The following is a 57397-nucleotide window of genomic DNA, read 5'->3' as shown; positions in this document are numbered from 1 at the left end:
CCGCATTTCGTGTCCAGCCTCCTGCTCTGGCCAAGTTTCCTGGGCTAGTCATCTCCATTAACCATAAGGCTGGAGTATCGCTACCCTTAACTGTGCCATCCACAAAAATCGCAACATGGGGGTTAGTCCATTGCACTTCTTTTACAACCCCGGTGATCGTCGATATCTTATCCTTATCAAACATTGTCGTGGAGTGGTGTGCGAAAGCTGAGAGGGCGCTAAGGGCGCCAACCAAAAAAGTGGCGTTGACTACTATTTTTTTTAAATTTAGGTTCATGGCTTTTCTCTTGAAATTTATTGTGGTGGAATTCGATTCCCGCCAACATCATGTTGGACTGGTATGAAGGTGTCATTGCCATATTTGTCTTTGCCAGGGGCAAAGTAACCCTCAAGGCAAACACCCTCAACAATGTCAAATTTTCTGGCGCGCTGACGGAAGTAAATACGGGTTGTTTTCCATGGCTTAGTTAAGACCTTCGGTGCGATGACTTCGATGTCGTCATGCAATTCATTCTTACCTACCAAATGAATGCGCTCAATAATTTGCATATCACCATTATTGGGAACGCCAGCCGCTTCACTAATGGCGATTAAAGATTGCGGCATGATGCCAACTGTATCCACTACCAAAGTATCGCCTTCCCATTTCCCAATCGAGTGCCCATGGAATGTTGGATCTGGATCTTCAGGGTGCGTGCGGCCATCAGTGTGGATTCGTCGTAAGCGGTTGCCATCCGATTCGCCAAGCATGGTGACTCTACCTGGAGTGAAGAGTACTTCCATGGCATTGTGTGTAATGAGCATCCAAGAAGGCATTGCCTCTGGCAGGCAATTAACAAAAAGTGGGGGCGGTCTTCCCGCCTTCTCTTCTGCCAACTGAAACTGAATCAGTTCATTTGCTTGTGGGGTCCAGGGGGGCATATTAGTTTTAGCCTGCTTGTCCTGGTCAGTAATTTTAGGGTTCCATACACCGCTCCAATCGGGTAGCTTTGCAAGATTAGTCCAATCTTTCGCTGTGGGCGGTGGATTAATGATGGGCTTGCCAGGTTGCTGGGCTAAAGAGAAGGGCGATATAAATCCCAAAGTGACGCTGAGGCTAAGTGCTATACCAAGAAACTTTCTTTTCATTCTGATTCCTTATGAAAGAGCCAAAACAGGCTCTAAAGTAAAGCCAATCCAACGTCCGCAAATAATAATGGCCGTCCAGAGGGTAATCGATACTAGCCCTGCAATTCTTGCTGCTGGAGGGAGTTGTATATGACCATCCCATTTTTCCAAATTGGCGCCAATAATGAATTGAAAAATCATCATATTGACGCCAGCCAACCCCAATAAAATAATCTTGCTTAAGAAGTAGACATTCTGACTGTAGCTAATAGCATTAGAGCTAAACAGAATGGCGCCAGTGATTACGGCAACCAGAAAAGCAAACCAGGTAATTGGTAATAGCTCTTTGCTAACTCTACTAATTGATCTGTCGACAGAGCGAATACCAATCAAGCGAAGATCTACCAAGGCAATAGATCCAAATACCAGTGTAATAGCCAATACGTGGGTAGCTTCTACCCAAGGAAAAAGCAATTCGTTCTCTCGAATAGTTTGAGCAAGTGGATTGCTATACAGGATTTGCAGGATGGTATTGATATTCATACTGTGTCAGGGTTCATTAGGTATAGGCAATCCAGCGACCGCAAGACACAATTCCAATCCACAGGGCAATAGAGCAAAGCGCAAGTATGGATGCAAGTCTGCGTTTATTTGGACTCGCATTCCAGAAAAATGAGTTTTGATTGCTAACGTGTTGTAGCCAATAGGTAATGCTGATTACGATGATCAGCATCAACATTTTTAATTGAAATGCGGGATTTGCTAAAGAGCGCGCTGGCTCTGCAATGATCATGACAATTCCTGTTGCTAGAAGAATGGGAATGGCAAGCCAAATAATATAGGTGTATCTAGCCATCATGCTCGCAATCGAAAACTCATTTCCAGAGAGGCGAAGTAATCTGAGGTCGATCATTAATGAGGCAATCAGAACCGCAGCAATCGCCATAATATGGATCGTTTGTACACTTGGAATCACCCAGGCATTACGCTGAATAGCCAGGCTAACAGAGGTATTTTCTAGGTAGGAGCAAAAATGGAGTAATAAAGAAGTGCGCATAAAACTGAACAAGTGTTTAATATTGTGAAAAGAGTGTATATCACTCAAATAAATAACTTATAAATTTCGGAGATCAGGATGTTTCAACATTTTCAATTGAACCAAATTCGCACCATGATTTTTGCTGCAACTGCAGCAATTATTGCTATTTCACCTTGGGCAAATGCGGCCGATCCATTTCCCAATAAGCCGCTAAAGATCATCGTGACTGCAGCGCCTGGCGGAACAACTGATATTGCAACTCGGCAACTTTCAGATGTTTTGTCAAGGGAGCTTGGTCAAACAGTGGTGGTGGAGAATAAAGCGGGTGGCGCAGGCATTATTGCCCTTCAAGCGTTGATTGCCGCACCTGCAGATGGCTACACCATGGCTATGGGCAATATCGGTACTAATGCCATTAACTACAGCCTCTATAAAACGCTTCCTTATAAAGTTGAGGATATGGAGCCAATTACTGTTGTGCTGGCTACCCCAAATGTTTTGGTGGTGAATGCAGACTTTCCAGCAAAGACAGTGGCTGAGTTGGTCGCTTTGGCTAAGGCCAATCCTGGCAAGTACTCCTTTGCTTCATCGGGTCGTGGTCAGTCTATTCACATGTCCGGTGAATTACTTCGCGTGCAAGCTGGCATTGACATCTTTCACGTTCCATACAAAGGAGCTGGCCCTGCATTAGCTGATTTATTGGCTGGACAAGTCAATATGATGGTCGATAACCTGCCAAGCTCAATGCAATACATTAAAGCTGGGAAATTAAGAGCCCTGGCAGTTACTAGTAAGACGCGTGTAGCCGAACTGCCTGACGTTCCAACCATGATTCAATCAGGCTTCCCTAATTTTGAAGTAACTGCATGGTTTGGTTTATTTGTTCCGGCAGGTACACCTAAGCCAGTCATCGATAAGATTTATGCGGCAGTTAAGAAGTCTCTAGAAACACCAGAGATCAAGCAGCGCTGGAAAGACTTAGGCGGCTGGTCGGTAGGTGACACTCCTGCGAATACCAAGCTATTTGTTGCTGCAGAAAAAAAGAAATGGGAGCAAGTGGCTAACCAGGCAAAGCTCGAGAAGGAATAATTCTCGGTTACATCTTCGGTTGAGTTGTGAAAAGTAAAAAGGCCAATGAATTTCATTGGCCTTTTTTGTGAATCCGCTAGGAATATGAGATTAGCTAGTTTCTGGCTTAATCAACCTTAACGTTTGCATCCTTAACGACTTTTGCCCACATATTGAGCTCACGAGAAATTCGTTTTGCGGAATCAGCTGGCGAAAGGTAGTTTACATAGACCCCTGCAGCCAACATACGTTCTTGAACATCAGGGTGTTGCAGAATGATTTTGATATCCGAGCTCAACTTATCGACGATGGGCTTGGGTGTTCCAGCAGGTGCCTCGATACCAAACATGCTGACAACATCAAAGTTAGGCAAGCCTGTAGCCTGAGTAACGGTTGGTACGTCGGGTAGTTGGCTGATGCGTTTTGCGGTTGTGACAGCAAGAGGCCTTAACTGACCTGATTGAATAAACGGTAAGGCTGCAGGAACAGTCTCGGACATGCTCAATACTTGGCCGCCGACCAGATCTGTCATAGCAGGGCCGCTGCCCTTGTATGGGACATGTAGCAAATCGAGGCCCAGTTGGAAACGGAACATTTCCATTGCCAATCGCTGCGGGGCACCAGCTCCAGATGATGCAAAGGTAAGCTTGCCAGGATTGGCCTTGGCATAAGCAATGAACTCTTTCATATTTTTGACTGGAACCGATGGGTTCACCACAAAAACAAGCGGCACCACTCCGACCACTGCAACCGGCGTGAAGTCTTTCTCGAGATCGTATTTAATGCTGCCTTTTTCAAGATTGGAGTTAATAGCATGCGATGTCAGGGCGCCCATTAGCAGGGTGTAGCCGTCTGCCGGGGCCTTAGCAACCATATCAGCCCCAATGTTGCCGCTATCACCCGCTCGGTTATCCGCTACTACCTGTTGGTTTAAAGACTTGGAGAGTTCTTGAGCCATGATGCGGCCAATAACGTCAGTAGCGCCACCTGGAGGGAAGGGAATCACCAGTCGGACTTGTTTATCCGGATAAGCTTTAATAGCCGCAGTTTGTGCTTGAGGAAGGCTGGTAAAAGCCGCCAGAATTAGGCCAAGGCCCATCAATTTGGAAGTAGTTAGTCTCATCATTTCTTTTAGTAATTGTTATGGGTAAATCTTGAAATTCCATTATCTACGCATTTATTGACCTTGCAAATGAGGTCTGACTAAGGTCAAGGATTTAATGGGATAAATAACTACAATAAAAGCATGAACCTAGAGGCTTATCACATTGAAATCATTGGCTACTCTGCTGCCTTTTTGACCACTATTGCGTTTCTACCTCAGGCGATCCAATCTTGGCGTACTAGAGACTTATCTGGCATTTCATTGGGTATGTATAGTTTATTTACCGCCGGAGTGGGCTTATGGTTGATTTATGGGTTGGCGATTGAAAAGTGGCCACTGATTTTGGCCAATGCCCTGACATTTGCTTTAGCACTGAGCATCTTAGTTTTAAAATTGCAGCATACTCACCGAAGAAAAAATACAGAGTCGATATAAAAAGACTTCATCAAGAGACGGCGGAAAGGCTTTAAATGCGTTTATTTACTTATTATCCAAATCCATCCAACCAGCAAGACACTCGCGTCGGCATTTTTAAAGATGCGAGTCAAAAAGAATGGATTGCACTTTCAGGGGTAGATGCCAATCTTCCTGCCACCTTGCTTGAGATCATCGCCACGCCATTATGGATGAAGCGTGCTAAAGAGATTCAGGCACAAGCAAATCTTTCCTGGAAGTCAGCTGATGGTATTGCCTTTGCCCCAGTGATTCCAAAACCTGAAAAAATTGTTTGCATGGGCCTGAACTATGCAGACCATGCTAAAGAGGGTGGGCATGCTCGTCCAGATTACCCATCTTTCTTTATGAGAGTTCCAAGCTCATTGTTAGGGCATGAGCAGCCGATGATTGTTCCACCGGTTTCGGATAAGTTGGATTACGAAGCAGAGTTGGCCTTCGTGATTGGCAAAAGATGCCATCGATTGACCAAAGAGAATGCATTGGAAGCTGTTGCTGGCTACAGTATTTTTAATGACGGTAGTCTGCGCGACTATCAGCGTAAATCTACTCAATGGACCATTGGTAAAAACTTTGATCAAACAGGTGGTTTTGGTCCTTGCCTAGTGACCCCTGATGAGTTGCCAGGGGCTGCCCATGGTTTGCGGATTCAGTCGCGCCTTAATGGCAAGATCATGCAAGACAGCAATACCGAACATTTTTTGTGGGGCGTTGTTGAAACCCTGGTTTTGATCTCTGAAGTGATGACTTTAGAACCTGGCGATGTAGTGATTACCGGTACGCCTGCTGGTGTGGGTTACGCGAGAACACCTCCAGTATTTATGCAGCCAGGTGATACAGTTGAAATTGAGATTGATGGCATTGGTATTTTAAAAAATTCCATCGCCAAAGAAGTGGCTAGATAAGGTATTTCATTCAGCAATAAATAGTCAGTACCAAAAATTTCCTATTGAAAGGTTAGTCATGAGTTCAGCATATGTAATCGATCCACCGGTAATCTCAACATTGCCAGTTGTAGGCGATACCCGTCGTTTTGCAGTCAACCGAATCTATTGCGTTGGCCGAAATTATGCTGACCATGCTCGTGAGATGGGCCATGATCCAGATCGCGAACCACCGTTCTTTTTTATGAAACCAGCAACTGCGATCGTGACCGATGGAAAAGACATGGCCTATCCAAGTCTTTCAAGCGATGTTCATCACGAAATTGAAATGGTTGTAGCAATTTCTAAAGGCGGAAAAAATATTCCTGCAGATAAAGCACTTGATCATGTATATGGTTATGGAGTTGGTCTGGATATGACGCGACGTGACTTGCAGGGTGAGGCCAAGAAAATGGGTCGACCTTGGGATACTGGTAAAGCATTTGATCAATCAGCGCCTTGCGGCCCTTTGACTCCTGCAGATCAGTGTGGTCATCCAAGCCAAGGCAGTGTTAAGCTTTTGGTCAATGGTGAAGTCCGCCAAGAGGGTGATCTCAATCAGCTGATCTGGAATGTGCCTGACACGATTGCGTACCTATCTACTTTATTTACTTTAGAGCCCGGCGATTTGATTTTCTCTGGCACGCCTGCTGGTGTGGGCCCAGTTAAAAAAGGTGATGTACTTGAAGGTAGTGTTGATGGCCTGACACCTTTGAAAATCAAGATTATCTAAAGATGAACACCCCCATCAAGAGTTTATTTTTGGTGTGCGCTAGCGCAGTATTGCTATCGGCTTGCACAACAGCAGAGCAGTCTGCTAGCGCACCTGCTCAAGTTCAAACTCCAACTCCAAGCCTGTACTCCAATGCCACTCCTTTGGACTTGCGTTTAAGTGCTTGGCCTTATCCCTATCCATTAAAAGAATTCAAAACAAGTTTGCAAGGCCAGCCAGCCAGCATGATGTATATGGATGTGCCTGCACAAGGCAAACAGAAAGGCGCGGTATTGCTTTTTCATGGCAAGAATTTTTCTAGTGACTACTGGAAGTTAACCATCCCAGCATTAACTCAGGCGGGTTATCGCGTGATAGCGCCAGATCAGATTGGTTTTGGTAAATCTTCTAAGCCAGATGTGCAATACCACTTTGATGATCTCGCAGCCAATACTCAGGCTTTACTGACTTCTTTGAAGATCAAGCAAGTTTCCGTGATCGCCAATTCGATGGGGGGTATGGTGGGCGTACGCTTTGCGCGTTTATATCCACAAACAGTTCAGAAGCTCGTGCTAGAGAATCCACTGGGTCTTGAGGATTACAGTAAAGACATTCCCCCACAGCAGAATGACAATTTGTTGAAACTAGAGATGTCTCAGACGGAAACAAGTTATCGCAAGTTCTTACAAAGCTACTTTCCGAATTGGCAGCCTGCCTATGAACAGTTTGTAGAGGTGTATGTCAGAGTCCAAAAAGGCCCTGACTACCCAGCTTATGCGCGAACTTCAGTCCTAACCTATCAAATGATTGCCGAAAAGCCGGTCGTGAATGATTTGCCGCAATTGAAAATGCCGGTCTTGCTAGTCATTGGTCAAAAAGATCGAACTGTATTTGGGCGCCGCTTTGCGCCGCCGGAAGCAGTCAAATCCCTCGGTAATTTTCCGGAGCTAGGACGTAAGGCTGCTCAATCTATTCCGAATGCCAAGCTTGTGCCAATTGATAACGTTGGACATGTTCCGCATGTCGAGGTGCCTGAGGTATTTAATAAAGCAGTAATTGAGTTCTTAAATTCCAAGCCTTAAGCATCGTCTTAAGCATAGGCAAAAAAATGGGGACTTTCGTCCCCATTTTTGTTGATGTCTGAGTATCTTACTTAGATGTCGGCATCACAAACTCTGCGCCCTTAGCAATACTTTCAGGCCAGCGTTGCATCACACTCTTTTGCTTGGTGTAGAAGCGAACACCTTCTTTGCCGTAGGCATGCATATCGCCAAAGAGGGATTTCTTCCAACCACCAAAACCATGCCAAGCCATTGGCACTGGAATAGGTACGTTGATACCAACCATGCCAACTTGAACGCGACGCGCAAATTCACGAGCGATATTGCCGTCACTCGTAAAGCAAGCGACACCATTACCAAACTCACAAGAGTTCACTAGGTTTAGGGCCTCAGTGAAGTTCGCAACGCGCAAGCAAGACAGTACTGGTCCAAAGATTTCTTCTAGGTAGATCTTCATATCTGGGGTGACGTTGTCAAACAGGGTGCCACCAATGAAGAAGCCATCTTCAAGACCGGATACCTTTAAGCCACGTCCATCTACCAGCAACTTAGCGCCAGAAGCAACACCACTTTCGATGTAGCCAGTGATGCGTTCGAGTGCAGCTTTACTCACAATGGGACCCATCTCAGCATCGAGCTCCATGCCATTCTTGATTTTCAAAGTCTTAGTGCGTTCTATCAGTTTTGGCATGATCTTGTCGGCCGCATCACCAACCAAGACTGCAACTGAGATCGCCATACAGCGCTCACCAGCAGAACCGTAGGCAGCACCAATCAATGCATCGATGGCTTTATCCATATCGGCATCAGGCATGATGACCATGTGGTTCTTCGCGCCACCAAGTGCTTGGGAGCGTTTGCCAAAGTGAGCGCAGCGCTCATAAATGTAATTCGCAATAGGGGTTGAACCCACAAAGCTAACGGCTTTGACATCTGGATTTTCGATCAAGGCATCAACTGCTTCTTTATCACCTTGCACGACGTTAAATACACCATCAGGTAAACCAGCTTCTTTGAGAAGTTTGGCCATGAATAGTGAGGCAGATGGATCAGTCGGGCTTGGCTTGAGAATGAAGGTGTTGCCACAAGCAATCGCTACTGGGAACATCCACATTGGAACCATGACCGGGAAATTAAATGGCGTGACGCCTGCAACGACCCCCAAAGGTTGGCGCATCACCCAGTTATCGATATCGGTAGACACCTGCTCTGTGTAGTCACCCTTGAGTAACTCAGGAATGCCAGTAGCAAATTCCACAATCTCAAGACCGCGAACAACTTCACCTTGTGCATCTGTAAATACTTTGCCATGTTCAGCTGTAATGATGGCGGCTAATTCATCGCGATTGGCGTTGAGGAGCTCAAGATACTTAAACATAATGCGTGCACGACGCAAGGGGGATGTTTGACTCCAAGTCTGAAATGCAGTTTGAGCAACTGCTACGACTTCATCTACTTCTTTGCGACTTGCTAGTGCAACGCGCCGAGCTACCTTACCTTTTGCTGGATTGTAGACATCAGCAAAACGACCATCTTTAGGATTAACTACCTTACCGCCGATATAGTGACCAATATCTTCTTTAGATTCAAAGGCTTGAGGTGCATTCATCATATTTATTCAATAGCTTTCAGGGTTAAAGGGGTCTAGCCAAGGCGCTCAGAATACCTATCTGCACGACTTTGCTGTCTCGTATATTCTTGTTTTTAGTATTCTATCGCTTTAAGCGAATTTCAGCTTTTCTCTACTGTTTTTGGTGTTTAGAAGTCATCTAAGAGGCTATTTCATGAGTTTATTATTTTCAAGCTACACCCTCAATTCCCCTAATGGGCCGTTGAAGCTGGCTAATCGTATTGTGGTTGCGCCGATGTGCCAATACGCCGCCGTTAATGGCGAGGCAACTGACTGGCATTTAATGCACTGGGGTAATTTGCTCAATAGCGGTGCTGCTCTATTCATTATTGAAGCGACTGGCGTAACCCCTGAGGGCCGTATTACGCCAGCCTGTCTTGGATTGTGGGATGACCGCACCGAGGCTGCCTTGAAAGACAAACTCACTCGAGCCCGTAAATTAGCGCCTGCCACCCCAGTATTTATTCAGTTGGCACATGCTGGACGCAAAGCCTCCAGTGCAACCCCTTGGAATGGCGGTCAACTACTGGCTGTTGATCAAGGCGGCTGGGAAATGGAAGCACCTTCTGCTATTCCTCAATTGGATGGAGAGCGTTTGCCCCATGAACTCTCTAAAGCAGAGTTGAGTAGTTTGATTCAAGCGTTTGTAGAGTCTGCCCAACGAGCTGACCGAGTTGGCATAGATGGTATTGAATTGCACGGGGCTCATGGATATTTATTGCACCAGTTCTTATCGCCCATTGCCAATCAACGCACTGATGAGTACGGTGGTTCATTTGAAAATCGGATTCGCTTTCCTTTGGAGTTATTCAAAGCAGTGCGCGCTGCTTATAAAGGTGTCTTGGGTATTCGAATTTCAGCGAGTGATTGGATGGAGGGTGGTTGGACGCCAGAAGAAACAGCAGAGTTTGCTGCTCAGTTAAAACCCATTGGCTGTGATTTCGTTCACATCTCCTCTGGTGGTATTTCACCAAAGCAAAAAATTGCGATTGGACCAAACTATCAAGTACCTTTTGCCAAGATCGTGAAAGACAAATCTGGTCTACCAACGATGACTGTTGGCCTCATTACCGACCCTCATCAGGCCGAAGCAATTTTAGAGAAGGGTGATGCAGATTTAATTGCATTAGCACGTGCCTTCTTGTACAAACCTCGCTGGGCTTGGGAGGCTGCAGCAGCATTAGATGGTGTGGTGAGCTCTCATGAGCGCTATTGGCGTTGCTTGCCGCGGGAAGCACAAGCAGTCTTTGGTGATGTTAAAGTTGGGCAGAGATAGAGACATCAGAAATCAAATTCACAAGGATGAATATGAAAATCCACCAAACCATTCAAAAGTTTTTTGCACTTGCTGCTATTGCATTAAGTTTTAGCATCACACATGCACAAACCTTTCCAGAGCATCCGATCGTATTGGTCGTGCCAAATCCTCCGGGTGGTTTAGTGGATACTTCTGCGCGTTTATTAAGCGAGCCTTTAACGAGAGTGATTGGTCAGCCAGTAATTGTGGATAACAAGCCAGGGGCCAGTGGTAATACTGCTTACCAATACGTGGCTAAGGCTAAACCTGATGGCTATACCTTATTGATCTCATACTCTGGTTACCATGTTGGCAACCCTGCATTGATGGATAAATTGCCATGGGATCCCATTAAGGATTTTTCACCCATTGCACTGCTGACTGTTTCTACGAATGTGATTGCAGTGCACCCATCAGTACCAGTCAACAATCTCAAAGAATTTATTGCCTACGCCAAAGCGAATCCCGGTAAGTTGAACTATGCATCTCAAGGTAATGGCTCGGTATCTCATATTGGCACTGAAATCTTCAAACAAATTACTGGTGTTGAGATAGTGCACGTTCCTTACAAGGGCTCAGGCCCTGCAGTACAAGATGTTCTTGCTGGTCAGGTTCAGGTATTCATCACTACGCCACCGTCAGTGATGCAACATGTGCAGAGTGGCAAACTCAAAGCATTGGCTGTTACTGGTAAGACGCGTCACCCTGGCATGCCCAATGTTCCAACTACTGCCGAGGCGGGATTGCCAACTTTCCAACTAGAGTCATGGGTTGCCTTATATGCTCCAACAGGTACGCCCGCACCAGTCATTACAAAATTAACAGATTCTGTAAAAGCAAGTTTGGCGTTACCGGAAGTGAAAGAGCGTGCTGATACTGCCGGTGTTGAATTGCGTTATCTGACGCCTGCAGCAACGGATGCTTTGCTCAAGAAAGAATTGCCATTTTGGAATAAGGCAATTAAATCAGCGCACATCACTCTCGATTAGTTATCAGTTAAAACTAGAATTATTAAGCCTGATCCCGTGTGACGGGATCGGACAGTGAGCGTGCAAAGACTCTTGCGGCACTTAATAAGAAATGATCTTTACCTGGACCTGCAATCAGTTGCACTCCTACCGGCATTCCATTAGAGCCGCTAGTGATGTTCAGATTAATGCAGGGCAGACCAAGTAAAGTCCAGCCTCTACAGAAGATGGGATCTCCAGTAGTTTCTTTTGACCCAGGCGCCTCACCAATCGCACTAGGCGCAATGATGAGGTCCAGCTCTTTGCTAAATATCAGCTGTATTGCAGCGTGTGCTTCTTGATGCAGCAAAAGATCTTTTGTGTATTGCTCATAAGAGATTGCCGCACCATCGTTTAACTGCTTAGCTAGCTGTGGACTGATTTTCTTCGGAAAGCGAACACGCTCGAACGTTAAGCTGCGTGACATTTCTGCTGCCATGATGCGCGCTTGAGTTTGTGAGTATTGATTAAATATTGGTGGCAGCTTCAAGTCGCCAACGCTGCCTTTGGCAATCGCTTCTGCGGCAAATCTCGCTACTGCAAGAGCAGCAGCCGTTTCCTTTTGAGCAAGCGCCCAATCTGGAGTCTTGCAAATGGCAATGCGTGGCTTATTGTGAAGATCTTCAATCTTTGCAAGCGCATGATCGCCACTCATTGCAGCGACGCCTAAAGCAACATCACCAATACTCCTGCCAAAGCAACCCAAGGTATCTTGTATTGGGGATAGGCTTTTGACACCGGCGGTACTGATTTTTCCGAAGCTCGGCTTGTAGCCGACCACGCCACAGAATGAAGCGGGGCGAATAATAGATCCTGCAGTTTGGCTACCAGTAGCAAGCGGCACCATGAAGTCCGCTACTGCTGCTGCAGATCCGCTTGAAGAGCCACCAGGGGTATGTAAAGGGTTGTGTGGATTTGAGGTGGCAGCACTCTTAAATGCCGCAAATTCAGTAGTGACGGTTTTGCCAAGAATGATTCCGCCGGCTTGGCGCATCAGCGCTACCGAAACAGCATCGGTAGCAGGGTAGTGATTGGTGTAGATTGGAGAGCCGTAGGAGGTAGGGAGGTCAAAGGTGTCGTATAGATCTTTGACGCCAATTGGTAGGCCATGCAAAAGCCCTCTAATGGCGCCTTTATCAAGCTCTCTGGCTCGGGCTAGGGCATTCTCTTTGCCTAGGCTAACCCAGGCTTTAACAGTGCTTTCTCGCTGGCCAATACGATCTAGACAGGCAAGCAAGAGGTCTGTGGCCTTAATCTCTCTTTTTGCAAGGGCTTGAACTGCTTGTGATGCGCTAAGGCTTTCCAGATCTTTCATAAGCCCATTCTACTTTTGGTGGCGTATGATCGCAATTCACCATTTTGATAACTCCTAGAAATACGCAATATGAAGCAACATTCTGTACGTGAAGCCTGGCTTGAAGACGCTATAAGGCATCTAGAGCCTGTATTTTCAAAGGCTGGTTATGCCATTCCTCCGGTTCGAGTGTCTTGTGGATTTCCTGCTTCCAGCAGTCCTAGAACGACATTGGGCCAATGTTGGCCACGTGAGCGTTCTGGCGGTGGCGTGAATGAGATCTTCATCTCCCCTAAGCTCGATGATCCAGTGCAGTTACTCGACACCCTAGTCCATGAGCTTTGCCATGCAGTAGATGATTGCTTTAGTGGGCACGGCGAGGATTTCAAAGGCATTGCGCAAACAGTTGGACTTGAGGGTCCGGCGCGGATGGCACATGCCACCGAAGAATTAGTGGTCAAGTTGATGATGATTAGCCAGGAACTTGGACCATATCCCCATCAAGCCATTGTGTTCCCGCCCCCAAGACCGAGTAATGCCAGTCGTAGCAAGGCTAAGTGTGCTCAATGTGGCTATGAGGTGACTTTGCTAAAAAAATGGGCCAGCTATGGAGCGCCAATCTGCCCAAAAGACAATATTCGAATGCAAGAGGCTGTTCCTGAAACCATTGAGAACACTACCGAGCATGACAGCGAGTCCATTCAAGGCGAAAAGCCCAAGGCTGACGAGATTCGCCGGGCCATTAGTTAATACATAAAGCTAGTAAAATCACTAGATCCATTAGAACAATCTATTCAAGAGACTGAAACACCATGAAAGCACAAAAGATCGTTAAAAATCCTAAGATTGCCGTTATCGCTGGTGACGGCATTGGTAAAGAAGTGATGCCTGAAGGCGTGCGCGCATTAGAAGCGGCCAGCAGTAAGTTCGGCATTGGCATGCAATTTGATCATTTTGATTTTGCAAGCTGTGACTACTACCTTAAGCACGGCAAGATGATGCCGGATGACTGGTTTGACACCCTCATGAAATACGACGCCATTTATTTTGGTGCAGTTGGTATGCCGGACATCTTGCCCGACCACGTTTCTTTGTGGGGCAGTTTGATTCAGTTCCGTCGTGGATTTGATCAGTATGTGAATTTGCGCCCAGTGCGTTTATTGCCTGGCATTCCTTGCCCATTGGCCAATCGCAAGCCTGGTGATATTGATTTCTTTGTGGTTCGCGAGAACACTGAAGGCGAGTACTCCAGCGTCGGTGGAAAAATGTTCCCTGATACTGACCGTGAGTTTGTGATTCAAGAATCCATTTTTACTCGTCAAGGTGTCGATCGTATTTTGCAATACGCTTTTGATCTTGCTCAGAGCCGTCCTAAAAAGCATGTTACTTCGGCAACCAAGTCCAATGGTATTGCAATCACCATGCCATATTGGGACGAGCGTGTTGAAGCCATGTCCAAGAAGTTTGCCGATATTCGGACTGATAAATACCACATCGATATCTTGGCAGCGCATTTCGTTATGAATCCAGATCGTTTTGATGTGGTTGTGGCCAGTAATTTGTTTGGCGATATTTTGTCTGACTTGGGTCCTGCATGTACCGGTACGATTGCCGTAGCCCCATCTGGCAGCATTAACCCAGAAGGCAAGTTCCCATCACTCTTTGAGCCAGTTCACGGCTCTGCACCAGATATCTACGGCAAGATGATTGCTAACCCAATTGGTCAAATTTGGAGTGGCTCCATGATGTTGGATCACTTGGGTTACCCAGAGGCTGGCAAGGCAATCTTTACTGCTATTGAAAAGACCCTTGCTGCTGGTCCTGGGCATGCTCCATTGACACCTGATGTTGGTGGAACAGCTAAGACTGACGATCTTGGTAAGGCAATCGCAGCGGCAATTTAAGGTTGCGCTTTGGTTGATTTCTTTAGTTGCTCGCTTGAATAGAAGGACTCCAAACGGAGTCCTTTTTACTTGCTTTAATAATCTCCAGCAGAATTTTTTCATGACTTGCACACTCTTCGGCGCTTGCCTTTAAAAGCTTGAGCTTGCTTGGCAAGGCTTTGGTGTGTCCCATTGCGTCAGTATTAACGGTGTAGTCGACCAAATCAATTGTCAGATCCTCTTGACCCCTAGTCATTGAGAGATAGACTTCCGCCAATAGCTGCGCGTCTAATAAAGCGCCGTGCAAAGTCCTATGCTTATTGCTAATGGCAAAACGATCGCACAACGCATCCAAAGAATTACGTTTGCCCGGGAACATCTGGCGTGCATCTAGCAATGTATCGGTGATTTTTGCAGCAAGACCCCTAAAGGGAGGGCGCTTTAGCAGGGTGAACTCATTATCTAAGAAGCCTAAGTCAAAGGCTGCGTTATGAATCACGATTTCTGCGCCATCAACAAATTCAATTAACTCTTCAATAATGCTGGCGAAGATCGGTTTATCAGACAGAAAATCTCGCGATAAACCATGAACAGCAAAAGCACCAGCATCAATATCGCGCTCTGGATTAATGTAGTAATGAAAGGTTCGGTCAGTAAGGCGACGACCCACCATCTCTACACAACCAATTTCAATAATGCGATCACCAGTAGCTGGATTTAATCCAGTGGTTTCCGTATCCAGAATAACTTGGCGCATTAGGTTCCCTCGAGAACAGAAGCGGGAATTTCCATTGGGCCATTGCCTGCATACTTATCAAGGTAAAGATAAATCACAGGAGTAACGATCAGTGTCACAAACTGCGAGAAGATCAAACCTCCAGCCACGCTAATACCAAGCGGTTGACGTAACTCTGCACCAGCACCAATACCAAAGGCAATCGGTAGGGCGCCCATGAGGGCGGCAAAGGTGGTCATCATGATTGGGCGGAAACGCAAAATACAAGCTTCTCGGATCGCTTTTTCTGGAGTCATACCCTGGTTGCGTTGGGCATCCAGAGCAAAGTCAATCATCAAAATCGCATTCTTCTTGACGATACCAATTAAGAGCAAGATACCAATTGAAGCAATGATGGTCAGCTCAAAGCCAAAGATTCTCAGTGCTATTAGGGCGCCGATTGCTGCGGAGGGTAAGCCGGCAAAAATCGTTAGTGGATGAATGTAGCTCTCGTATAAAACACCGAGAAGAATATAAATAACACCTAGTGCAGAAAGAATCAAAATCATCTGTCCCGACTGATTATCTTTAAAGACCGCGGCATCGCCACCATAACTAGTGATGATTGAAGGGGGTAGACCGATTTCTTTTGTGTAGGCTTCAATTTTCTTTGTAGCATCTCCTAAGAAGACATCTGGGGCAAGATTAAATGAAAGCGTAACTGCAGGAATCTGCCCTTGGTGGTTCACTGCTGTTGGACCTACGGTACGCACAAAACTAGCAACACTAGACAGCGGCACCAATTTATCTGTAGCTCGACCACGCACAAAGACTTTATTTAAATCGCTTTCATACTGACGATCTTCTTCTGCGGTCTCAAGGATTGCATAGTATGTGTTAACTGGTGTATAGATAGTAGACACTTGACGTTCGCCATAGGAGTCGTAGAGGGCGGTCCGTATATCCGCAATCGTGACGCCAGCATTAGCAGCCTTTTCTCGATTGATTTCAATTTTGACATTAAGACCCTTGAGCTGAGAGTCGCTGGTGACGTCGCGGAAGATTGGATCGGCACGCATTTTTTGCATCAACTTATCAGCCCATTCATTGACGCCTTCAAAGCCAACGCTTTGCAGGGTAAATTGATAGCGACTTTTACTACTCTTACCACCCAACTGTAAGTTCTGGACAGGACGCATGTAGACCTGGAGGCCTGGTAATTCTCTAAATCTAGCGCGCAAGCCCTCCATGACTTTAGTCATTTTTTGGCGATCAGCTTTGTCTTTCAGGATGATGAAAATACGTCCTGTATTGGTTCCTGAGCTTGCGCCACCACCAACAACAGAAATCAAGCTATCAACGTTAGGGTCTGCGCCAACTAAGGCAGCTGCTTGATCTTGTAATGCCAACATGGCTTTGAAGGAAATATCTTCAGAGGCCTCCGTGGTAGCCAGTACTTGTCCGATATCCTCTTCAGGGAAGAAGCCTTTTGGACTGTATATGAATAGAAAAATTGTGATGGCGAAAGTGGCGAATGCCCCGATTAAGACCTTCTTGCGATTCTTTAAAGCCAAGTCAAGATAGTGGATGTAAGTCTTGAGCATCCAATCGAAGAAGCGATCGAATTTCTTGTTAATCGCAAATTCCTTGGCGTGTTGTCCAGGTTTTGGTAAAAATCGACTGCAGAGCATTGGCACAACGGTGAGAGACACAACTGCCGATACCAAAATAGACAGTGAAACGACTACAGCAAATTCTCTAAAGAGCAGACCGATCGGGCCCGCCATAAAAAACAGTGGAATAAATACTGCTACCAATGAAATAGAAATCGAGATGATCGTAAATCCAACCTCTTTACTTCCCTTAAGAGATGCTTTGAGTGGATCCATGCCTTCTTCAACATAGCGCATGATGTTCTCAAGGACAACGATCGCATCATCCACTACTAGACCCACGGCAAGCGTAATGCCCAATAAAGAAATGTTATCGAGGCTATAGCCTAAGAAGTACAGGAGGAAGAATGCGCCAATCAGGGAGATCGGCAAACTAATTGATGGAATCACCGTTGCTGAAATATGCTTCAAGAATAAGAAGATGACCAAGACAACTAATAGCACCGTTAAAGCTAGCGTCAGGTTGACGTCATGAATCGATTCAATAATCGAGAGCGAGCGGTCATTTAGAAGTTGCAGCTTGATTGATGCAGGCATTTGTTTTTGCAACTGGGGAATCAAGGCTTTAACAGAATTAACTACCTGAACAGTATTGGCGCTTGGTTGGCGCAAAATAGCGATTGCAATAGAGCGTTCTCCACCTGCTGTTGCCCATGTTTTCACATCCTCATAGCTTTCAGTAACGTCAGCTACATCCTTCAAGTAAACCGGCAGACCATTTTTCTGGCTAATCACCAGGTTTGCGAACTCTTCGGGTTTGACTAATTGCGCATTGGCATAAATAGTGATCGATTGACGCGGACCATCTAAAACACCAACTGGGCTGTTTGCATTGGCTTTATTGATAGCAATTGCGACGTCATCCATGGTGAGGTTGCGATTGGCCAAGGCATCAGGATGGGCGCGGACACGAACTGCATACCTCTTTGCGCCATAGACGAGAACCTGCGCAACACCACTAATCGTAGAAAGATTAGGGGAGAGCAAGTTTTCGGCAAAGTCATTGAGGTCGGAGAGATTCATTGAAGGGGAACTCATCCGCACCACTAGCACTGGCGTGTCTGCGGGATTAATTTTTCGATATGACGGTGGAATGGTCATTTCGATTGGTAAACGTTTTTGTGCGCGCAATAGTGCAGCTTGTACGTCTACAGCAGCCTTATCAATATCTCTATCGTTATTAAATTCCAGAGTGATATTGGTTGTGCCCAAAAAGTTACTCGAGCTAATGACCTTAATACCATCGATGGTTGAGAATTCCTTTTCTAAAGGTAGGGCAACCGAGGCAGCCATGTTTTCTGGCGATGCGCCAGGCAAACTACCGCTTACAGAAATAACGGGGGAGTTAAAGCTTGGTAGGGCTGCAACAGGAATATTAATGTAAGCAACGGCACCTGCAATCACGGTTGCTATAGAAAGCAACACCGTCATTACTGGGCGCCGAATGCATAATTCGGAGATATTCATATGTTCTCTGGATAACTGATGTTAGTTCTGAGCAGGAGCGGCGGCTTTAGCCTCGCGTATCTTGCCGCCAGGACGCAGATTCTGCTTGCCTTCAACAACCACTCTGTCGCCAGCCTCTATACCCTCTATAACAGATTGACCTTGGTAGTCATAAAGCACTTTGACTGTTTTAGAGACGGCCTTCTCATCCTTATCAACGATGTAAACCACTTTTCCTCGAGGACTCAGAATGACTGTTTGTGAAGGTACGGCAATCACATCTTTTAAAGTCTTGGCAATGAGGGAAACGCGTGCAAACTGACCTGGAAGAAGTGTCTTTGAATCATTGGGGATTTGTGCTTTTACACGCACCGCTGCAATCGAAGGATCGACTTGATTGTCAATTACCAATACTTTGCCATCATAGGTTCTTTTGCCTTGATCCCCGACGGTAACTGTTACTGGAATCGCATCACCATCAAGTTGGTTCTCTAAAAGAATAGGGATATTTTCTTCGGGAATGACAAACTGCACATTGATTGGGTTTAATTGTGTAATTGTGACCATGGCACCAACGCTCGATGTAGCGGTAGAGCTAGTGGCGGTCGAGACAACGTTACTTGCCTGTACCAGGGAGCCAGGAAAGACGTTCACAATGCCGGCACGACCATCAATTGGTGAGCGGATGTAATCGAATGAAAGCTGTGCTTCCGCAGCTTTAGCAGCAGCCATTGCGGATTTGGCGTTGGCTGAAGAAGTTTCTAAGCCTGCTTTGGAGATAAAGTTCTTGGCGACCAACTCTTTAGCGCGAAGATATTGACTCTGAGCATCGTCTGCCAACGCTTTGAGTTTTTCATAGGTGGCTTTGTCGTTGCGATCGTCAAGCTGAAACAACAAGTCTCCAGCTTTCACCTCTTGGCCATCTTTTACTAAGATCTTGGTGACTGTATTGGTAATCATTGGGCGAATATCAACAATATTGTTCGAGACAATGGTGCCAGTAGCCTCCAGAATGAGAGGGATATCTTTTTTCTCGACAACGATTGTGGTTACGGTCACTGGGCCACCAGCTTTGTCGGTTGCCGGGAAGAAATAGTCGTATGCCTTAGAAAGGGCGTATAGCGCAATGATGATTGCCAGAATGCGCCATTTGTATTTCAGGGTGAAGGTCTTTACCTTGGCAAAATCCAATTGCTTGAGCTGGGGTGAGTATTTTTTCCACAGGGCACAAAGCTGAGCCAAGGCCCAATTTTTGAGTGTGAGTAACTTGCTGAATAGCTTATTGGCTAAAGTTTCAATTTTTGACACGGTCTCGACGTTTTTTCTTTTGATTTATATGGGTTTAGCAGAATTTACAGCATCTCCGCCTATCGGCACATTCTCTCATAAGCCACTCAAAAACGCGCTTCTGACGCTAGGGTAGGAATTCTTCCACACCTCGGTTTGCCAACATGTCTGCCAGCTCGTTCCCAGGGTGGCCGTTATGGCCTCGGACCCAATGCCAAGAGATCTTGTGGTCAGGTAGTAGGGCATCTAATTCTTGCCATAAATCGGCGTTTTTAACGGAAGCCTTGCTGGCCGTCTTCCAACCCCGTTTTTTCCAGCCTTCCAGCCATTCTGTTACCCCTTTTTGGACGTATTGGGAGTCGGTCCAGAGCTCAACCGAGCTGGTTTGCTTGAGGGCTTTTAGCGCATGAATGACGGCACTAATTTCCATCCGGTTGTTGGTGGTGAGCTCTGCGCCACCATGAATGTGTTTCTCATGGCCCCCAGAGCGTAAAACTGCCCCCCAGCCACCAGGGCCAGGATTGCCTTTGCAGGCACCATCGGTATAGATGATGATGTGGGGAAGTGGTTTGGTATGGGGCATATTGATACTGTAATCAGTCTTTGGTTTGCTTCAGTTTATTGCGCTCGGCCGCTGGACTGAGTTGTGGGATGGTTGGGATGCGTTTAGCTTGAGCTTGGCCGACAAGGCGCATACCTTGCTGGCGTTTGATCGCTGAAACTAAAAATATCGCCCCAAATATTGGCCACCATCGGTTACCCATGGGCTCCAGAAAATCCATCCTAGCCATGCCAGACTGACCTTGGAGTGGGAGCTTGTAGCATCCAAAATGGCCGCGATCGAGGGTAAAGTTGAGGAGTTGTAGCCAGTCCTTGACTCGGATCAGGCTGATAAATTGACCATCTCTTGGCAGATAGGGGCTGCCAATTAGGCGACTGAGGTATTGGCGGACACCCCAAAGGCTGGCGGGATTAAACCCGGAGATCACTAGCCTGCCTTCTGGACGCAGCACGCGTTCAGCCTCTCTCAAGATTTGATGGGGGTCGGCTGCGAATTCTAGAACATGGGGGAGCACTAATAGGTCAATGCTCTCACTCGCAAAAGGCAGCTCATTGGGATTGCCTTCAATCGGATGCCAAGAAAATTGTGCAGCTTGCGCGAGACTATCGTTCGATTGCAGTAATAGCGCCTGTAAAGGCATGCGATTTTCGGCTAAGGCATTCATTTGGGGCATGCCGACCTGTACAGCGTAAAAACCAAAAACATCTGTCACGATTTGGCCAAAGCACTTTTGCTCCCAGGTCAGTACATACTTTCCGGGTGGGGATTGCAGCCATTTCTCCCAGGAGCTCCATGGAGGTGCTGGCGACTGTGAGGGTGGGGTTGGGGTTGGTATCATCGGTCTATGGTGAAGAATACTTTATTGCAAGTTTGGCCCATACCGGCCTTTGATGACAACTACATCTGGTGTATCCATGATGGCGAATCCGCTTTAGTGGTCGACCCGGGAGATTCTGTGCCGGTGCTGCGGTATTTGGAAGAGCACAAATTGACCTTAACGGGGATTTTGATCACCCACCACCATGCCGATCACACGGGTGGCATCTTGCAAATATTGCAGGCGCTCAAGGAGTCGATTCCCGTATATGGCCCAGCAAGCATTGATATTCCTGGGCGGACACAAGCCATGATGGAGGGCGACAAAATTGAAATCGCCGCCCCCAGAATGAGTCTCAAAGTATTTGAGGTGCCAGGTCACACCTTGAGTCACATAGCCTACTTTGCCAATATGCAGGCCAACGTCGTTGAGCCAATGCTGTTTTGTGGTGATACTTTATTTGCATCTGGTTGCGGACGTTTGTTTGAAGGCACGCCAACTCAGATGAGCGAGTCCTTGGCAAAGTTTGCGGCACTACCAAAAAATACCTTGGTCTTTTGCACGCATGAGTACACCTTATCGAACATCCGTTTTGCTTTGGCAGTCGAACCGAATAATGCGAACTTGCTATCTTGGGCTGAACGCGCTCAAGAGATGCGCGCAAAACATTTACCAACCTTGCCAACCACGATTGGCCAAGAGCTGCAGGTCAATCCATTTATGCGTTGTGACACCAAAGAAGTTCTGGAATCCGCTTTAAGTATTTCTGGTGAAACTTCCTTGCCAACACCCGCGCACGTACTTGCAGTCATTCGTGCGTGGAAAGATCGATTCTGATGTTGTGGAAATATGCGGCAATCATCATGATTGCTGTGTTGTCTGGATGCGCTAGCACTGGGGATTGGTCATCCGATACTCCGACTAAAACAAATGCCCGTGCCAGCAAGGCGCCACGCGTTAACTTAAATAATCAGTCTGTCAGCAAGGTCTACGCGCCATCCAGTAATTTATGGATTCGGATTCGGGATGGCTACCAGATGGAGCCCATGAACTCACCGCTGGAGATAGAGCAGGTCCGCTGGCTTAGTTCTAAGCCCGATTATGTGAATCGCTCGATGACGCGTTCCTCACGCTACCTCTTCTATATTGTGCAAGAGGTCAATGCCCGTAATATGCCAACCGAAATTGCTTTACTGCCTTTTGTTGAGAGCGCCTTTGTGCCTCAAGCAAAGTCAGGCGCTAAAGCCATGGGACTCTGGCAGTTCATGCCAGCTACCGGTAAAGATTTCAAGTTAACGCAGAATGTTTTTAGGGATGAGCGACGCGATGTATTGCAGTCCACAGATGCAGCGCTAGATTATTTGCAGCGACTGAATAACCAGTTCGGCAGTTGGGAGCTTGCATTGGCTGCTTACAACTGGGGTGCCGGCAATATTGCCAAAGCTCAGAAAAAAAATCTCGCAGCAGGCTTACCAACAGATTACGAGAGTCTGACATTACCGAAGGAAACGCGTAACTACGTTCCTAAGTTAATGGCCTATCGTCAGATAGTTTTAGATCCCGATGCGTACGGCATTGTTCTGCCAGATCTTGAGAACCATCCGTATTTTGTGGCGATTGATGTGAACAACGATATCGACGTTGCGTTAGTAACCAAGTTGGCAGAGATACCCGCAGAAGAATTTCAGGTGCTCAACCCATCGTTTAATAAACCGGTGATCTTAGCTGCCGCCAATCAACAGATCTTGTTGCCATTTGGCCATGCGGAAGTGTTTCAAGAAAATCTAAAAACCTACACCAAGCCTCTGTCATCATGGACTGCAGTGCAGGTGAGTAAGACAGAGATGGTGGATCAAGCTGCAAAAACCTTGGGTGTGGACGTTGATACTTTAAGGAGTGTGAATGGCATACCAAAAGGGATGCGTATTCGGGCAGGATCAACCGTGATTATTCCGAAGACAGCTCGCCGCCCTGGGGATGTATCGATGGCCCTAGCTGACAATGCCAGCTTGAGTCTGGATAAGCCACCACCACCTCCTTCACCTAAAAAGTGCAAAAAAGGCACTAAATGCCCCCCTGTGAAGTCTGCTAAGGGGGAGACTAAGGGTAATTCTTCTCCAAAAAATGCTGCATCTCAGCATAAATCCGCATCGACAGGACTTGCAAAATCTGCGAAAAATGGTTCTGTTAACACCACTAGCAGTAAAGGGGTGAGCAAAATCCAGTAAATCCACTTCATTATTTAGGTTGATCATGTCCTATAAATCAGAACACGAACGCTCCATTAAAGACCCAGACGGCTTCTGGGGCGAGCAGGCAAAGCTAATCCATTGGGAAAAGCCCTTCGATAAAGTCTTGAGTTATGACAATCCTCCTTTTGCGAAGTGGTTTGAGGGTGGTTTAACGAATCTTTGCTACAACGCGGTGGATCGTCACCTCAAAGATCGCCCAGATCAACTTGCTTTGGTTGCCGTTTCAACCGAAACCAATGTAGAAAAAGCATACACATTTAAAGAGCTCTACGAAGAAGTCAATCGTATGGCTGCAATCTATCAAGCCAACGGCGTTCAAAAGGGTGATCGCGTTCTCATTTACATGCCGATGATCGCAGAAGCATGCTTTGCCATGCTGGCCTGTGCGCGCATTGGTGCAATTCACTCTGTGGTGTTTGGTGGCTTTGCTTCGCATAGCTTGGCATCACGCATTGATGATGCACAACCAAAAATGATTGTGACTGCTGAAGCAGGTGCTCGTGGCGGTAAAGCCGTTCCATATAAACCTTTGTTGGATGAAGCTATTACCTTAGCGAGCTACAAGCCAGAAAAAGTATTGATTGTGAATCGCGGTTTAACGGAGTTCACAACGGTTGCTGGGCGTGATTTGGATTACGCCACAGAGCGCCAAAAACATTTGAACGATATTGTTCCGGTGGAGTGGGTTGATGCAACACATACTTCATACATCCTTTACACATCCGGTACGACTGGAAAGCCTAAAGGCGTGCAACGCGATACTGGTGGATATGCTGTAGCCTTGGCTGCAACCATGAACCACATCTTCTGTGGCAAGCCAGGTGAAACCATGTTCTGTACTTCAGACATTGGCTGGGTGGTTGGTCATAGCTACATCATTTATGCGCCATTGCTCAACGGTATGGCAACCATCATGTACGAAGGTACGCCATTGCGTCCTGATGCTGGTATCTGGTGGCAGTTGGTTGAAAAATACAAAGTCTCAGTGATGTTCTCTGCACCAACTGCGGTGCGCGTTCTCAAAAAACAAGACCCTGCATTCCTGACCAAATACGATCTTTCTAGTTTGAAAGCCTTGTTCTTGGCTGGCGAACCATTGGATGAACCAACGGCGACCTGGATTCATGGGGCAATCAATAAACCCATCGTGGATAACTACTGGCAGACAGAAACCGGCTGGCCAATGTTGGCTATTCAGCGTGGTGTTGAAGTGATGCCCCATAAGTTTGGTTCACCAGGTGTGCCATCGTTTGGCTACAACATGAAGCTCTTGGATGACGCGACCACAGAAGAATTGGGTCCAGACCAGAAGGGTGTGATTGCAATTGAAGGCCCATTGCCTCCAGGTTGTATGCAAACCGTTTGGGGTGATGACAAGCGCTTTGTCAGCACCTACTGGGAGACCATTCCTGGGAAGATCATCTACTCCACGTTTGACTGGGGTATTAAGGACAAAGATGGCTACTTCTTTATCTTGGGTCGTACCGATGACGTGATTAACGTTGCAGGTCACCGCTTAGGCACTCGTGAAATTGAAGAGAGCATCTCTGGCCATCCAAATGTTTCTGAAGTGGCTGTGGTTGGTATTGAAGACAAGCTAAAAGGACAGGCTGCGATAGCGTTTGTGATTCCGAAGGATGCTGCTAATACCGCTACCTTGGAAGCTGAATGCATGAAGACCGTTGACACTACCTTAGGCGCGATCGCGCGTCCTGGCCGTGTATACGTGGTAACCGCTTTGCCGAAGACCCGTTCAGGCAAGATCGTGCGCCGCTCCTTGCAAGCTGTTGCCGAAGGGCGCGATCCTGGGGACATTAGCACCATGGAAGATCAAACCGTCTTAGCTCAAATTAAGACCATCATTGAGCAGAGCGCTAAGTCCTAAGCAATCAGCTATTACACTCCCTTGGCCCTAGGGTTGGGGGAGGCATCTTCCTCCAGAGGCTCATTGACTGGGAACCCAAGGGTTTACGAGACAAAACTGGTATCATTGCTAGGTTCGAAACTTAATAAATACCCTAGCGCTTAAAGACACTCACCTCCCGCAAAAACAGCCTCGGGTTAGTCTATTTGAGGGTTTTGAGCGTCGGATGGAGCAGGGACTGGAGATGGTTTGTCACCCTTGCTTCCTTCTTTTCCCCCCGCCGTGTTGGCTCTAGCCGACGGCACTATATTTCCTGGTTTTAGCATTGGCGCCCCTGGCGAAACTGCTGGCGAAGTTGTTTTCAATACTGCGCTTACTGGCTATCAAGAGATCATCACTGATCCAAGTTATTCCCGCCAAATCGTCACTTTGACCTATCCCCACATCGGTAACGTCGGTGTGAATGCACAAGATGCCGAATCAGGGCAAATTCATGCTGCTGGCTTGGTGATCAAAGATCTGCCACGCCGTGTATCAAACTTTCGCTCCGAAGCTAGTCTTGAGGACTATCTAAGCAAGGCAGGAGTAGTCGGGATTTCGGGGATTGATACCCGCAAGCTCACCCGCATCTTGCGTGATAAAGGCGCTCAGTCTGGCGCAGTAGTCGCCGGCAAACTGGGCGACGATATCGAACCCTTGGCTAAAAAGGCCTTAGAGCTAGCAAAAGCCTTCCCTGGCATGGCTGGTTTAGATCTGGCTAAGGTCGTTACGACCAAGACTCCCTATGAGTGGCGTGAAGCTGAATGGGAATTGCATGGCGCTGATGACAAGCCTGCCTACAAAACATTGGATACCAGTAAGTCTCTGAAAAAAGTCGTTGCCTATGACTTTGGTGTGAAGCGCAATATTTTGCGCATGCTCACAGAACGTGGCTGCCAATTAACCGTAGTGCCGGCACAAACAAGTGCCGCTGAAGTGCTGGCCATGAATCCTGATGGCGTATTTTTCTCAAACGGCCCTGGAGATCCTGGTCCTTGCGATTACGCGATTGCTGCTGCAAAAGAAATCATTGAAAAAGGCGTACCAACTTTTGGTATTTGCCTCGGCCATCAAATCATGGGCTTGGCTGCTGGCGCCAAAACCTTGAAGATGAAGTTTGGTCATCATGGCGCAAACCACCCAGTTAAGGATCTCGATACTGGGCGCGTAGCCATTACCTCTCAGAATCACGGCTTTGCAGTGGATGCGAATACTCTGCCAGACAATATTCGTGTCACACATGTTTCATTGTTTGATGGATCTTTGCAAGGCCTTGCCTGGAAAGATAAACCTGCATTGTGTTTCCAAGGTCATCCGGAAGCTTCACCTGGTCCGCATGACATTGCTTATTTATTTGATCGTTTTGTGCTGCTAATGAATGCTAGCAAGAAGGGGGGCAAATAATGCCTAAGCGTAGCGACATTAAGAGCATCTTAATTATCGGTGCTGGTCCGATTGTGATTGGGCAAGCTTGTGAGTTTGACTACTCTGGTGCGCAGGCTTGTAAAGCTTTGCGTGATGAAGGTTACAAAGTGATTTTGGTGAACAGCAATCCTGCCACCATCATGACTGATCCTGAGATGGCTGATGTGACGTACATCGAACCGATTACTTGGGAAGTAGTTGAGCGCATTATTGCCACTGAAAAACCGGATGCCATTTTGCCAACGATGGGTGGTCAGACTGCCTTGAACTGTGCGCTCGACTTGCATCGTCACGGTATTTTAGAAAAGTACGGTTGTGAATTGATCGGCGCTTCACCAGAAGCCATTGATAAAGCAGAAGATCGGCAGAAGTTTAAAGATGCGATGACCAAGATTGGTCTGGGTTCTGCGAAGTCGGGTATTGCGCATTCGATGGAAGAAGCGCATGAAGTGCAACAACGCATTCAGGTAGAGACTGGTAGCTTAGGTTTCCCAGTAGTGATACGTCCTTCATTCACCATGGGTGGATCCGGCGGCGGTATTGCTTACAACCGTGAAGAGTTTGAAGAGATTTGCAAACGCGGTTTGGATTTATCTCCAACACGCGAGCTCTTGATTGAAGAATCTCTCCTTGGTTGGAAAGAATTCGAGATGGAAGTGGTGCGTGACCGTGCTGATAACTGCATCATTGTTTGCTCAATCGAAAACTTAGATCCAATGGGTATTCATACTGGTGACTCGATTACCGTTGCCCCAGCCCAAACATTGACCGACAAAGAATATCAATTGATGCGTAATGCATCGATCGCAGTATTGCGTGAAATTGGTGTGGATACCGGTGGTTCAAACGTACAGTTCTCGATTAATCCAGAAGATGGCCGTATGGTCGTGATTGAGATGAACCCAAGGGTTTCTCGTTCGTCTGCCTTGGCTTCTAAAGCAACGGGTTTCCCGATTGCCAAGATTGCGGCGAAGCTCGCCGTAGGTTACACCTTAGACGAATTGAAGAACGACATTACTGGTGGTGCAACCCCAGCATCTTTTGAGCCATCCATCGATTACGTCGTGACAAAGATTCCACGATTTGCTTTTGAGAAATTCCCACAAGCAGACTCTCGTTTAACGACGCAGATGAAATCTGTTGGTGAGGTAATGGCGATTGGCCGTACCTTCCAGGAGTCCTTCCAAAAAGCTTTACGCGGCTTAGAAGTTGGCGTTGACGGTTTAGATGAGTTCTCGACCGATCTGGATGACATCATTCAAGAAATTGGTGAGCCTGGTCCAGACCGTATTTGGTATTTGGGTGATGCCTTCCGCATGGGTATGGACCTTGATGAGGTTTATGCAGAGACTAAGGTTGATCCATGGTTCTTAGAGCAAATTCAGGAGCTAGTGTCGATTGAAACTGAATTAAAACTGCGCAAGATTGATGCTTTGTCTGCTGCTGAGCTACGCTTTGTGAAGCAAAAAGGTTTCTCTGATCGCCGCTTAGCCAAACTATTGGGCGTTGATGCATCCTCTGTACGCGCTGCACGCCATCGCTTGAAGGTGGTACCTGTCTATAAACGTGTAGATACTTGCGCTGCAGAGTTCTCAACCAATACTGCTTATTTGTATTCCACTTATGAAGCAGAGCATGGTGAGTGTGAATCAGAGCCAACGAATCGTGACAAGATCATGGTGCTTGGCGGTGGCCCAAACCGCATCGGCCAAGGTATTGAGTTTGACTACTGCTGTGTACATGCTGCTTTGGCCATGCGTGAAGATGGTTATGAAACCATCATGGTCAACTGCAACCCAGAAACTGTTTCTACCGATTACGACACTTCCGATCGCTTGTACTTTGAGCCATTGACTCTTGAGGATGTATTGGAAATTGTTGCCAAAGAGAAGCCTAAGGGTGTGATCGTGCAGTACGGCGGCCAGACTCCTTTGAAATTGGCTTTAGATCTTGAGGCCAATGGTGTTCCGATCATCGGGACGTCACCAGACATGATTGATGCTGCTGAAGACCGTGAGCGCTTCCAGAAGTTGCTCCAGGACTTGAACTTGCGTCAGCCACCAAATCGTACGGCTCGCGCTGAAGATGAAGCGCTAGTGCTTGCTGAAGAAATTGGCTATCCATTGGTGGTGCGTCCTTCCTACGTCTTGGGCGGTCGCGCTATGGAAATTGTTCATGATGGCCGTGACCTCGAGCGTTATATGCGCGAGGCTGTGAAGGTGTCGCATGATTCACCGGTATTACTAGATCGCTTCTTAAATGATGCGATTGAGTGCGATGTGGACTGTATTAGCGATGGCCAACAGGTCTTTATTGGCGGTGTGATGGAGCATATCGAGCAGGCTGGTGTTCACTCTGGTGACTCCGCATGCTCATTGCCACCATATTCACTTTCGGATGAGACCGTGGCTGAGATTAAGCGTCAGACCGCAGCCATGGCCAAAGGCTTAAACGTCATTGGCTTGATGAACGTGCAGTTTGCGATTCAGAATGTGGATGGCAAAGATGTGATCTTTGTTCTCGAAGTAAACCCACGCGCATCTCGTACTGTGCCGTTTGTGTCTAAAGCAACTGGCTTGCAACTAGCTAAGATTGCGGCGCGTTGTATGGTTGGGCAGACTTTAGAGCAGCAGGGCATCAAGACTGAGGTCAAGCCACCGTACTTCTCAGTGAAGGAGGCGGTATTCCCGTTCAATAAGTTTCCAGGCATCGATCCAATCCTTGGACCAGAGATGCGTTCTACCGGCGAGGTCATGGGTGTTGGTAAGACCTTTGGTGAGGCGCTCTTTAAATCCCAGTTAGGTGCTGGCATTAAGTTACCTAAGAGCGGCACAGTGGTCTTAACTGTCAAAGACAGTGATAAGCCGAAAGCGGTTGAAGTGGCTAAGCTCTTGCATCAGTTGGGCTTCCCTATGGTTGCTACCAAAGGAACGGCAGCAGCGATTGAGGCTGCAGGCTTACCCGTTCGCGTAGTCAATAAAGTGAAGGACGGTCGTCCTCATATTGTTGACTTGATCAAGAACGGGGAAATCTCTTTAGTCTTTACGACTGTGGATGAAACCCGTACTGCGATTGCTGACTCGCGCTCGATCCGTACTAGTGCACAGGCAAATAATGTGACCTATTACACAACGATCAGTGCCGCACGTGCTGTGATGGATGGATTGATGGCGTCTCAAGACGGTAGCAAAGACTCGCTTGAGGTCTATTCCTTACAAAATTTACATCGGACGCTCAATTAATCTAAAATCGAGTTTTCAACGCGCGATCTTGCGCATGAATCGTTATTTAGGTTAGGTTAGCAGTATGAGCTCAGTCCCAATTACCAAGCGCGGTGCAGAACTTCTGAAGGAAGAGCTGCACCGTCTTAAACACGTTGAACGCCCATCCGTCATCATTGCCATTTCTGAAGCACGCGCACAGGGCGATCTTTCTGAGAATGCTGAGTACGATGCCGCCAAAGAAAAGCAAGGCTTTATCGAAGGCCGTATTCAAGATCTAGAAGGCAAGCTGTCTGCTGCTCAAATTATTGATCCTGCATCTTTGGATGTAGAGGGCCGCATCGTTTTTGGCGCCACTGTCGAACTTGAGGATTTAGAAGATGGCACTAAATTTACTTACCAAATTGTTGGTGATGATGAAGCTGATATTGCCGTTAGTAAGATTTCGATTAGCTCTCCGATTGCTCGCGCTTTAATTGGCAAGGAAGAGGGCGATGTAGTAGCTGTTCAAGCCCCAGGCGGTAATCGTGAAGTAGAAATTCTTGCGGTGCGTTACATCTAATGCAACATCAGGGCTTGCAACGCATCTTCACTATTGTTGCTGGTCTTTGGGTTGGTGGATTTGTCACTGTTGCTTACTTGGTCACCCCCATTCTGTTCTCCACTTTAGGTGATCGCCAAGTTGCCGGCATTGTTGCTGGCAATATCTTTCGGGTCGAGGCCTATTTCAGCATTGCGCTCAGCCTTGTTCTCATGGTGACCGCCAACTTCTTAGTGTCTAAAGGTGAAAACGCATATCGCTTAATACGCTGGCTCTTACTGGCCATGCTCGCTTGTGCCATTGGCGCAGGCCTTGTGTTGATTCCCTGGATGAGTTCTTTAAGAGATCAGGCTAATGCTGACAGCATCTCTGTCATGGCTTCTTCCTCGGCAGCCTTGTTCTCGCGCTTACATGGCGTATCGAGCAGTCTGTTTGTGATTCAGAGTGTGTTGGGTATTGCTTTACTGTGGCGACTCACTAAAAAGTAATTCAAAAAAGTCATTCAACAAAGCATTAAAGAAGTAAGCAATCAATAAAACAAAAGCGCCCCGAGAGGCGCTTTTTAGTTGACTAAAACCATTTCTAGTTAAGAGCCAAGCAATTTCTTTTTGGTGCTACTCATGCGCACTTTACGTTTCTTGACAGGTGCTGGAGCAGCTACAGCTTTTCTATAACCGGGGGATGACCAGCCAATCTTTGATTCAGCAGCATCTGCACGCAGAACTCTTTTCTTGGGCGCGGCTGTTGATGTTGTCTTGACTGCTGCAGCTCTGGCGAATGGAGATTTAGTGGCAGCAGAGCGGCGATCAGATCTTTCTGAAGTGCTGGTGCGAATACCATTTTTTGCCGACTCACGATTTGGTTGGCGTTTAGTGCGCGGTGCCTGCAAAGTTTTTTTAGTTTGCTTGCTAGATCTACCGAGTTTTGTGGATTCTACTTCAAGCTCATCCTTCGGTCTCCAGATGACAAGTAATTTGCCGATATGTTGAACGGGGGCGGCGTCGAGTTTGTCACAAAGTTCTTCGTAGATCGCAATGCGTGCTTCGCGATCATCACCAAAAACTCTGATCTTGATCAGACCATGATGGCTAATAGCGAGTTTGGCTTCTTTAATAACAGCTGGTGTCAGACCATCGTTACCAATCATGACAACTGGATTAAGGTCGTGGGCATCGCCTTTAAGGGTTTTGCGTTGTGTGGGGGTGATAGTAAGTGCGGTCATGGGCTCGATGATAGAGCATTGGAGTAGCTAAATTCCGGCTTTAAGGGCAACTTAGTGCGGTATTTACTGGCTTTTGAGTCGATTCCTTTTGCCTTACGAGGCGGAAACAGGGAAAATAGGCGGCGAAAGTGGGTAAGTTGTGGCAAAGAATAAATTCAATAAAAGTTGGTTGCAGGATCATTTACAGGATCCCTATGTGAAGATGGCTCAAAAAGAGGGCTATCGCGCTAGGGCAGTCTATAAGCTCAGCGAGATTGATGAGGAAGATCACCTCATCAAGGCGGGCATGACCATCGTGGATCTGGGCAGCGCTCCCGGGAGTTGGTCTCAGTACGCTCGCAATCGTTTAACGGAGCTCGGCAAAAGCAATCCTAAGATCGAATCTGGCAAGCCTGATGGCACCATTATTGCGATCGATATCTTGCCGATGGAAGATATCGCTGATGTGAGCTTTATCCAGGGCGACTTTCGTGAAGACGAGGGCTTGAAGGCTCTTGAGGCGCTTTTGCCGGTTGGCGCCAATGGTAAGGTTGATTTGGTGTTATCGGATATGGCCCCCAATCTCTCAGGAGTAGGCGTGGCAGATGCTGCACGGATGGCCTTTTTGGCTGAAATAGCACTCGATTTTGCACTTGCGCATCTCAAGCCTGAAGGGGCTCTATTGATTAAGTGCTTTAACGGTAGTGGCTACAGTCAGATCGTCGAATCCTTCAAGAAGGTCTTTAAGAACGTTGCCTCTAAAAAGCCCAAAGCTTCCAGGGCACGCTCTTCCGAAATCTTTTTGCTGGGTAGAAACCTAAAGTCACCCAAATAAGCGCCCAATAAGCTTCAATACCCACCTAAAACCTAGGGTTTATCAAATAAATATGCGATTAGGTCTTGAAAAAGCCTAGTAGTAGAATCAAATACTTAGGTATAGCGATTCGCTTTAACTCCCGGACCAATCCGGCAAAGGACTCAATTTGAACAGCAATATGTTCCAAAAAATCGGTGTATGGCTCATTGTGGGCCTAGTGCTGTTTACAGTTTTTAAGCAGTTTGATAAGCCAAAAGAGCAGACTCAAGTTACTTACTCCCAGTTTATGGATGATGCCAAGGCTGGCAAAATTAGGCGCGTTGAAGTGCAGGGCAGATCTAATCTCACGGTTACCCCTGTAGACGGCAATAAGTACAGCCTCATCTCCCCAGGAGATATTTGGATGGTTGGCGACCTAATGAAGTACGGCGTGCAGGTTACTGGTAAGGCTGAAGATGAGCCAAACATGCTAACTTCTGCTTTGTATTACCTCGGGCCAACCTTATTGATTATCGGTTTCTGGTTCTTCATGATGCGTCAGATGCAAGGCGGCGGAAAAGGCGGGGCATTCTCCTTTGGTAAGTCTAAAGCGCGCTTGATTGATGAAAATAGTAATACCATTACTTTTGCTGATGTTGCAGGTTGCGATGAAGCTAAAGAAGAAGTCTTTGAGTTGGTCGAGTTCTTAAAGGATCCACAGAAATTTCAGAAGCTTGGTGGACGCATTCCACACGGCGTATTACTCGTAGGTCCTCCAGGTACCGGTAAGACTTTGATTGCCAAGGCAATTGCTGGCGAGGCTAAAGTACCTTTCTTCTCAATCTCCGGTTCTGATTTCGTAGAAATGTTTGTTGGTGTCGGTGCATCTCGCGTGCGCGATATGTTTGAGAACGCCAAGAAAAATTCACCTTGCATCATCTTTATTGATGAGATCGATGCAGTAGGTCGTCATCGTGGCGCCGGTATGGGCGGCGGTAATGATGAGCGCGAACAAACTCTGAATCAAATGTTGGTGGAGATGGATGGTTTTGAAAGCAATAGCGGCGTCATCGTTGTTGCTGCAACCAACCGTTCAGATGTCTTGGATAAAGCCTTGTTACGCCCAGGTCGTTTTGACCGTCAAGTACATGTAGGTTTGCCAGACATTCGTGGTCGTGAGCAGATTCTGCAAGTGCATATGCGTAAAGTGCCTATTGATCCTGATGTAGATGCAGCAGTACTGGCACGCGGTACTCCAGGTTTCTCGGGCGCTGACTTAGCTAATCTCGTTAATGAATCCGCTTTGTTTGCTGCTCGTCGTAATAAGCGCGCAGTCGATATGAAAGACTTTGAAGACGCAAAAGACAAGATCTATATGGGTCCTGAGCGTAAGTCTGCAGTGATGCGTGAAGAAGAGCGTCGTAATACGGCGTATCACGAGTCTGGCCATGCGGTTGTGGCAAAGGTCTTACCTAAAGCTGATCCCGTTCATAAAGTGACCATCATGCCGCGCGGTATGGCATTGGGCGTTACTTGGCAGCTTCCAGAATTTGATCGCGTGAACCTCTACAAAGATCGCATGTTGGAAGAGTTGGCTATTTTGTTTGGTGGTCGTGCCGCTGAGGAGTTGTTCTTGCATTCCATGAGTACTGGCGCATCCAATGACTTTGAGCGCGCTACAAAAATGGCTCGTGACATGGTGACGCGTTACGGTATGAGTGATAGCTTGGGCACGATGGTCTATGTTGATACCGAATCAGAAAGTATCTTCGGTCGCAACAGCACTAAGACTGTTTCTGAGTTGACTCAGCAAAAAGTAGACGCTGAAATTCGTTCGTTGATTGATAGTCAGTACGCTTTGGCTAGATCTATCCTTGAACAGAATCGTGACAAGGTTGAGGCTATGGTGGCTGCCTTACTGGAATGGGAAACCATTGATGCAGGGCAGATCACCGACATCATGGAAGGTCGCCCGCCACGCATACCGCCACCACCACCTGCAACGCAGTTTGGTAACTCTGCCGGTACCCCAGGTCCAGCGGCAGGTAGTGCACCAGCGACTGCCTAAACCCAGTCTCTTGGTATGGTGAATACAAATCTGCCCGCAACATGGCGTTGCGGGCGTTTTCTTTTTGATTTTAGTAAACGCAAGCGCCCATTAGTGATGGGTATTCTCAATGCCACACCAGATTCATTTTCTGATGGCGGTAAATTCAGAACAGCAACAGATGCAATCGCTCAAGCAGAATTGATGATCAAGAGCGGTGCCGACATAATTGATATTGGTGGTGAATCAACGCGGCCCGGAGCAACACCCGTTGCCCTGCAAGAAGAGTTAGATCGTGTGTTGCCAGTGATTGAAGCGCTCAAACATTGCGGAGTGGCTTTATCCATCGATACCTATAAAGCAGAGACAATGCGTCAAGCTTTAAGAGCTGGTGTTGATTGCGTCAATGATATTTGGGCACTGCGCCAAGAGGGTGCCATCAACTCAGTTTTGGAAAGCAGTGATTGCGGTATCGTTCTCATGCATATGCAACGTGATCCCGTGACAATGCAATTTAATCCTGAATATAAAGATGTTGTGACTGAAGTGATTGCCTTTTTGCAAGAGCGAACCGACACTCTGATGGATGCGGGTATAGATAAAGATCGTATTGCGATCGATCCTGGTTTTGGGTTTGGTAAAAGTCTGGAACATAACCTGCAAATGCTCGCCCATTTTGACTTATTCTTAAAACTCAACTATCCAGTCTTGGCTGGGGTTTCTAGAAAGTCGATGTTGGGCAAAGTCACCGGAAAAGAAACCAATGAGCGTGTTGCTGCCAGTATTGCGGCTGCCGTGATGGCGGCCGATCGTGGCGCCAAGATTGTCAGAGCGCATGACGTGTCTGAGACAGTAGATGCCTTAAAGCTTTGGGAAGCGGTTCAGTTCTAAGAGTCAAAACCAACATAGCCAACTAAATACTCACAAGTTTTATAATTAACCCATGAAAAAACAATACTTTGGCACTGATGGTATCCGCGGGGAAGTAGGGCAGTTTCCGATTGTTCCGGAGTTCATGACCCGTCTTGGTTATGCTGCTGGCAAAGTATTAACGCGTGACGCGAAACCTGGTGAGCGTTGCAAGATTCTGATTGGCAAAGATACTCGTGTTTCAGGATATTTATTGGAGGCTGCCTTAGAGGCTGGCTTTGCTGCTGCTGGTGTAGATGTCATGCTGTGCGGCCCGATTCCAACGCCAGGTGTTGCATATCTCACGAAGGCTTTACGTTTATCTGCTGGCTTGGTGATTTCAGCTTCGCACAATCCCTATCAAGATAACGGTATCAAGTTTTTCTCAGCCAATGGTGATAAGTTATCGGATGATTTTGAGTTAGCCATTGAAGCTGAACTAGAAAAGCCGATGGGTTGCGTGAGCTCAAAAGAGTTGGGTAAGGCGTTTCGTCTGGATGATGCGGCTGGTCGCTATATTGAGTTTTGTAAATCCACTTTTCCTGGAGATCTCAATCTTAAAGGTTTGAAGTTGGTAGTCGACTGTGCCAATGGTGCCGCGTATCACACTGCGCCTCCGGTATTTCATGAGTTGGGTGCCGAAGTAATTTCCATTGGTGTGAGCCCAGACGGTCGCAATATTAACGATGGCTGTGGCGCCACTGCACCTGCTGCGCTGATTGCTAAAGTCAAAGAAGTTGGGGCTGATCTCGGTATCGCTTTGGATGGTGATGCTGATCGCCTGCAAATGGTAGACGCCACCGGCAGATTATTTAATGGTGATGAGCTCCTCTATGTTCTCGCTAAAGACCGCATCGCTCGTGGTCAAGCATTGGGTGGAGTGGTTGGCACCCTGATGACGAATTTAGCGGTTGAGAACGCCATTAAGGGCTTGGGTATCGGATTTGAGCGTGCCAAGGTGGGTGACCGTTATGTATTGGAAGTGCTAAAACAAAAAGGTTGGATCATTGGCGGCGAAGGATCCGGCCACTTGTTATGCCTAGATCAACACTCCACTGGCGATGGCACGATTGCAGCACTTCAGGTCTTAGCTGCCATGAGTCAAAACAAGCAAAGTCTGGCCCAATTACTCGATTCAGTAAAAATCTTTCCGCAAGTGCTGCTCAATATCAAATTTAAGGCTGGTTACGACTGGAAGTCTGACGAAGCCCTCAATAAGCAGATCGCCAAAGTTGAATCAGAGCTTAAAGATGTTGGCAGGGTCCTCATTAGGACATCTGGCACAGAGCCCCTCCTGCGGGTGATGGTGGAAACAAAAGACGCTGATACTGCCACGCAAGCAGCCAAGAGCATCGCTGATTTGGTACCAATGGCCCAATCATAAATAGCTCCTAAGTTATTGAAAGAATTAAGATATTTGATTTATGACTGATTTGTCATAAAACGGTCATACATAAACCGTATTGTTCTGAGTATCGCGACATTGCGTTATTTCACTAGGAACAGATTAAATGAAATCATTCTTCAAAAAAGCATTAGTTGTTAGCGCGGTTGCGTTATCAATCACCACAGGCGCAATGGCAGCCGAGATGACTGGTGCTGGCTCCTCATTTATTTACCCAGTTTTAGCTAAATGGGCTGAGGCCTATAAAGCCAAATCAGGCAATAGCTTGAACTATCAGTCTATTGGCTCTGGCGGTGGTATTAAGCAAATTAAAGCAAAAACAGTCGATTTTGGTGCGACTGATGCCCCATTGAGTTTTGAAGAGTTAGAAGCGGGCGGCATGGTTCAGTTTCCAGCAATTATTGGCGGTGTAGTGCCAGTAGTGAATATTGATGGCATCAAGCCAGGCCAGTTAAAACTATCTAGTGATGTTTTGTCAGATATTTTCCAAGGCACCCTGACTAACTGGAATGACAAGCGCATTGCCTTGTTGAATCCAGGTTTGCAGATTCCTGCGGGCGATATTACTGTGGTTACTCGTGCTGATGGTTCTGGTACAACAGCTATCTTTACGAATTATCTCTCTAAAGTAAATAAGAGCTGGAAAGATGCAGTAGGTTTTGGTGCTGCTGTAAAGTGGCCGGCTGCCTCTACTGTTAGCGGCAAAGGTAATGAAGGCGTTTCAGCTAACGTAACACGCATCAAGAATTCCATTGGTTATGTAGAGTATGCATATGCTAAGAAAAACAATATGAGCTATACCCAGATGAGAAATGCTGAAGAGAAGTTTGTTGAGCCATCAGCCACTTCATTCGCTGCGGCTTCTGCTGGTACAGATTGGTCTAAGTTCCCAGGCATGAATACTTTTATTACTAATGCTCCTGGTGCTAACTCTTGGCCTATCACTGGCGCTACATTTGTTGTTGTTTACAAAAAGCCAGAGAACAAAGCAAATGCTGCTGAAGTATTAAAATTCTTTGATTATGGTTTCAAGGACGGCAAGAAAATGGCTGCAGATTTAGATTATGTAGCAATGCCTGACAAAACGACTGATTTCATTCGCAAGAGTGTCTGGTCGCAAGTGCAGGCTAAGTAATCCTGAATTCTTCAAAGCTGGCCCCAAATATTTTTGGGGCCTTTTTTCTTAATTTTTCGTAAAAGTGATTATGAACTCGTCGGCCTCTCTGAATCTGTCAAGTGCCAAGGCAATCAGAATTGCTCGCAAGCAGCGTATTCAAGATTTTCTGTTTCATGCGGTTACGCAATTCTTCTCACTGTTAGTGCTCTTTGCTCTGATGGGAATCATTGTTTCATTGTTTATCAATGCTGGTCCTGCTCTCAATGAGTTTGGCATTGAATTTTTCTTTGACAATGAATGGGACATTATTAACGGCAAGTTTGGCGGTCTGATTGCAATTTATGGAACCTTGCTTTCCTCTGTGATTGCATTGGTCATTGCAGTTCCTCTCAGTTTTGGCATTGCAGTATTTTTAACGGAGATTTGCCCTGGGTATTTGAAGCGCCCCTTGGGCACGGCGATTGAATTATTGGCAGCTGTGCCATCCATCATTTATGGCATGTTTGGCCTTTTTGTGTTTGCACCCATTTTTGGTGACTATATTGAGCCAGCACTTCAGGCAACTTTAGGAAAAATTCCCTTTTTAGGTATTTTATTTTCTGGCCCCACTAACGGCATCGGTATGTTGTGTGCCGGTTTAATTCTGGCAATGATGATTCTCCCGTTCATTGCCTCCGTCATGCGCGATGTATTTGAGATTGTTCCCCCTGTTTTAAAAGAGTCAGCCTATGGCATCGGCTGCACTACTTGGGAGGTGGTTAGTAATATTGTGCTGCCATACACCAAGACTGGTGTGATTGGTGGCGTAATGCTAGGATTGGGTAGAGCCTTGGGTGAAACGATGGCCGTAACTTTTGTGATCGGCAACGCCAGCAGAATTTCACCATCCTTATTTGCCCCTGGCAGTTCGATTGCCTCTACTTTGGCCAATCAATTTGGCGAGGCTGAGGTTGGCCTCCACTTCTCCTCATTATTTGCCTTAGGCTTGGCGCTGTTTTTTATTACATTTGTTGTTTTGGCTTTAGCAAAATGGATGCTGATTCGGATGGAGAAGAGTCAGGGAGTTAAGACATGAGTCAGATAGTTAATATTGATCAAGCAGTGTTTGCTAAACGTAAACGCACCAATAAAATTGGCCTTATTCTTTCCTCGTTCGCGATGGTATTGGGCATGGTTTTCCTGATTTGGATTTTATCCGTGTTGTTTATTAAGGGCTTCTCGGCTATTAATCTCAATATGTTTACGCAAAGCACTCCTGCACCAGGCACAGAGGGCGGTGGTTTAGCAAATGCAATAGTTGGTAGCTTGATGTTGATTGTTAGTTGTACATTAATTAGTACTCCAGTTGGAGTTTTGGCTGGCTTATATCTATCAGAATATGGCGATAGAAGTCGGATAGCTGGGGTCACACGATTTGTGACCGATATTATGTTGTCCGCGCCTTCTATTGTGATTGGCTTATTTGTCTATGCGCTTTTTGTTGCACAAGTAAAGCATTTTTCAGGTTGGGCGGGAACTATTGCTTTGGCTTTAATTGCAGTACCGGTAGTAGTTCGAACAACTGAAAATATGTTGCGTCTAGTTCCAGGTAGTTTGCGCGAAGCGGCTTATGCATTGGGTGCACCAAAGTGGAAGGTAGCCTTTATGATTACCTTAAGAGCGGCACAGAGCGGCATTATGACTGGCATCTTGTTGGCCTTAGCCCGTATTAGCGGTGAGACAGCGCCATTGCTATTTACCGCCTTAAATAACCAGTTCTTTTCAACTAATATGAATGCGCCAATGGCAAATTTGCCAGTGACTATTTTCCAGTTTGCTATGAGCCCTTACGATAATTGGGTCAGTTTGGCGTGGGGTGCTTCGTTATTGATTACTTTTGCTGTATTGGGCTTAAATATTTTAGCTCGAGTAGTGTTCCGCGAAAAGGTACAGGCATGATGGCCAATATGAAAACAATGTTTGACTTAAATCAGATCGATAGTCAAGGGGGTAGTGTGAACGTCGCAACTAATGGGCAGCCGATAGCTGCTAAGAACGCAATTGAGGTGCGTGACTTAAACTTTTTCTACGGTTCCTTCCAGGGCCTAAAAAATATTAACTTGGATATCGAAGAGGGTAAGGTCACTGCGTTTATCGGACCTTCAGGATGTGGCAAGTCGACCTTACTGCGTACTTTGAATCGTATGTATGACCTCTATCCTGGTCAGCGTGCAGAAGGTGAAATTAATTTTTATGGCCAAAATATTTTGGAGCCAGGACAGGATTTAAACTTGCTTCGCTCACGAATTGGCATGGTTTTTCAGAAGCCAACACCGTTCCCTATGTCAATTTACGAGAACATTGCGTTTGGTGTTCGTTTATATGAAAAGCTTTCTCGCTCTGAAATGGATGAGCGGGTAGAGTGGGCTTTGAATAAAGCTGCCTTGTGGAATGAAGCAAAAGATAAACTCAACCAAAGTGGTTTATCCCTCTCAGGCGGACAGCAACAACGTCTTTGTATCGCTCGCGGAGTTGCAGTCAAGCCCTCTGTTATTTTGTTGGATGAACCAACTTCTGCTCTTGACCCAATTTCAACAGGGAAAATTGAAGAGTTAATTAACGAGTTAAAACATGAATATACGATTGCCATCGTGACGCACAATATGCAACAAGCTGCCCGTGTATCCGATTACACTGCGTATATGTATCTTGGTAGCTTGATTGAGTATGGCAAAACTGATGAGATTTTCATTAAGCCTAAGCGTAAAGAAACTGAAGATTACATTACCGGCCGCTTCGGTTAATTGGAGATAACAATGCCAGATAAACACCTATCATCACAATTTGATGCCGATTTAAATTCTCTTTCTAGCCGCTTGCTAGAAATGGGTGGCTTAGTTGAATCACAGATTTCTACTGCTATGCGTGCTTTCACGCAAATGGACTTAGAAACTTGTAATGTCGTTATTCAAAACGAAAAGTTAGTGAACGATCTTGAAGTTCAAATTGATTCAGCTTGTACTGAATTGATCGCGCGTCGTCAACCTACCGCAAGAGATTTGCGTTTGGTCATGGCTGTGTCTAAAGCAATCACCAATCTTGAGAGGGCGGGCGATGAGGCAGAACGCGTTGCTAAAAGAACGAAGCGTTTGATTGAGGCTGGCGCTCCACACAACATCAATGTAGCAGAGATCCGATTGTCTGGCCAAATGGCTATTTCACTTCTACGTCGCAGTCTTGACGCCTTTGCTAGATTGGACACAATTGCTGCGGCAGCAGTGGTTGAGGAAGATCGCCAAATTGACGAAGAGTTCCGTGCTTTCGTTCGTAAATTGATTTCCTACATGATGGAAGATCCGCACACCATCACCACTGGATTGGATATGTTGACCATTGCCAAAGCGATTGAGCGCATTGGCGATCATGCAAAAAACATTGCAGAGTTTGTGATCTACATTGCTAAGGGATCTGATGTTCGACACATCCCCCATGAGGATTTAGTTCGTGAGGCAAATAAGTGATTATTGGGGCTTAAACATGACCCATCGCATATTGGTTGTTGAAGATGAGCCTTCGATCGCAGAATTAATCGCCATTAATCTTACTCATTCTGGATTTGAGGTTGAGAAGGCAATGCAAACAGATGTTGCGCTGAATATGATGCGCGATGAGCTTCCTAATTTATTGATTTTGGATTGGATGCTTCCAGGTAAGTCTGGCGTGCAGTTTGCCAAAGAGCTGCGTGCCAACGAGCGCACACGGTTTTTACCCATCCTGATGCTCACAGCTAAAAGTGAAGAGTCCGATAAAGTTCTGGGGTTGGATTCGGGGGCTGATGATTACGTCACCAAACCTTTTTCCCCTAAAGAGTTGGTTGCTAGAGTAAAGGCTTTATTACGCCGCCAAACGCCCGTAGAGGAAACCGGTCCTCTTGCTATCGGCCCGTTACAGCTAGACCCTGTCTCGCATCGTGTATTGGCCGTTTGGCCGAATGTGGAGCCCAAACCAATTCCCCTTGGCCCCACTGAATATCGGATCTTACAATTTTTCATGGCAAATCCAGAACGCGTTCATTCCCGGACCAATCTCTTGGATAAGGTTTGGGGCAATGAGGTCTATATTGAAGAGCGCACTGTTGACGTTCATATCAAGCGATTGAGGGCTGCCTTAGCCCCCATGGATTGCGATCGCTATATTGAGACAGTTCGCGGGAGTGGTTATCGTATTACCAAGACTCCCACGCAGACTTAAGCTCTTTTTGAGCTTTTTCCATTTAAACCCCAAATGCTCTAAGATTGCGGCATGCTATCCGCTTTAAGTAGATTCGTCTTCATTGTTTGCCTGGCATTTATTGTCGCCTACGTCGCCCTGATCAACTGGGGTGAAAATATCGCCATTGCTGCTGGAATTGCTGTTTTGGCCATTCCACTGGTTTACTCCTACATTAATTTGGCCCGCTTACGCAAGTGCGTGCTAGCAGACACCGTCGAGTCGATGCCGCTGCCTAGTGGATTTTGGGAAGAGGTGTTTTTCAGATTGCAACGCCTGGTGCGCAATCTGAAGCAGCAAATTAGAGTCACCGAACAACAGCATGATCGATTTATCGAAGCTTTTCAAGCTTCACCAAACGGTATCGTCATGCTGGACGATCAAGATCAAATTGAATGGTGCAATGCTATTGCTGAACGCTTCTTTGGTTTGAACTTTAAGCGCGATGCCTTGCAAAGAATTAATTTTTTAATTCGTCGCCCTGAGTTTGTGCAGTATTTAAATAAACGCCAATTTGAAGATCCTTTGTTGCTCGAAAGAATGGGTTCGGATTCGAATTTAAGCCTGATGATCCAGGCTTTTCCTTTTGGCGATAAGCGTCACCTGTTATTAGTGCAAGATGTCACCGATTTACAAAAAGCAGATGCCATGCGGCGTGACTTCGTGGCAAATGTTTCTCACGAAATGAGAACGCCAATTACAGTATTGATGGGTTTTTTAGAAACCGTCCAGTCTCTTGAGTTAGAAAAGTCACAGAGAGATCAGTATTTCGACATGATGATGTCGCAAGCCCAGCGTATGAAAAGCTTAGTTGAGGACCTGCTAACCCTAGCAAATCTAGAGTCTAATACCTTGCCGGCGCCTATGCAGGTCGTGCAAATCCCCACGATGATGGCTTTATTAAAAAATGATGCTGAAGCTTTGTCGCACGGAAGACATGCGCTCAATTTTGAAACCACCACTCCTTGTAAATTAATGGGCGATGAGCGTGAACTCTTATCGGCCTTTAGCAACCTAGTATCCAATGCCATCCGGTATACACCGGATGTTGGATCGGTCAGCGCCAAGTGGAGCGTGAACCCACAAGGACAGGGAGAGTTTTCTGTAGCTGATACGGGGCCAGGCATTTCTTCAGAGCATTTGCCGCGCTTGACGGAAAGATTCTATCGAGTAGACAGAAGCCGCTCTAGGGATACTGGTGGCACTGGACTTGGTTTGGCGATTGTCAAACATATTGCCAATCGTCATCAAGCTCAACTTGTCATTGAAAGTACGGCTGGAAAGGGTAGCACCTTTACTTTGCGCTTCCCTAAAGAGCGGGTTAGCGAATAAGCATTAGCCGCAGCGCTTTACCCTCAATCTTTTTTCTTTTTCTTTTTCTTTTTAGATTCTTTAGGCAGCTTGTCTGCTTTGCCGTTTGCGTAGAGACACCAGACTTTGATTTCTTCTAAAAGTTCATTCAAATCTTCGTAGGAAAGATTTTTAAAGTCTTGCAAGCCAATACTCCCAGAATCCTGGAGTTGCTTAACGGCGTCTTCGTACTGATATTTGCTCATGACTTTATCTATTTAGATTGCTGATTTTGGGAATGCTACCAAACTAATATGACAAAAGTACTTTTTACCCGCATCATGGGTTTACTGGTCTCGATCTGTTGAAACCTCGGATTCCTGCTTAATCCCAGTAAGTTTGGAGGCTAGCCGCTCTAGAGGCCCCCCAATCACTAGGGTGAGCAAGATAGTCGCCAGTGCTAGGCCGCCAAGGACAAACTGCCCACCCCCAAATGCCGCGCCGATCAATGCGCATGACCAGAGACTGGCAGCAGTAGTTAGCCCATGAATCTTTTGTGAGCTTCGCTCCCGAATAATGACCCCAGCACCTAGAAATCCAAGTCCAGTAATCAGCCCCTGCAATACCCGACTAACTGCTTGAGCATCATCTTTTACAAAGTCGCTGATCAGCATGATGGCTGTGGCTGACCCAATGGCAACCAGGCTATGCGTTCGGATCCCAGCGGATTTATGGTGGAGCCATCGGTTAAGGCCGAGGATGGTTCCTACTAAGAGGGCTAAAGCCAGGCGAATGGCGATATTGCAATACAAATCCCATTGTTCCATTTCAAATCCTTATGCATGGCGTTAATTCTGCCGTATTTACTTATCTTAACAACATACTTCCGGACTTTGTTAACGCAACCGCAGATCGCATCGGGGTAACATAAGATATTCCCCCAATAAGAGTCATCATGTCTTCTGTTAAAAAAATCATTCAATCTCCGGTTGCAAAGGTTTCCAGGCTAAATCCACCAGAGCCCTTTATGGCTGATCAGTCCAGCATTAAAAAACGAGTTGCCGCTGGTAAGGCCTTGCGTAAAAAAGTAACCTTTCTAGAGCAGGGCACTTACGCTCCACCTAAACACCGCATTAATCCCATTGAAGTGCTTCAGAAGCAGGCCAAGAGTCGTAATGAAGCCTTGATACCAATTCGCTACGAGCGCATGCTTCAATCTCCCTTTGCCTTCTACCGTGGCGGTGCCGCCATCATGGCACAGGATCTTGCTAATCAAGCAACTACTGATATCACGGTTCAATTGTGTGGCGATATGCACGTTTCCAACTTCGGATTGTTTGGTACTGCAGAGCATCGCCTGGTTTTTGGCATCAATGATTTTGATGAGACTTTACCGGGAAGCTGGGAGTGGGATATCAAGCGATTGGTCGCCAGCGCCGTGATTGCTTGTGAAAGCATGGGGGGCAGTGAGGCCCTCGGCAAAAAGCTGGTACATCACATTAGCTCTGAATATCAGAAGCGAATGGCCCAATATGCGCAAATGCCATACCTTAATTTGGCTCAGCAATTTATTGGTGAGAAAGATATTCGTAAGCATTTCAGTAAGACCCACCAAAAAACATTGGACACTTACTTAAAGGAAACGAAAGGGCAGGGCAATATTCAGGTATTGGCCAAGCTCACAACCCTGGTTGGCAAGAATCGTAAAATCATTAATAGACCTCCCTTAATTGAGCATCTTAAGAAAGGCCTTCACGGAGTCGCATTTAAGAAGCTAGCGTCTCAAGCGGTCTCAAGTTATGTACACTCATTGTTGGCTGATAGGCAGGTTTTGTTTGGTCGCTATTCGCTTAAGGATTTCGCTAGAAAAATAGTCGGAGTAGGTTCTGTCGGAACGACCTGCATGGTTTTATATTTCGAAGGTAATGGTGAAAATGACCCTTTATTTTTGCAATATAAAGAAGCTCAAAAATCAGTCCTAACTCCCTATCTTGGGGAGTCGGTGCATCCCAATATGGGTCACCGCGTGGTTGCGGGTCAAAGACTGTTACAAGGAGCGCCAGATATCTTTTTAGGCTTTGGTGCTGTTAATAATCACGCTGGGGATACTCAGGACTTTTATTTAAGACAATTGCGCGATATGAAGGGCGGCATTGCCGTTGGTTCTGGCGGCGTCACTTTAGAAACCTTTCCTGACTATGCGAAGTTATTTGGGTGGGCTTTAGCCTTAGGTCATGCCCGCTCTGGTGATCCTGCCACGATCGCGGGCTATTGTGGTCAATCCAAGGAGTTGGATAAGGCCTTATATGAATTTGCTAAGGCCTATTCAAAACAGAATCAGGCTGACTATGCCGTATTTTGTGAAGCAGTCAAGTCTGGAAAACTCAAGGTCGCCAAGAAAAATACTCTCTAGTGGGGACTAGCGTATGTCAATCAGGCTTTCTGGAGCCCCAGCACTACCGACTAAATGGCTTGTTGAGGCCTTGTCTTATTCCTGAAATATTTGCAGTTCACTATCTGCCTGTGAAAACCCCAATATTGAACTCCGTCATTACTTGTCCCCACTGCAAAGCTACCGAGGCTCTTGAGATTCCAGAAGGCTCATCTCAGCAGTTTTATCGTTGCCCATCTTGTAGCGGCATTCTGAAAACCAAGTCAGGCGATTGTTGCATTTTCTGTAGCTATGGCAATGTAGATTGTTCAAGTTCCGAGCAAAATTTAGCCGCCTAAACCCTTTCCCCAGTAGACTACGCAGTAATTTCATGAATTTGTCATGCTTCTTACATAAAATAGACATATTCAATTAAGCGTATCTTTCCACAGGGAATATTTTGGCAGCCAATCCAGTCGATCTTCGGTTTAATGATTCAGATCTTGTTGCAGCAGTGGATCTTGGCTCGAATAGCTTTCGGATGCTGGTGGCGCAAGTGGTCAATACACCTTCAGGTACTCAGATACGTCCGATCGACACTTTGCGTGAAACGGTGCGTATTGCCGCAGGTCTCACAGACAACAAGTTATTAGGTAATGACGCTTACCAGCGGGGATTAACAGCCATACGCCGCTTTGGTGAGCGCATTCGGGGGTTTGATCCCACGAGGGTGCGCGCAGTTGCTACCAACACATTACGGGTGGCTAAAAATGCGCCGCAGTTCATCAAGGATGCGGAAGAGGCTTTAGGCTTTCCGATTGAGATTATCGCTGGGGTAGAGGAGGCTCGCTTAATTTACATTGGCGCAGCGCATGAGGTGCCTGCTGTTCACGGTAACCGTTTGGTGGTGGATATTGGCGGCGGCTCTACTGAACTGATTATTGGTAAGAGTTACGAGCCTAGGCTGATGGAGAGTCTTTATATTGGCTGCGTTTCTCATAGCATGCGCTTCTTTCCGAAGGGCAATATTGATGCCCATGCTTTCAAAGAAGCTGAGTTAGCCGCTCGTAGAGAAATTCAGGTGATCTCGGGAGCTTATCTCAAGAGTGGCTGGAAACAAGTTATTGGATCATCGGGTACAGCTAGAGCATTGGCCGATCTCATTGCGGAAAATAATTTTAACCCCGAGAGTCGGGCAAATGGCACAGGTGGCTTGATCACGCGGGATGGCTTACGAGCCATGAAAAAGCACCTGCTTAAATACGAACATGTGAATCAGGTTGAGTTGCCAGGTCTGAAGGACGAACGAAGGGCAGTTTGGCCCGGCGGCTTAGCAATCATGATTGCCGTCTTTGACGAGTTGGGCATTGAGTCCATGGAAGTGACGGACGCTGCTTTGCGTATTGGCGTCTTGTATGACTTACTAGGCAGGTCGCAACACCATGACATGCGCTATGTCACCGTTGAGCAATTTATGCAGCGCTACGACGTTGATCGCGAGCAGGCGCATCGTGTGGGCAATCTTGCTGGCGATTTTTTGGCACAACTACCTAAATCTGAATTCGAGAGCCGCTCAGACAATATTGCTTTATTGCAATGGGCTGCAAATCTGCATGAGATTGGATTATCGATTTCTCATAATGGCTATCACAAGCACTCTGCTTATATTGCTGGCAATGCGGATATGCCGGGGTTCTCAAAAAATGATCAAGCACGCTTGGCGGCATTACTCATTGGACATGCTGGCAAACTCGGAAAGTTGGCAAACAATGCCAGCTTTCATGACTGGCGCATGCTATTTTGTTTGCGACTAGCTCAAGTCTTATGCCGTGGCAGAAGTGATGGCGATCTTCCTAAGGTCAAGATCTCGGAACACGATGGTTCGTATGCGGTGAGCTTGTCGAAAGATTGGGCTAATGAACACCCATTAACAGAATTTAGTCTACAAAAAGAAGCGGCCGAATGGGAACGCATCGGCCGCTCTTATAAAGTGGGCTTGAAATAAGCCCTTTCTTTATTGTCCTAAGAAGTGCTTGGCATAGCGTGGATTGATATCTGACAAGCGCATCATCGTTAACAAATCTGCGGTATTGAAATCAGGATCCCAGGCAGGAGCACTACAAATCTTGGCGCCTATCTTGAGATAACCTTTGATGAGTGGAGGAAGATCTACTTGAAGGCCACCATTAAGCTTGTCTAGCGGCAATGGCAACTTTGGAAACGCATGGTTTTCTACTGGCGCCATTTGATCGTTGCTTAAGGAGTTATACAGGCTAGCTGCAAAGTGACCACCATCGCCCATCGGAATACTTGCGCAACCGAGCATGATTTCATACTCGTGCTTTTGCATGTACTGGGCAAGACCGCTCCAGAGGGCCATGATGACCGCGCCAGAACGATAGTCTGCGTGAACACAAGATCTACCCAGCTCAACCATTTTTGGCCTGAGGTGATTTAAGCGGGTTAAATCAAATTCAGAATCAGAGTACAGGCGACCAATTTCTTGCGCTTTATGTGGAGGCAGAACGCGATAGGTTCCAACAACCTTTAAAGTTTCTTGATCACGAATGAGTAGGTGATCACAGTAGGCATCAAACTCATCTACATCTAGACCTTCAGAGCTGGCGGCTAAATTAGCACCCATTTCTTCAGCAAATACCTTGTAGCGTAAGCGCTGCGCTTCTTTAATTTCACTGGAATTACTAGCCCAAGTAATTTGGAAGCCAGGCTTCTTAGCTTTGACAATGGCAACGGTTGGTGCAACTTCTTCAACTGAAATGAGTTGATTACGAGTCTTAGTGGCAAACTTTTTGCCGAATAGTTTCTTTGCCAGTTTTTTAGGTAAGAGCTTCTTGAAAGGGCTTAATTTACTTTTCTTCGGCTTGTCTTTTAAGCGCGGGCCAAACATATCAAGTGCTGCGAATGGGTTTGGAATATCGGACATGGTTAACCTTATTTATATATAGCTAATCGTAGCGAGCATTTATTACAAATTAAAGACAAGGGGGATGCAGACGGTGAGCCAAAGCAATGCGGAGATCAGTAATGCCAGCATGACAGCGGCAGAGCCAAAATCTTTAGCTCTTTTGGATAGATCATGATGATCAAAAGAAATGCGATCAATCGCAGCCTCAACACTGGAATTTAATAACTCAACTACTAGCACCAAGATCAGGGATGAAATCAGAATCGCTTTGACTAGATGGCTTACTGGCAAGAATAGGGCGGTCGGCACAAGGATGACTAAAAGCGTGAGCTCTTGTCTGAAAGCACTTTCTTCATTAAAGGCATAGACCATTCCACACCAAGAGTTTTTTGCTGCATGCCATGCACGGGTGAGCCCGCGGTTCCCTTTGTGGGGGTTGTCGCTAATGTTATAAGGTGCTGTCAAAATGGATAAGCCTATGCAAGTGCTGCAATATGAACTTCAGTCGAAGGTACCGGCTTAAGATGATTGGCAAACTGCTCAGAGGCAGCGCGCCAAGAGAACTTCTCTGCATGGGCACGGGCAACGTCACGCGGAATCTTGAGGGCCTGGAGGCAGGCCTCACGCAAGTCCTCATTCATCGCACCGGCGGCTGAGTTACCGAGTACATCAATCGGGCCTGTAACCGGATAGGCGGCTACTGGGGTGCCACACGCCATGGCCTCTAAAAGAACTAGGCCAAAAGTATCCGTTTTGCTTGGGAAAACAAACACATCTGCTGCTGCATAGACTTTAGCTAATTCATGTTGCTGTAATACGCCCAGGTAATTCACTTCAGGGTATTTTTCTTTAATGCTGGCCATTGCTGGGCCATCACCAACCACCCATTTGGAACCAGGTAGATCAATTTCTAAGAAAGCGTTGATGTTCTTTTCCACGGCGACACGGCCTACATACAAAAAGATTGGGTGAGCAGTATTCAGTCTTTTGGACTCTTGCATCTTAAAGATGTCTAGGTCAACACCCCTAGACCAAAGGACAACATTGGTCAGGCCAAACTTCTCAAGGTCATCCTTCACAATAATCGTGGGCGCCATTACTGCCATAGATGGCCCATGGAACCAGCGTATAAAGGCATAGGTAATGGCTAAAGGCATACCAATTCTGGCCTTAACGTATTCTGGAAAACGGGTGTGATAGGCGGTAGAGAACGGCAATTTATTTTTTACTGCATACGAGCGCGCTGAAAGTCCCAAAGGACCTTCAGTAGCGATATGCATCGCATCGGGTGCAAATTCTTTAATTCTTCGAGAAACTTCTTTCCCAGGAAAGAGGGAGAGGGCAATATCCGGGTAGGTTGGGCAAGGGATAGATTTAAATCCACTTGGCGTAATCATTTCCACCTCGTGACCCATGCCAATGAGCTCTTCACGGGTTTGCTTAAGGGTTCTAACAACGCCATTAACCTGTGGATCCCATGCATCGGTGATGATCATAATTTTCATAGCACAGCCTCTTTGATGAGTGCTTCAACAGCAGGTTGGAAGGTAATTTCAGGAGTTGCGTTTACTGGTTCGCCTCTGATTTGGGTCCAGTAAATAATTTTGAGTTCGCCTTGCATGGTTTCGACAAGGGCAGAAAGACTTTCTACCCAGTCACCATCATTGCAATAGAGCAGGCCATCAATTTCACGGATTTCAGCTTTGTGAATGTGACCACAAACCACGCCATCACAACCCTTTAAGCGAGCCTCTCGGGCCATGATGTGTTCGAAGTCTGCGATGTAGCTGACTGCATTCTTGACTTGGTGTTTTAAGTATTGGGATAAAGACCAGTACTGCAAACCCATCCGCATGCGGATCATGTTGAAATAGCGGTTGATATAGAGAATGAAGGTATACAAGGTATCGCCAACATAGGCTAACCATTTGGCATATTGCATGACGCCATCGAACAGATCGCCATGGGTTACCCAGAGTTTTCTGCCATCAAGCGTTGTATGAATCACTTCCTCAACTACTTTGACCTCGCCAAAGGACATGCCAAAGAATTGTCGTGCACTCTCGTCGTGGTTTCCGGGTACGTAGATTACTTCTGTACCTTTACGCGCTTTACGCAAGAGTTTTTGTACTACGTCATTGTGGGCTTGGGGCCAGTAGAATGATTTTTTAAGTCTCCACCCGTCAATGATGTCTCCTACCAAGTAAAACTTATCGGCTTCATTGTGTTTCAGAAAATCGAGGAGGTAGTTTGCCTGACACCCTGATGTTCCTAGGTGTACGTCTGAAATCCAGATAGCTCTGTAATGCATCATGAGTAAGCATTAAGCCTGCCGTCTATGTAATCCTCATGACACTTTCAAGACAGTTTTATGACTTGATTTATATTGATAGAACTTTATGAATATCCAAACACTATCAACCGAGTCTAAAGCGCCGTTTCTGACGCGCTGCGGGGTGTGGGCGCTGATTTTTCTGCATATATTGCGTGGAGCCTTGACCTTATCTTTCTTTTTTCCCTTTATTGACGATCAAAAAAAACAAGAGCATATCCAACGCTGGTCTAAAAGATTGCTCACCATCTTTAAGATTGAACTCAAGATTCGAGGTGCTGAGCTCTTGCCAAATTCTCCTTATTTATTGGCTTCAAATCATATTTCTTGGCTTGATATCCATGTGATCAATGCTTTTCGACCGGTTCGATTCGTGGCCAAGTCTGAAGTAGCTAGCTGGCCAGTGTTTGGCTGGATGGCTAAGCAGTTACGAACCGTGTTTATTCGGCGAGATAGCTCTAGACATGCAAGGTTGGTTGTCGGGCAGGTGGCTGGGGTTTTGAAAACGGAATCGATTTGCATATTTCCGGAAGGCACCTCTACTGTCGGAGATGAGGTGTTGCCATTTAAGCCAAACTTATTTGAGTCTGCTTTAGAGGCTGGCGTCCCTACCTTTCCTTTAGCTATCCAGTATTTTTCCACCATCACCGGGAAAAGAAGCTATTCCCCAGCATTTATTGGGGATATGGGCCTAATCGAGTCTATGGCAAACATTATTCAAAACCGACATTTAGGGGTGGAGCTCCGCTTTTTGCCATTCATAGAGCCGTTAATCGATGCTCAATTTGATCGCAAGTTGCTCGCTCTTTATACCCAAGAGGCTATTGCTAAAAGCCTTCAAGCCTCATAGATGTAATAAAAGTGTCATCAAGATCCAGTAAAAATGGATAATCTAGTTGTGAACGCAAAGATGACATCAAAACATAAAGACATGGACGAATGGTATCGCCGTGCTCGAGAAGAGATTCTGGATAGCATGGACGAAGAGCTCGAAATGGAGCTGGATGATGATCGTCTTTCACAAGATGGCGACAGCGGATCTTCCATACCGCGCCAACTGTATTTCAAGGAGTTGTTTCGTCTTCAGGGTGAATTGGTCAAGCTGCAGGATTGGGTTGTCGAAAACAAACTAAAAGTAGCCGTCTTGTTCGAAGGTCGTGATTCTGCAGGTAAGGGTGGCGCAATTAAGCGGATTACTCAGCGCCTTAATCCTCGCGTATGTAAAGTGGTCGCACTCCCGGCGCCCAACGATCGCGAAAAGACCCAGTGGTATTTCCAAAGATATATTCAACATCTGCCAGCTGGCGGAGAAATTGTTTTATTTGACCGCAGTTGGTATAACCGTGCCGGCGTCGAGAGAGTAATGGGTTTTTGTACCGATTACGAGTATGAAGAGTTCTTAAGAACAGTGCCAGATCTTGAGCGCATGATGATTAGCTCGGGCGTTATTTTGATCAAGTACTGGTTCTCAATCTCTGATGATGAGCAGTACAACCGCTTCATGATGCGCATACATGATCCGCTAAAGCAGTGGAAACTGAGCCCCATGGATTTAGAGGCTCGTCGATTATGGGAGGCCTATACCAAGGCCAAAGAAACCATGCTTGAGCGTACGCATATTCCTGAGGCGCCATGGTGGGTTGTGGCAGCCAATGATAAGAAGAAGGCGCGCCTTAATTGCATCACCCATTTACTAGATCAAATTCCCTACAAAGAGACCGACCACCCAATCATTACATTGCCAAGCCGGGTTCATAACCCTGACTACCTCCGTGATCCAGTCCCTCCTGAAATGTACGTCCCAGAAGTCTATTAAGATTTTCTAGATGGTGATAACCTCTTGGTAACAAGGGGGTATTTAGATGAAGTTGCATCCATCCGTCACAAATCGAGAATTTAAATTACTCATCAAGCCCAAGGGTTTGGATCGACGTAGTCGCATTACTGCGCTGAGTGATCAAATACTGAAATTCTGTAAAAAGAACAAAGTAGAGTTTTTCCACTTAGATAACGCGACAACAGGTTTACGGAATATTTATTTTTACGATACGCCTGGCGAAGACTTTCGACGCAATAACGTGATTTTGCGCGTGCGAGAATCTCGTCAGAATGTTTGGGTAGATGATTTTTGTGAAGTAACCCTCAAATGTCGCACGCACGATATCGGCGAGTCAGCAAAATTTAATCCCACTCCCAAGAAGAGTATTAAATCTCGCATCCGCTTTAAGGAGGAGATCTTGCGTGGGGATGAGCTTGGATCTAAGCGCAGCATTTACTCTAACAATGCCATTTTAGATGCCATTCCAATTGATAGCATCTTTGATAGAACGCTTAGCAGTGTTGCTAAGTTCTTTCCAGGTGTTGCCAACCTAGGGATTGATAAAAAATCTCCAATGCGTATCGTCGGTGGCAATACCAATAAAATTTTAGAGGCTTGCTTACCCTTAGGAAACCTGGTATTTGGTGACGGCGTGCAAGCCCATTGCGAGATAGCGATTTGGATGAAGAGTGTAGGGGACCCTATTGTTGGTGAGCTTGCTTTTTCTTACCGTGTAAATGATGAAAATCGTGGGCAAGCAAAAGCACATAAGCGAGTCGATAAATTTTTTAAGCAACTACAAATTGAATTGGCCGATTGGCTGGAGATCGGCAGCACCAAAACGGCCTTAATTTATGGAAAGCCTGAGTGAGCTCTGAATTACAGGAAGTATCTCCTCAATTAAATCCCCCGGGCTTGCATGACATATTCATGCAGTTTTTCATCATCGGGGCGATTAGTTTTGGCGGGGGGATTATTGCCTATGAGCGCATATTGCTGGTAGAGAAACGCAAGTGGTTATCTTCCGATGCATTCATGGGTTATCTGGCTATTAGTCAGACCATGCCTGGGCTCAATTCTGTTAATTTAGCCGTGCTGGCTGGTGATCACCTACGAGGAGTGCGCGGCGCCATTAGTGCTGCCCTCGGTTTGATTCTTCCTGGCTCTCTGTTTGTTTTAGCCATTGGCATAGCCTATGCCAAAAATACCGACCATCCCTTAGCCAATCTCATTTTGGCTGGTATAGCTGCTGCTGCCTGCGGATTGTTGGCTGCCATTACCTATCGTATTGGCGAGGATCACTGGCGGCATTTGAAGTCTCTGGTCATTATTGTGACTACCTTTTGCTTGATGAGTATTGTCAAGCTGTCACTGCCATTGGTTTTACTCATCATGGCCCCAGTATGTCTTTATCTTTATCGTCCGAGCGCTAAGTCATGAGTCTGTATGTTCAATTAGCACTTAGCTTTGCACTCTTATCAATTTTGGCGGTAGGGGGTGGTACAGCAGTCTTACCAGAAATGCAGACCTTATTAGCCCATCAGTTTGGTATTAGCCATACGCAATTCGTGCATATTTATAGTATGGGTCAAGTTGCCCCTGGCCCAAATATGCTGATGGTCTTGGTGATTGGATTTCAGGTTGCAGGACTTGTTGGCGCAGGAGTGGTTTTACTGGCATTCTTTTTGCCATCCAGCATTTTGTGTTTTTATGTGGGGCGGGTATGGAATCGTTTTGGCGATAGCCCTTGGCGTCGTTCTATTCAGAATGCTTTGGAGCCCATCTCTATTGGCCTGATGGCTTCTGGTGTGTATGCGGTAGCTAAGGCATCGATCGTTAGCCCCATCACGCTCGCTTTAGCTCTTGTTACGCTTTATCTCATTCTGAGAACCAAAATTAATCCAGTCTTTGTCATCCTGGGATCCGGAATGATTGGGGCGATCCTCATTAAATATCTTGGATAAGCAGCAGATTTAAAACGCAGCTCTGACACCGACCATCAAACTTCTGCCAGGTTGCGGTGCATAGAGCCTGACGGCCATCGGTGAAGTGGCATACCGAATCTCTTCATTGAGTAGATTTTTCAACATCACATAGCCGGTCCAATTAATCTTGCCTACTCTTTCTGTGTAAGACAGATTGGCATTGACTAAGTTATAGCTGGGGGTTGGCCCAACTTCCCAAGTGGCCAATCTGTTTTGTTGATAGCTATAAATATAAGTTGCACTCGTTAACCAACCATCGCGTTGATAGGCCAGTTCACTGCCAAGTCGTGGGGCGGGCTGCAAGGGCAGATTGCCGCCAGCGTTAAAAGATCCTTGAGAGATATCACCAAAGACTCTGCCACCAACACCATTTTGATTCCAGTTGTAAGTGAGCTCTCCTTCAGCGCCTTTGATATTTGCGCTGGCTTGAGATGCTTGCACAACCGAGAAGTTATTGACTGTGCTGTAAGCCCCCGTGTAAAAGCCATAGATGTAGTTACTAAATTGATTGCGGTACAGGCTTGCCTTACTACGAAATAGCCCTAGTGTTTTTTGGAAGCTGATCTCCACGTTATGTGAAGTCTCGGTAGCTAAGTTAGCGTTACCAATATCAAACGTCGCCGTCGAATCATGTGGCCCATAAGAGTAGAGCTCTTGTGGTGTTGGTGCTCTTTGCGAAACCGTGTAACTCAAACCTAAGCCATAGCCACGAGCCACATCGAGCATGCCACCCGCTGAATACGACATTAAATTAAATTGACGGTTTTGCAGTGTTGGTGGCCCATAAGAAGATGGCACTCCTTGACTACTTGGGCTGGGAAACTGTGTCGCCAAGTTAGGATTTTGACCAGCATAGCTATAGCGTGCGCCTAAACTCGTTTTGACTGGACCATAACGACCCTCCTCAACCCAGAAGAGCGCGGAGGAATTGGACTTCGTTTGCGGAACAATGGCGTAATTATTGCTAGACAGATCTATAGCATTTAATGTGGCACCATTTACTTGTGCACCAATTACACCCTTGGAGCCCAGAAACTCTTTATGCATCATTTCTACACGGGCTTCAGTAGCAGTGTTATTCCATTGGGTGGCTGCAACCCCAGTGTTGGTAAATTCGGTATGTTGATAGTTGGTATTGGCAGCACTGACTTTGATGGATGAGAAGCCATCAAAGGGGTCATTGGTTTGATGGCTAAAGTCGTAACGATTTTGTGATTGCTGAATAAAGCCACCGTCATAAGTGGGGATGCCGTAGTTATGGTTCATGCGCTCGAGAGAAACGCCGGTATAGCCGTCTGTTCGAATGTAAGTAGCGCCCAAGCCAAGACTATTCTGATTGCTATAGGAGAAGGGTAGTTTGCCGCTATAAGGAACGTTGACAGGTTGATTGGGATTAATCGACCAATTAGCGTTTGGACCGCCTTGTTCGGCATACCCCGGTATTTGATAGTTATTACTATTGCTCACTGCAGAATCAAAGTGAAGCGCTAGCGGCCCGGCCGGTGCATCTACTTCAATATTGGCAGTCTTGCCCTGGTTGACGGTTTCATAGCTGGTATTGATTGCACCAGACACCATATCGGGCATAGAAGTCACAATGCGGTCATTGACGACGTTGACTAAGCCGCCGCTAGAGCCGGAGCCATATACCAAAGCACTAGCACCCCGTAGGATCTCAATTTGATGGGCGTTCTGAATGGGGTTGGCTACTGCATGATCTGCAGAGATACTTGACACATCGCCAACTGATAAACCATTTTGCAAAATCTGTACGCGCGCACCTTCAAGTCCGCGCATCACTGGTCTGGATGCACCGGCACCATAACCGGTGGCAGATACTCCTAATTCATTTGCGAGGGTGGCCCCAAGGGTGCCGGCCAATTTATTTTGTAACTCATCGCCAGCGAGTATTTTGTTGGGGCTTAATAGCCCTTGTTCATTAACGCCACTAACATCGAGTTGCGGCAATGCCTCGGCTTGGGTTTGAGACCAAGTGTTATTCATTAGAAGTAATCCAATGAGACAAAAAACTCTACAGAGGTAGAAAGCAAAGAGGCGTTTCATATTTCATCCAGGCAAACCACTAAAAAGGTGGTTGATCAAAACAAGGGAGCGCAAGCGCATCCCTAAGCAGTTTTAAAGGATGAGGCGAGGAGGGGCTTGAGACTGGTAGGGCGATTCAGCCGTTTGATAGTCAACCGTTTTAGTTGAAGAAGAATTTATCTCTATATAGGCAGACAACGCAATCAAGACCAAACTATCTGTCGATACAAAACTCGCTAGAGTTAAAGCATCAAATAAATGGCAGCTTGCTGAGCTATGGGTAATCGCAGCGTTTTCATCACAGCTTTGACTGCCTGCACCCAAGATTTGGGATGAGGTCCCTAGACCGCTATGAGAAATGCCATGAGAGAACCCCAGCCAGTGAGTTCCGAGCAGGCAAACCAGCAGCAATCCAACGACGAAAACACTTCGTAATTGCTGGCTTATCTGACGGTGGAAAAAGGCTCTCATTGGGCAGGATCTTACA

The 57397-nt window shown here is 46.5% G+C and carries 56 protein-coding genes (1 of these 56 cut by a window edge); 35 read left to right on the top strand and 21 right to left on the bottom strand.

The annotated features are described in order from the left end of the window. The 4 genes in view from ICN49_RS06835 to ICN49_RS06820 are tightly spaced (at most 17 nt apart) and all read right to left on the bottom strand, a layout consistent with a single transcriptional unit that may run on beyond the window. Window positions 1-277 carry the 5' portion of a DUF6152 family protein gene (locus ICN49_RS06835; protein WP_216166941.1) on the bottom strand. Its footprint begins 161 nt before the window's first position, so 277 of the gene's 438 nt are visible here — the first part of the coding sequence; the start codon lies at window positions 275-277; the stop codon falls past the left edge of the window. 17 nt (window positions 278-294) lie between these two features. Further along, window positions 295-1128: a hypothetical protein gene (locus ICN49_RS06830; protein WP_216166939.1), complete on the bottom strand. Its 834-nt coding sequence runs from the start codon at window positions 1126-1128 to the stop codon at window positions 295-297. A 9-nt stretch (window positions 1129-1137) separates the two neighbouring features. Then, window positions 1138-1650, bottom strand: a complete 513-nt coding sequence (locus ICN49_RS06825; protein ID WP_216166937.1) for a DUF6644 family protein — start codon at window positions 1648-1650, stop codon at window positions 1138-1140. Between the two features lie 16 nt (window positions 1651-1666). Further along, on the bottom strand, window positions 1667-2164 hold the full coding sequence (locus tag ICN49_RS06820; protein ID WP_216166936.1) for a DUF6644 family protein: 498 nt from the start codon (window positions 2162-2164) through the stop codon (window positions 1667-1669). A gap of 78 nt (window positions 2165-2242) precedes the next feature. On the opposite strand from ICN49_RS06820, the gene ICN49_RS06815 reads away from it, so the two are divergent. Further along, window positions 2243-3235, top strand: a complete 993-nt coding sequence (locus ICN49_RS06815; RefSeq protein WP_255535425.1) for a Bug family tripartite tricarboxylate transporter substrate binding protein — start codon at window positions 2243-2245, stop codon at window positions 3233-3235. 106 nt (window positions 3236-3341) lie between these two features. Here the strand turns inward: ICN49_RS06815 and ICN49_RS06810 are convergent, their stop codons facing one another. Beyond that, window positions 3342-4337 (bottom strand): Bug family tripartite tricarboxylate transporter substrate binding protein, encoded by a 996-nt coding sequence (locus ICN49_RS06810; protein WP_439650856.1) that lies wholly within the window; start codon window positions 4335-4337, stop codon window positions 3342-3344. Between the two features lie 123 nt (window positions 4338-4460). Between ICN49_RS06810 and ICN49_RS06805 the strand changes: the two genes are divergently transcribed. The 4 genes from ICN49_RS06805 to ICN49_RS06790 are packed head-to-tail and all read left to right on the top strand — an operon-like array spanning window position 4461 to window position 7489. Beyond that, window positions 4461-4754 (top strand): SemiSWEET transporter, encoded by a 294-nt coding sequence (locus ICN49_RS06805; RefSeq protein WP_216166932.1) that lies wholly within the window; start codon window positions 4461-4463, stop codon window positions 4752-4754. A gap of 35 nt (window positions 4755-4789) precedes the next feature. After that, on the top strand, window positions 4790-5677 hold the full coding sequence (locus tag ICN49_RS06800) for a fumarylacetoacetate hydrolase family protein (RefSeq protein WP_216166931.1): 888 nt from the start codon (window positions 4790-4792) through the stop codon (window positions 5675-5677). Window positions 5678-5735: 58 nt separating this feature from the next. Then, window positions 5736-6428 carry a fumarylacetoacetate hydrolase family protein gene (locus ICN49_RS06795; protein WP_216166929.1) on the top strand — a complete coding sequence of 231 codons (693 nt, stop codon included), beginning with the start codon at window positions 5736-5738 and terminating at the stop codon, window positions 6426-6428. 2 nt (window positions 6429-6430) lie between these two features. Next, window positions 6431-7489 carry an alpha/beta fold hydrolase gene (locus tag ICN49_RS06790; protein ID WP_216166928.1) on the top strand — a complete coding sequence of 353 codons (1059 nt, stop codon included), beginning with the start codon at window positions 6431-6433 and terminating at the stop codon, window positions 7487-7489. A 67-nt stretch (window positions 7490-7556) separates the two neighbouring features. On the opposite strand, the gene ICN49_RS06785 is transcribed toward ICN49_RS06790, so the two are convergent. Continuing rightward, window positions 7557-9077, bottom strand: coding sequence for a CoA-acylating methylmalonate-semialdehyde dehydrogenase (locus ICN49_RS06785; RefSeq protein ID WP_216167033.1), 1521 nt, complete (start codon window positions 9075-9077; stop codon window positions 7557-7559). A 175-nt stretch (window positions 9078-9252) separates the two neighbouring features. On the opposite strand from ICN49_RS06785, the gene ICN49_RS06780 reads away from it, so the two are divergent. After that, window positions 9253-10374 carry an NADH:flavin oxidoreductase/NADH oxidase gene (locus tag ICN49_RS06780; RefSeq protein ID WP_216166927.1) on the top strand — a complete coding sequence of 374 codons (1122 nt, stop codon included), beginning with the start codon at window positions 9253-9255 and terminating at the stop codon, window positions 10372-10374. A 26-nt stretch (window positions 10375-10400) separates the two neighbouring features. Further along, window positions 10401-11384, top strand: coding sequence for a Bug family tripartite tricarboxylate transporter substrate binding protein (locus ICN49_RS06775; RefSeq protein ID WP_439650855.1), 984 nt, complete (start codon window positions 10401-10403; stop codon window positions 11382-11384). Window positions 11385-11406: 22 nt separating this feature from the next. Here the strand turns inward: ICN49_RS06775 and ICN49_RS06770 are convergent, their stop codons facing one another. Continuing rightward, a complete protein-coding gene (locus ICN49_RS06770; protein ID WP_216166924.1) occupies window positions 11407-12717 on the bottom strand; it encodes an amidase in 1311 nt (436 codons plus the stop codon). A 69-nt stretch (window positions 12718-12786) separates the two neighbouring features. Here ICN49_RS06770 and ICN49_RS06765 point away from each other — a divergent pair, with 69 nt between their 5' ends. Together ICN49_RS06765 and ICN49_RS06760 are read left to right on the top strand one after the other, a co-directional pair. After that, the gene (locus tag ICN49_RS06765) at window positions 12787-13446 is read left to right on the top strand and encodes a SprT family zinc-dependent metalloprotease (protein ID WP_216166923.1); all 660 of its coding nucleotides are present in this window, start codon (window positions 12787-12789) and stop codon (window positions 13444-13446) included. 62 nt (window positions 13447-13508) lie between these two features. Then, a complete protein-coding gene (locus ICN49_RS06760) occupies window positions 13509-14600 on the top strand; it encodes a tartrate dehydrogenase (protein ID WP_216861167.1) in 1092 nt (363 codons plus the stop codon). Between the two features lie 22 nt (window positions 14601-14622). Here the strand turns inward: ICN49_RS06760 and dnaQ are convergent, their stop codons facing one another. The 5 genes from dnaQ to ICN49_RS06735 all read right to left on the bottom strand — a co-directional run bounded on the left by dnaQ (window position 14623) and on the right by ICN49_RS06735 (window position 21100). Beyond that, window positions 14623-15336: a DNA polymerase III subunit epsilon gene (gene dnaQ, locus ICN49_RS06755; protein WP_216166922.1), complete on the bottom strand. Its 714-nt coding sequence runs from the start codon at window positions 15334-15336 to the stop codon at window positions 14623-14625. Then, window positions 15336-18434 (bottom strand): efflux RND transporter permease subunit, encoded by a 3099-nt coding sequence (locus ICN49_RS06750; protein ID WP_216166921.1) that lies wholly within the window; start codon window positions 18432-18434, stop codon window positions 15336-15338. The genes dnaQ and ICN49_RS06750 overlap by 1 nt, the downstream gene beginning before the upstream one ends. A gap of 21 nt (window positions 18435-18455) precedes the next feature. Next, a complete protein-coding gene (locus ICN49_RS06745) occupies window positions 18456-19721 on the bottom strand; it encodes an efflux RND transporter periplasmic adaptor subunit (protein WP_216166920.1) in 1266 nt (421 codons plus the stop codon). Window positions 19722-19827: 106 nt separating this feature from the next. Then, window positions 19828-20283 (bottom strand): ribonuclease HI, encoded by a 456-nt coding sequence (gene rnhA / locus ICN49_RS06740; protein WP_216166919.1) that lies wholly within the window; start codon window positions 20281-20283, stop codon window positions 19828-19830. 13 nt (window positions 20284-20296) lie between these two features. Beyond that, the gene (locus tag ICN49_RS06735) at window positions 20297-21100 is read right to left on the bottom strand and encodes a class I SAM-dependent methyltransferase (protein ID WP_216166918.1); all 804 of its coding nucleotides are present in this window, start codon (window positions 21098-21100) and stop codon (window positions 20297-20299) included. 6 nt (window positions 21101-21106) lie between these two features. On the opposite strand from ICN49_RS06735, the gene gloB reads away from it, so the two are divergent. The 7 genes from gloB to ICN49_RS06700 all read left to right on the top strand — a co-directional run bounded on the left by gloB (window position 21107) and on the right by ICN49_RS06700 (window position 30909). Then, window positions 21107-21916: a hydroxyacylglutathione hydrolase gene (gene gloB, locus ICN49_RS06730; RefSeq protein ID WP_216166917.1), complete on the top strand. Its 810-nt coding sequence runs from the start codon at window positions 21107-21109 to the stop codon at window positions 21914-21916. Beyond that, window positions 21916-23307, top strand: coding sequence for a transglycosylase SLT domain-containing protein (locus ICN49_RS06725; RefSeq protein ID WP_216166916.1), 1392 nt, complete (start codon window positions 21916-21918; stop codon window positions 23305-23307). The genes gloB and ICN49_RS06725 overlap by 1 nt, the downstream gene beginning before the upstream one ends. A 25-nt stretch (window positions 23308-23332) precedes the next feature. Beyond that, window positions 23333-25216 (top strand): propionate--CoA ligase, encoded by a 1884-nt coding sequence (locus tag ICN49_RS06720; RefSeq protein WP_216166915.1) that lies wholly within the window; start codon window positions 23333-23335, stop codon window positions 25214-25216. Between the two features lie 237 nt (window positions 25217-25453). Beyond that, entirely contained in the window at window positions 25454-26638 is a 1185-nt protein-coding gene (gene carA / locus ICN49_RS06715) for a glutamine-hydrolyzing carbamoyl-phosphate synthase small subunit (RefSeq protein ID WP_216167030.1), read from the top strand. Next, window positions 26638-29901: a carbamoyl-phosphate synthase large subunit gene (carB, locus tag ICN49_RS06710; protein WP_216166911.1), complete on the top strand. Its 3264-nt coding sequence runs from the start codon at window positions 26638-26640 to the stop codon at window positions 29899-29901. Before carA ends, carB begins: the two co-directional genes overlap by 1 nt. Window positions 29902-29965: 64 nt before the next feature. Then, entirely contained in the window at window positions 29966-30442 is a 477-nt protein-coding gene (gene greA / locus ICN49_RS06705; protein WP_216166910.1) for a transcription elongation factor GreA, read from the top strand. Continuing rightward, window positions 30442-30909 carry a DUF4149 domain-containing protein gene (locus ICN49_RS06700; protein WP_216166909.1) on the top strand — a complete coding sequence of 156 codons (468 nt, stop codon included), beginning with the start codon at window positions 30442-30444 and terminating at the stop codon, window positions 30907-30909. Before greA ends, ICN49_RS06700 begins: the two co-directional genes overlap by 1 nt. Before the next feature lie 98 nt (window positions 30910-31007). Here the strand turns inward: ICN49_RS06700 and ICN49_RS06695 are convergent, their stop codons facing one another. Next, window positions 31008-31643, bottom strand: a complete 636-nt coding sequence (locus ICN49_RS06695) for a YhbY family RNA-binding protein (protein WP_216166908.1) — start codon at window positions 31641-31643, stop codon at window positions 31008-31010. A 139-nt stretch (window positions 31644-31782) separates the two neighbouring features. Between ICN49_RS06695 and ICN49_RS06690 the strand changes: the two genes are divergently transcribed. The 11 genes from ICN49_RS06690 to phoR all read left to right on the top strand — a co-directional run bounded on the left by ICN49_RS06690 (window position 31783) and on the right by phoR (window position 43476). Next, window positions 31783-32457 (top strand): RlmE family RNA methyltransferase, encoded by a 675-nt coding sequence (locus ICN49_RS06690; RefSeq protein WP_216166907.1) that lies wholly within the window; start codon window positions 31783-31785, stop codon window positions 32455-32457. Window positions 32458-32605: 148 nt separating this feature from the next. Next, window positions 32606-34486 carry an ATP-dependent zinc metalloprotease FtsH gene (gene ftsH, locus ICN49_RS06685; RefSeq protein ID WP_216166906.1) on the top strand — a complete coding sequence of 627 codons (1881 nt, stop codon included), beginning with the start codon at window positions 32606-32608 and terminating at the stop codon, window positions 34484-34486. A gap of 15 nt (window positions 34487-34501) precedes the next feature. Beyond that, window positions 34502-35356, top strand: coding sequence for a dihydropteroate synthase (gene folP, locus ICN49_RS06680; RefSeq protein WP_216166905.1), 855 nt, complete (start codon window positions 34502-34504; stop codon window positions 35354-35356). Window positions 35357-35408: 52 nt separating this feature from the next. After that, entirely contained in the window at window positions 35409-36758 is a 1350-nt protein-coding gene (glmM, locus tag ICN49_RS06675; RefSeq protein WP_216166904.1) for a phosphoglucosamine mutase, read from the top strand. A gap of 127 nt (window positions 36759-36885) precedes the next feature. Beyond that, window positions 36886-37914 carry a phosphate ABC transporter substrate-binding protein PstS gene (gene pstS, locus ICN49_RS06670; RefSeq protein ID WP_216166903.1) on the top strand — a complete coding sequence of 343 codons (1029 nt, stop codon included), beginning with the start codon at window positions 36886-36888 and terminating at the stop codon, window positions 37912-37914. 70 nt (window positions 37915-37984) lie between these two features. Further along, window positions 37985-38971: a phosphate ABC transporter permease subunit PstC gene (gene pstC, locus ICN49_RS06665; protein WP_216166902.1), complete on the top strand. Its 987-nt coding sequence runs from the start codon at window positions 37985-37987 to the stop codon at window positions 38969-38971. Next, window positions 38968-39834 carry a phosphate ABC transporter permease PstA gene (pstA, locus tag ICN49_RS06660; RefSeq protein WP_216166901.1) on the top strand — a complete coding sequence of 289 codons (867 nt, stop codon included), beginning with the start codon at window positions 38968-38970 and terminating at the stop codon, window positions 39832-39834. The genes pstC and pstA overlap by 4 nt, the downstream gene beginning before the upstream one ends. A gap of 8 nt (window positions 39835-39842) precedes the next feature. Then, the gene (gene pstB, locus ICN49_RS06655; RefSeq protein ID WP_216861166.1) at window positions 39843-40679 is read left to right on the top strand and encodes a phosphate ABC transporter ATP-binding protein PstB; all 837 of its coding nucleotides are present in this window, start codon (window positions 39843-39845) and stop codon (window positions 40677-40679) included. 12 nt (window positions 40680-40691) lie between these two features. Next, complete coding sequence (gene phoU, locus ICN49_RS06650; RefSeq protein WP_216166900.1) at window positions 40692-41396, top strand: phosphate signaling complex protein PhoU; 705 nt, start codon at window positions 40692-40694, stop codon at window positions 41394-41396. A 16-nt stretch (window positions 41397-41412) separates the two neighbouring features. Further along, window positions 41413-42126 carry a phosphate regulon transcriptional regulator PhoB gene (gene phoB / locus ICN49_RS06645; protein ID WP_216166899.1) on the top strand — a complete coding sequence of 238 codons (714 nt, stop codon included), beginning with the start codon at window positions 41413-41415 and terminating at the stop codon, window positions 42124-42126. A 51-nt stretch (window positions 42127-42177) separates the two neighbouring features. Beyond that, window positions 42178-43476 carry a phosphate regulon sensor histidine kinase PhoR gene (gene phoR, locus ICN49_RS06640; protein WP_216166898.1) on the top strand — a complete coding sequence of 433 codons (1299 nt, stop codon included), beginning with the start codon at window positions 42178-42180 and terminating at the stop codon, window positions 43474-43476. A 23-nt stretch (window positions 43477-43499) separates the two neighbouring features. Here phoR and ICN49_RS06635 read toward each other — a convergent pair whose 3' ends face one another. Then, window positions 43500-43700, bottom strand: a complete 201-nt coding sequence (locus ICN49_RS06635) for a hypothetical protein (protein ID WP_216166897.1) — start codon at window positions 43698-43700, stop codon at window positions 43500-43502. An 81-nt stretch (window positions 43701-43781) separates the two neighbouring features. After that, on the bottom strand, window positions 43782-44261 hold the full coding sequence (locus tag ICN49_RS06630; RefSeq protein ID WP_216166896.1) for an MgtC/SapB family protein: 480 nt from the start codon (window positions 44259-44261) through the stop codon (window positions 43782-43784). Window positions 44262-44389: 128 nt separating this feature from the next. Here ICN49_RS06630 and ICN49_RS06625 point away from each other — a divergent pair, with 128 nt between their 5' ends. From ICN49_RS06625 to ppx, 3 genes are all read left to right on the top strand, one after another. Continuing rightward, complete coding sequence (locus tag ICN49_RS06625; RefSeq protein WP_216166895.1) at window positions 44390-45847, top strand: DUF2252 domain-containing protein; 1458 nt, start codon at window positions 44390-44392, stop codon at window positions 45845-45847. Then, a complete protein-coding gene (locus ICN49_RS11725; RefSeq protein ID WP_369411513.1) occupies window positions 45847-46164 on the top strand; it encodes a GDCCVxC domain-containing (seleno)protein in 318 nt (105 codons plus the stop codon). Before ICN49_RS06625 ends, ICN49_RS11725 begins: the two co-directional genes overlap by 1 nt. A 101-nt stretch (window positions 46165-46265) precedes the next feature. After that, on the top strand, window positions 46266-47810 hold the full coding sequence (ppx, locus tag ICN49_RS06620) for an exopolyphosphatase (RefSeq protein ID WP_216166894.1): 1545 nt from the start codon (window positions 46266-46268) through the stop codon (window positions 47808-47810). A gap of 9 nt (window positions 47811-47819) precedes the next feature. Here ppx and ICN49_RS06615 read toward each other — a convergent pair whose 3' ends face one another. From ICN49_RS06615 to ICN49_RS06600, 4 genes are read right to left on the bottom strand one after another with little or no spacing between them, the layout of a single operon-like run. Continuing rightward, window positions 47820-48749, bottom strand: a complete 930-nt coding sequence (locus ICN49_RS06615) for a GNAT family N-acetyltransferase (protein WP_216166893.1) — start codon at window positions 48747-48749, stop codon at window positions 47820-47822. Window positions 48750-48791: 42 nt separating this feature from the next. Beyond that, window positions 48792-49196: a diacylglycerol kinase gene (locus ICN49_RS06610; protein ID WP_216166892.1), complete on the bottom strand. Its 405-nt coding sequence runs from the start codon at window positions 49194-49196 to the stop codon at window positions 48792-48794. Between the two features lie 11 nt (window positions 49197-49207). Continuing rightward, on the bottom strand, window positions 49208-50236 hold the full coding sequence (locus ICN49_RS06605; protein ID WP_216166891.1) for a glycosyltransferase family 4 protein: 1029 nt from the start codon (window positions 50234-50236) through the stop codon (window positions 49208-49210). Then, entirely contained in the window at window positions 50233-51045 is an 813-nt protein-coding gene (locus tag ICN49_RS06600) for a UDP-2,3-diacylglucosamine diphosphatase (protein ID WP_439650854.1), read from the bottom strand. The genes ICN49_RS06605 and ICN49_RS06600 overlap by 4 nt, the downstream gene beginning before the upstream one ends. An 85-nt stretch (window positions 51046-51130) precedes the next feature. On the opposite strand from ICN49_RS06600, the gene ICN49_RS06595 reads away from it, so the two are divergent. From ICN49_RS06595 to ICN49_RS06575, 5 genes are read left to right on the top strand one after another with little or no spacing between them, the layout of a single operon-like run. Beyond that, complete coding sequence (locus tag ICN49_RS06595) at window positions 51131-51913, top strand: lysophospholipid acyltransferase family protein (RefSeq protein ID WP_216166890.1); 783 nt, start codon at window positions 51131-51133, stop codon at window positions 51911-51913. A 60-nt stretch (window positions 51914-51973) separates the two neighbouring features. Then, entirely contained in the window at window positions 51974-52879 is a 906-nt protein-coding gene (gene ppk2 / locus ICN49_RS06590; protein ID WP_216167026.1) for a polyphosphate kinase 2, read from the top strand. A gap of 46 nt (window positions 52880-52925) precedes the next feature. Next, complete coding sequence (locus tag ICN49_RS06585) at window positions 52926-53753, top strand: CYTH domain-containing protein (protein ID WP_216166889.1); 828 nt, start codon at window positions 52926-52928, stop codon at window positions 53751-53753. Further along, window positions 53750-54322, top strand: coding sequence for a chromate transporter (locus tag ICN49_RS06580; protein ID WP_216166888.1), 573 nt, complete (start codon window positions 53750-53752; stop codon window positions 54320-54322). The genes ICN49_RS06585 and ICN49_RS06580 overlap by 4 nt, the downstream gene beginning before the upstream one ends. Next, entirely contained in the window at window positions 54319-54846 is a 528-nt protein-coding gene (locus ICN49_RS06575; protein WP_216166887.1) for a chromate transporter, read from the top strand. The genes ICN49_RS06580 and ICN49_RS06575 overlap by 4 nt, the downstream gene beginning before the upstream one ends. A 9-nt stretch (window positions 54847-54855) precedes the next feature. Here ICN49_RS06575 and ICN49_RS06570 read toward each other — a convergent pair whose 3' ends face one another. After that, window positions 54856-56871: a TonB-dependent receptor gene (locus ICN49_RS06570; protein ID WP_255535424.1), complete on the bottom strand. Its 2016-nt coding sequence runs from the start codon at window positions 56869-56871 to the stop codon at window positions 54856-54858. Between the two features lie 132 nt (window positions 56872-57003). Continuing rightward, the coding region (locus tag ICN49_RS06565; RefSeq protein ID WP_216166885.1) for a hypothetical protein at window positions 57004-57397 on the bottom strand (394 nt) is incomplete at its 5' end.

The organism is Polynucleobacter finlandensis, from assembly GCF_018881755.1.
GTDB classification, from domain to species: Bacteria; Pseudomonadota; Gammaproteobacteria; order Burkholderiales; family Burkholderiaceae; genus Polynucleobacter; species Polynucleobacter finlandensis.
Note: the sequence above shows the minus strand (reverse complement) of the source record. Positions and strands in the feature narration are given on the sequence as shown.

Excerpts from the sequence above, each read along its gene's own strand:
- ICN49_RS06600 (WP_439650854.1), bottom strand. The coding sequence starts at position 51,045 with ATGATGCATTACAGAGCTATCTGGATTTCAGACGTACACCTAGGAACA.
- carB (WP_216166911.1), top strand. The coding sequence starts at position 26,638 with ATGCCTAAGCGTAGCGACATTAAGAGCATCTTAATTATCGGTGCTGGT.
- pstB (WP_216861166.1), top strand. The coding sequence starts at position 39,843 with ATGAAAACAATGTTTGACTTAAATCAGATCGATAGTCAAGGGGGTAGT.
- greA (WP_216166910.1), top strand. The coding sequence starts at position 29,966 with ATGAGCTCAGTCCCAATTACCAAGCGCGGTGCAGAACTTCTGAAGGAA.
- pstC (WP_216166902.1), top strand. The coding sequence starts at position 37,985 with ATGAACTCGTCGGCCTCTCTGAATCTGTCAAGTGCCAAGGCAATCAGA.
- ICN49_RS06595 (WP_216166890.1), top strand. The coding sequence starts at position 51,131 with ATGAATATCCAAACACTATCAACCGAGTCTAAAGCGCCGTTTCTGACG.
- ICN49_RS06790 (WP_216166928.1), top strand. The coding sequence starts at position 6,431 with ATGAACACCCCCATCAAGAGTTTATTTTTGGTGTGCGCTAGCGCAGTA.
- ICN49_RS06785 (WP_216167033.1), bottom strand. The coding sequence starts at position 9,077 with ATGAATGCACCTCAAGCCTTTGAATCTAAAGAAGATATTGGTCACTAT.
- ICN49_RS06795 (WP_216166929.1), top strand. The coding sequence starts at position 5,736 with ATGAGTTCAGCATATGTAATCGATCCACCGGTAATCTCAACATTGCCA.
- ICN49_RS06820 (WP_216166936.1), bottom strand. The coding sequence starts at position 2,164 with ATGCGCACTTCTTTATTACTCCATTTTTGCTCCTACCTAGAAAATACC.
- phoR (WP_216166898.1), top strand. The coding sequence starts at position 42,178 with ATGCTATCCGCTTTAAGTAGATTCGTCTTCATTGTTTGCCTGGCATTT.
- ICN49_RS06765 (WP_216166923.1), top strand. The coding sequence starts at position 12,787 with ATGAAGCAACATTCTGTACGTGAAGCCTGGCTTGAAGACGCTATAAGG.
- ICN49_RS06805 (WP_216166932.1), top strand. The coding sequence starts at position 4,461 with ATGAACCTAGAGGCTTATCACATTGAAATCATTGGCTACTCTGCTGCC.
- ICN49_RS06570 (WP_255535424.1), bottom strand. The coding sequence starts at position 56,871 with ATGAATAACACTTGGTCTCAAACCCAAGCCGAGGCATTGCCGCAACTC.
- folP (WP_216166905.1), top strand. The coding sequence starts at position 34,502 with ATGGTGAATACAAATCTGCCCGCAACATGGCGTTGCGGGCGTTTTCTT.
- ICN49_RS06760 (WP_216861167.1), top strand. The coding sequence starts at position 13,509 with ATGAAAGCACAAAAGATCGTTAAAAATCCTAAGATTGCCGTTATCGCT.
- ICN49_RS06830 (WP_216166939.1), bottom strand. The coding sequence starts at position 1,128 with ATGAAAAGAAAGTTTCTTGGTATAGCACTTAGCCTCAGCGTCACTTTG.
- gloB (WP_216166917.1), top strand. The coding sequence starts at position 21,107 with ATGGTGAAGAATACTTTATTGCAAGTTTGGCCCATACCGGCCTTTGAT.
- ICN49_RS06725 (WP_216166916.1), top strand. The coding sequence starts at position 21,916 with ATGTTGTGGAAATATGCGGCAATCATCATGATTGCTGTGTTGTCTGGA.
- ICN49_RS06815 (WP_255535425.1), top strand. The coding sequence starts at position 2,243 with ATGTTTCAACATTTTCAATTGAACCAAATTCGCACCATGATTTTTGCT.
- ICN49_RS06615 (WP_216166893.1), bottom strand. The coding sequence starts at position 48,749 with ATGTCCGATATTCCAAACCCATTCGCAGCACTTGATATGTTTGGCCCG.
- ppk2 (WP_216167026.1), top strand. The coding sequence starts at position 51,974 with ATGACATCAAAACATAAAGACATGGACGAATGGTATCGCCGTGCTCGA.
- glmM (WP_216166904.1), top strand. The coding sequence starts at position 35,409 with ATGAAAAAACAATACTTTGGCACTGATGGTATCCGCGGGGAAGTAGGG.
- ICN49_RS06775 (WP_439650855.1), top strand. The coding sequence starts at position 10,401 with ATGAATATGAAAATCCACCAAACCATTCAAAAGTTTTTTGCACTTGCT.
- ICN49_RS06635 (WP_216166897.1), bottom strand. The coding sequence starts at position 43,700 with ATGAGCAAATATCAGTACGAAGACGCCGTTAAGCAACTCCAGGATTCT.
- pstS (WP_216166903.1), top strand. The coding sequence starts at position 36,886 with ATGAAATCATTCTTCAAAAAAGCATTAGTTGTTAGCGCGGTTGCGTTA.
- ICN49_RS06605 (WP_216166891.1), bottom strand. The coding sequence starts at position 50,236 with ATGAAAATTATGATCATCACCGATGCATGGGATCCACAGGTTAATGGC.
- ICN49_RS06700 (WP_216166909.1), top strand. The coding sequence starts at position 30,442 with ATGCAACATCAGGGCTTGCAACGCATCTTCACTATTGTTGCTGGTCTT.
- ICN49_RS06780 (WP_216166927.1), top strand. The coding sequence starts at position 9,253 with ATGAGTTTATTATTTTCAAGCTACACCCTCAATTCCCCTAATGGGCCG.
- ICN49_RS06800 (WP_216166931.1), top strand. The coding sequence starts at position 4,790 with ATGCGTTTATTTACTTATTATCCAAATCCATCCAACCAGCAAGACACT.
- ICN49_RS06735 (WP_216166918.1), bottom strand. The coding sequence starts at position 21,100 with ATGATACCAACCCCAACCCCACCCTCACAGTCGCCAGCACCTCCATGG.
- ICN49_RS06695 (WP_216166908.1), bottom strand. The coding sequence starts at position 31,643 with ATGACCGCACTTACTATCACCCCCACACAACGCAAAACCCTTAAAGGC.
- phoB (WP_216166899.1), top strand. The coding sequence starts at position 41,413 with ATGACCCATCGCATATTGGTTGTTGAAGATGAGCCTTCGATCGCAGAA.
- ICN49_RS06575 (WP_216166887.1), top strand. The coding sequence starts at position 54,319 with ATGAGTCTGTATGTTCAATTAGCACTTAGCTTTGCACTCTTATCAATT.
- rnhA (WP_216166919.1), bottom strand. The coding sequence starts at position 20,283 with ATGCCCCATACCAAACCACTTCCCCACATCATCATCTATACCGATGGT.
- ICN49_RS06770 (WP_216166924.1), bottom strand. The coding sequence starts at position 12,717 with ATGAAAGATCTGGAAAGCCTTAGCGCATCACAAGCAGTTCAAGCCCTT.
- ICN49_RS06625 (WP_216166895.1), top strand. The coding sequence starts at position 44,390 with ATGTCTTCTGTTAAAAAAATCATTCAATCTCCGGTTGCAAAGGTTTCC.
- pstA (WP_216166901.1), top strand. The coding sequence starts at position 38,968 with ATGAGTCAGATAGTTAATATTGATCAAGCAGTGTTTGCTAAACGTAAA.
- ICN49_RS06810 (WP_439650856.1), bottom strand. The coding sequence starts at position 4,337 with ATGAGACTAACTACTTCCAAATTGATGGGCCTTGGCCTAATTCTGGCG.
- ICN49_RS06585 (WP_216166889.1), top strand. The coding sequence starts at position 52,926 with ATGAAGTTGCATCCATCCGTCACAAATCGAGAATTTAAATTACTCATC.
- ICN49_RS06825 (WP_216166937.1), bottom strand. The coding sequence starts at position 1,650 with ATGAATATCAATACCATCCTGCAAATCCTGTATAGCAATCCACTTGCT.
- dnaQ (WP_216166922.1), bottom strand. The coding sequence starts at position 15,336 with ATGCGCCAAGTTATTCTGGATACGGAAACCACTGGATTAAATCCAGCT.
- phoU (WP_216166900.1), top strand. The coding sequence starts at position 40,692 with ATGCCAGATAAACACCTATCATCACAATTTGATGCCGATTTAAATTCT.
- ICN49_RS06750 (WP_216166921.1), bottom strand. The coding sequence starts at position 18,434 with ATGAATATCTCCGAATTATGCATTCGGCGCCCAGTAATGACGGTGTTG.
- ICN49_RS06720 (WP_216166915.1), top strand. The coding sequence starts at position 23,333 with ATGTCCTATAAATCAGAACACGAACGCTCCATTAAAGACCCAGACGGC.
- ICN49_RS06630 (WP_216166896.1), bottom strand. The coding sequence starts at position 44,261 with ATGGAACAATGGGATTTGTATTGCAATATCGCCATTCGCCTGGCTTTA.